This is a genomic window from Lentibacillus sp. L22 (genome assembly GCF_040812445.1).
Lineage (GTDB): Bacteria > Bacillota > Bacilli > Bacillales > Amphibacillaceae > Lentibacillus_C > Lentibacillus_C daqui.
The window spans coordinates 1-46,136 of record NZ_JBFNXI010000026.1 but is presented as its reverse complement, the minus strand read 5'-3'; the positions used below and the strand labels follow the sequence as shown (position 1 = coordinate 46,136).

The 46,136-nt window shown below is 39.8% G+C and carries 40 protein-coding genes and 2 pseudogenes; 14 read left to right on the top strand and 28 right to left on the bottom strand.

Annotated features, from left to right (window positions below; translation table 11 throughout):
* Positions 1–223 precede the first annotated feature (223 nt).
* From ABRT01_RS12010 to ABRT01_RS11985, 6 genes are all read right to left on the bottom strand, one after another.
* A complete protein-coding gene (locus tag ABRT01_RS12010) occupies positions 224–550 on the bottom strand; it encodes a PTS cellobiose transporter subunit IIA (RefSeq protein WP_269409950.1) in 327 nt (108 codons plus the stop codon).
* A 199-nt stretch (positions 551–749) separates the two neighbouring features.
* Positions 750–1,070, bottom strand: coding sequence for a PTS cellobiose transporter subunit IIB (locus ABRT01_RS12005; protein WP_269409951.1), 321 nt, complete (start codon positions 1,068–1,070; stop codon positions 750–752).
* 49 nt (positions 1,071–1,119) lie between these two features.
* Positions 1,120–2,550: a 6-phospho-beta-glucosidase gene (locus ABRT01_RS12000; protein ID WP_269409952.1), complete on the bottom strand. Its 1,431-nt coding sequence runs from the start codon at positions 2,548–2,550 to the stop codon at positions 1,120–1,122.
* A 255-nt stretch (positions 2,551–2,805) separates the two neighbouring features.
* The gene (locus ABRT01_RS11995) at positions 2,806–4,722 is read right to left on the bottom strand and encodes a BglG family transcription antiterminator (protein WP_367747407.1); all 1,917 of its coding nucleotides are present in this window, start codon (positions 4,720–4,722) and stop codon (positions 2,806–2,808) included.
* Positions 4,723–5,076: 354 nt separating this feature from the next.
* The gene (locus ABRT01_RS11990; RefSeq protein WP_269409954.1) at positions 5,077–5,598 is read right to left on the bottom strand and encodes a hypothetical protein; all 522 of its coding nucleotides are present in this window, start codon (positions 5,596–5,598) and stop codon (positions 5,077–5,079) included.
* A gap of 167 nt (positions 5,599–5,765) precedes the next feature.
* Positions 5,766–6,086, bottom strand: coding sequence for a hypothetical protein (locus ABRT01_RS11985; RefSeq protein WP_269409955.1), 321 nt, complete (start codon positions 6,084–6,086; stop codon positions 5,766–5,768).
* 36 nt (positions 6,087–6,122) lie between these two features.
* On the opposite strand from ABRT01_RS11985, the pseudogene ABRT01_RS11980 reads away from it, so the two are divergent.
* A pseudogene (locus ABRT01_RS11980) lies at positions 6,123–6,263 on the top strand (IS256 family transposase); the annotation flags it as partial.
* 488 nt (positions 6,264–6,751) lie between these two features.
* Here the strand turns inward: ABRT01_RS11980 and ABRT01_RS11975 are convergent.
* The 3 genes from ABRT01_RS11975 to ABRT01_RS11965 are packed head-to-tail and all read right to left on the bottom strand — an operon-like array spanning position 6,752 to position 9,199.
* The gene (locus ABRT01_RS11975; RefSeq protein WP_269409956.1) at positions 6,752–7,267 is read right to left on the bottom strand and encodes a hypothetical protein; all 516 of its coding nucleotides are present in this window, start codon (positions 7,265–7,267) and stop codon (positions 6,752–6,754) included.
* Between the two features lie 18 nt (positions 7,268–7,285).
* Positions 7,286–8,896 (bottom strand): LXG domain-containing protein, encoded by a 1,611-nt coding sequence (locus tag ABRT01_RS11970; RefSeq protein WP_269409957.1) that lies wholly within the window; start codon positions 8,894–8,896, stop codon positions 7,286–7,288.
* Between the two features lie 21 nt (positions 8,897–8,917).
* A complete protein-coding gene (locus tag ABRT01_RS11965; RefSeq protein WP_269409958.1) occupies positions 8,918–9,199 on the bottom strand; it encodes a YwqI/YxiC family protein in 282 nt (93 codons plus the stop codon).
* Between the two features lie 362 nt (positions 9,200–9,561).
* Between ABRT01_RS11965 and licT the strand changes: the two genes are divergently transcribed.
* From licT to ABRT01_RS11945, 4 genes are all read left to right on the top strand, one after another.
* Positions 9,562–10,419 carry a BglG family transcription antiterminator LicT gene (gene licT, locus ABRT01_RS11960; RefSeq protein WP_269409959.1) on the top strand — a complete coding sequence of 286 codons (858 nt, stop codon included), beginning with the start codon at positions 9,562–9,564 and terminating at the stop codon, positions 10,417–10,419.
* 172 nt (positions 10,420–10,591) lie between these two features.
* Complete coding sequence (locus tag ABRT01_RS11955) at positions 10,592–11,392, top strand: histidine phosphatase family protein (protein WP_269409960.1); 801 nt, start codon at positions 10,592–10,594, stop codon at positions 11,390–11,392.
* 42 nt (positions 11,393–11,434) lie between these two features.
* Positions 11,435–13,372 (top strand): beta-glucoside-specific PTS transporter subunit IIABC, encoded by a 1,938-nt coding sequence (locus ABRT01_RS11950; RefSeq protein WP_269409961.1) that lies wholly within the window; start codon positions 11,435–11,437, stop codon positions 13,370–13,372.
* A 66-nt stretch (positions 13,373–13,438) separates the two neighbouring features.
* Entirely contained in the window at positions 13,439–14,866 is a 1,428-nt protein-coding gene (locus ABRT01_RS11945) for a 6-phospho-beta-glucosidase (RefSeq protein ID WP_269409962.1), read from the top strand.
* Between the two features lie 32 nt (positions 14,867–14,898).
* Here ABRT01_RS11945 and ABRT01_RS11940 read toward each other — a convergent pair whose 3' ends face one another.
* The gene (locus tag ABRT01_RS11940) at positions 14,899–15,771 is read right to left on the bottom strand and encodes a Cof-type HAD-IIB family hydrolase (protein ID WP_269409963.1); all 873 of its coding nucleotides are present in this window, start codon (positions 15,769–15,771) and stop codon (positions 14,899–14,901) included.
* A gap of 265 nt (positions 15,772–16,036) precedes the next feature.
* Between ABRT01_RS11940 and ABRT01_RS11935 the strand changes: the two genes are divergently transcribed.
* On the top strand, positions 16,037–17,479 hold the full coding sequence (locus ABRT01_RS11935; protein WP_269409964.1) for a glycoside hydrolase family 1 protein: 1,443 nt from the start codon (positions 16,037–16,039) through the stop codon (positions 17,477–17,479).
* A gap of 96 nt (positions 17,480–17,575) precedes the next feature.
* On the opposite strand, the gene ABRT01_RS11930 is transcribed toward ABRT01_RS11935, so the two are convergent.
* The 9 genes from ABRT01_RS11930 to ABRT01_RS11890 form a co-directional block, all read right to left on the bottom strand.
* Positions 17,576–18,994, bottom strand: coding sequence for a PTS transporter subunit EIIC (locus tag ABRT01_RS11930; RefSeq protein ID WP_367747396.1), 1,419 nt, complete (start codon positions 18,992–18,994; stop codon positions 17,576–17,578).
* Between the two features lie 6 nt (positions 18,995–19,000).
* Complete coding sequence (locus tag ABRT01_RS11925; RefSeq protein WP_269409966.1) at positions 19,001–21,145, bottom strand: BglG family transcription antiterminator; 2,145 nt, start codon at positions 21,143–21,145, stop codon at positions 19,001–19,003.
* 67 nt (positions 21,146–21,212) lie between these two features.
* The gene (gene xylB, locus ABRT01_RS11920; protein ID WP_367747393.1) at positions 21,213–22,703 is read right to left on the bottom strand and encodes a xylulokinase; all 1,491 of its coding nucleotides are present in this window, start codon (positions 22,701–22,703) and stop codon (positions 21,213–21,215) included.
* A gap of 233 nt (positions 22,704–22,936) precedes the next feature.
* Positions 22,937–23,944, bottom strand: coding sequence for a zinc-dependent alcohol dehydrogenase family protein (locus ABRT01_RS11915; protein ID WP_269409968.1), 1,008 nt, complete (start codon positions 23,942–23,944; stop codon positions 22,937–22,939).
* A gap of 126 nt (positions 23,945–24,070) precedes the next feature.
* The gene (locus ABRT01_RS11910) at positions 24,071–24,886 is read right to left on the bottom strand and encodes a carbohydrate ABC transporter permease (protein WP_269409969.1); all 816 of its coding nucleotides are present in this window, start codon (positions 24,884–24,886) and stop codon (positions 24,071–24,073) included.
* Positions 24,883–25,785, bottom strand: coding sequence for a carbohydrate ABC transporter permease (locus ABRT01_RS11905; protein ID WP_269409970.1), 903 nt, complete (start codon positions 25,783–25,785; stop codon positions 24,883–24,885). Before ABRT01_RS11905 ends, ABRT01_RS11910 begins: the two co-directional genes overlap by 4 nt.
* A gap of 150 nt (positions 25,786–25,935) precedes the next feature.
* A complete protein-coding gene (locus ABRT01_RS11900; RefSeq protein ID WP_269409971.1) occupies positions 25,936–27,333 on the bottom strand; it encodes an ABC transporter substrate-binding protein in 1,398 nt (465 codons plus the stop codon).
* Between the two features lie 310 nt (positions 27,334–27,643).
* On the bottom strand, positions 27,644–28,387 hold the full coding sequence (locus ABRT01_RS11895) for an SDR family NAD(P)-dependent oxidoreductase (RefSeq protein ID WP_269409972.1): 744 nt from the start codon (positions 28,385–28,387) through the stop codon (positions 27,644–27,646).
* Between the two features lie 42 nt (positions 28,388–28,429).
* On the bottom strand, positions 28,430–29,185 hold the full coding sequence (locus ABRT01_RS11890; protein ID WP_269409973.1) for an SDR family NAD(P)-dependent oxidoreductase: 756 nt from the start codon (positions 29,183–29,185) through the stop codon (positions 28,430–28,432).
* A 293-nt stretch (positions 29,186–29,478) separates the two neighbouring features.
* On the opposite strand from ABRT01_RS11890, the gene ABRT01_RS11885 reads away from it, so the two are divergent.
* On the top strand, positions 29,479–30,876 hold the full coding sequence (locus ABRT01_RS11885; protein WP_367747385.1) for a right-handed parallel beta-helix repeat-containing protein: 1,398 nt from the start codon (positions 29,479–29,481) through the stop codon (positions 30,874–30,876).
* A 150-nt stretch (positions 30,877–31,026) separates the two neighbouring features.
* On the opposite strand, the gene ABRT01_RS11880 is transcribed toward ABRT01_RS11885, so the two are convergent.
* Positions 31,027–31,671, bottom strand: a complete 645-nt coding sequence (locus ABRT01_RS11880; protein ID WP_269409975.1) for an SDR family oxidoreductase — start codon at positions 31,669–31,671, stop codon at positions 31,027–31,029.
* 464 nt (positions 31,672–32,135) lie between these two features.
* Between ABRT01_RS11880 and ABRT01_RS11875 the strand changes: the two genes are divergently transcribed.
* From ABRT01_RS11875 to ABRT01_RS11860, 4 genes are all read left to right on the top strand, one after another.
* A complete protein-coding gene (locus ABRT01_RS11875) occupies positions 32,136–33,113 on the top strand; it encodes a LacI family DNA-binding transcriptional regulator (protein ID WP_269409976.1) in 978 nt (325 codons plus the stop codon).
* Positions 33,114–33,309: 196 nt separating this feature from the next.
* A complete protein-coding gene (locus tag ABRT01_RS11870; RefSeq protein ID WP_269409977.1) occupies positions 33,310–34,755 on the top strand; it encodes a glycoside hydrolase family 32 protein in 1,446 nt (481 codons plus the stop codon).
* Positions 34,756–34,830: 75 nt separating this feature from the next.
* Positions 34,831–36,072, top strand: coding sequence for an MFS transporter (locus tag ABRT01_RS11865; RefSeq protein WP_269409979.1), 1,242 nt, complete (start codon positions 34,831–34,833; stop codon positions 36,070–36,072).
* Complete coding sequence (locus tag ABRT01_RS11860) at positions 36,047–36,256, top strand: hypothetical protein (protein ID WP_269409980.1); 210 nt, start codon at positions 36,047–36,049, stop codon at positions 36,254–36,256. Before ABRT01_RS11865 ends, ABRT01_RS11860 begins: the two co-directional genes overlap by 26 nt.
* Here the strand turns inward: ABRT01_RS11860 and ABRT01_RS11855 are convergent.
* Positions 36,247–36,428: pseudogene (locus ABRT01_RS11855) on the bottom strand (SDR family oxidoreductase); the annotation flags it as partial. The gene ABRT01_RS11860 and the pseudogene ABRT01_RS11855 overlap by 10 nt on opposite strands.
* A gap of 246 nt (positions 36,429–36,674) precedes the next feature.
* On the opposite strand from ABRT01_RS11855, the gene ABRT01_RS11850 reads away from it, so the two are divergent.
* From ABRT01_RS11850 to ABRT01_RS11840, 3 genes are read left to right on the top strand one after another with little or no spacing between them, the layout of a single operon-like run.
* Entirely contained in the window at positions 36,675–37,367 is a 693-nt protein-coding gene (locus ABRT01_RS11850) for a DUF1538 domain-containing protein (protein WP_367747378.1), read from the top strand.
* Positions 37,364–38,134 (top strand): DUF1538 domain-containing protein, encoded by a 771-nt coding sequence (locus ABRT01_RS11845; RefSeq protein ID WP_269409982.1) that lies wholly within the window; start codon positions 37,364–37,366, stop codon positions 38,132–38,134. Before ABRT01_RS11850 ends, ABRT01_RS11845 begins: the two co-directional genes overlap by 4 nt.
* Positions 38,088–38,819 carry a P-II family nitrogen regulator gene (locus ABRT01_RS11840; RefSeq protein ID WP_269409984.1) on the top strand — a complete coding sequence of 244 codons (732 nt, stop codon included), beginning with the start codon at positions 38,088–38,090 and terminating at the stop codon, positions 38,817–38,819. Before ABRT01_RS11845 ends, ABRT01_RS11840 begins: the two co-directional genes overlap by 47 nt.
* A 379-nt stretch (positions 38,820–39,198) precedes the next feature.
* Here ABRT01_RS11840 and ABRT01_RS11835 read toward each other — a convergent pair whose 3' ends face one another.
* The 7 genes from ABRT01_RS11835 to ABRT01_RS11805 all read right to left on the bottom strand — a co-directional run bounded on the left by ABRT01_RS11835 (position 39,199) and on the right by ABRT01_RS11805 (position 45,888).
* Positions 39,199–40,644, bottom strand: coding sequence for a M20 family metallopeptidase (locus ABRT01_RS11835; RefSeq protein ID WP_269409986.1), 1,446 nt, complete (start codon positions 40,642–40,644; stop codon positions 39,199–39,201).
* 92 nt (positions 40,645–40,736) lie between these two features.
* A complete protein-coding gene (locus tag ABRT01_RS11830; protein WP_269409988.1) occupies positions 40,737–41,189 on the bottom strand; it encodes a hypothetical protein in 453 nt (150 codons plus the stop codon).
* 3 nt (positions 41,190–41,192) lie between these two features.
* The gene (locus ABRT01_RS11825; protein ID WP_269409990.1) at positions 41,193–42,023 is read right to left on the bottom strand and encodes a DUF3100 domain-containing protein; all 831 of its coding nucleotides are present in this window, start codon (positions 42,021–42,023) and stop codon (positions 41,193–41,195) included.
* A 254-nt stretch (positions 42,024–42,277) separates the two neighbouring features.
* Complete coding sequence (locus ABRT01_RS11820; protein ID WP_269409992.1) at positions 42,278–43,585, bottom strand: helix-turn-helix domain-containing protein; 1,308 nt, start codon at positions 43,583–43,585, stop codon at positions 42,278–42,280.
* 232 nt (positions 43,586–43,817) lie between these two features.
* Positions 43,818–44,015 (bottom strand): hypothetical protein, encoded by a 198-nt coding sequence (locus ABRT01_RS11815; RefSeq protein WP_367747371.1) that lies wholly within the window; start codon positions 44,013–44,015, stop codon positions 43,818–43,820.
* A 7-nt stretch (positions 44,016–44,022) separates the two neighbouring features.
* Positions 44,023–45,210 carry an amidohydrolase family protein gene (locus tag ABRT01_RS11810; protein WP_269409996.1) on the bottom strand — a complete coding sequence of 396 codons (1,188 nt, stop codon included), beginning with the start codon at positions 45,208–45,210 and terminating at the stop codon, positions 44,023–44,025.
* Positions 45,211–45,297: 87 nt separating this feature from the next.
* Positions 45,298–45,888 carry an ankyrin repeat domain-containing protein gene (locus ABRT01_RS11805; RefSeq protein ID WP_269409998.1) on the bottom strand — a complete coding sequence of 197 codons (591 nt, stop codon included), beginning with the start codon at positions 45,886–45,888 and terminating at the stop codon, positions 45,298–45,300.
* Positions 45,889–46,136: the final 248 nt, after the last annotated feature.

Here is a 46,136-nt window from a genome sequence, read left to right as displayed (position 1 = left end):
GATCTCTAGTTTAAGCAAACCATTTCTGGAAAGGTTCCATCTTATTTTACGAAAATAACCCAGGGCTAAGCTTCATTTATCTTTTTGGTTAGAAGTATGAATAATTCAGGTGCAGAAACATATCTAACAAGTAAATACCTGTTAAAATACATGGATTTAATACTTGTTTCTTTTCTATTTTTTTCTACTAGTTCCCTTCCATTGTTTTCCATATATAAATCCCTCATTTTTCCATTTTCGCAAGTCTTTCATATAGAGATGACATTTCCAGTGCAACCTCTCTCAATGTCATCGTTGTCATTAAGTGATCTTGTGCATGAACCATAATAATTTCCATATTGATTTTTTCTCCAGAAGAATAATGTTGTAATAATGATGTTTGGGATTGATGTGCGATCAATAATTCATCATTTGCTTCTTCCAGCTTGGTTGCAGCGTTTTCAAATTCATTATTTCTCATCATTTTAAAGGCTTCATGAATCATTGTTCTTGATGAGCCGCTATGCAATATAATTTCAAAGGCAACGCTTTGAATTTGTTCTTGATCCACCAATATCTTCCTCTCTTATATCAAAGTTGCAATCATAATTCTTTTATACGTCAAGTGGGCTAGAAATAGGTTCAACTGCCCGCTGAAAAAAATTGCTCCACTTTAGAACTTTATACGATAAGTGGAATGAAACACAATGTAACGAGCAATTGATCCTGTTTGATGAAATGATTTATTTTTTCCTTCTAATTGATCATCATTAATTTGGAAGTTCCTCCAAGATTAAGTTGCCTAATTTCTCAATGCCCATAGGAATCGGAACGTATGCCTGCGGTGGAATGTTTACAACCGGCTTACCCGCACGATCACCAGCTGCTTTGAGATTTTTAAAGTACATTTTTGTTTGAGGACTCACTAAGAATAAATCAAAGTCACTGTTTTCAATCTTCTTACTGCCTTCCGTAGCAGAAACGGCATCTACTTCAATATCATGGTCTTTACTTTTTAGATACTCCGTTGCCTTCTTTGCCAATAAAGAAGATGACATACCACCTGCACAAATAATTAAAACTTGTTTCATCCTGCATTCCTCCATTACATTATATTTTTTTAAATAGCTATGCTTCTTGCTACAACTTCTCACCATTTGAACCGATAACATCTTTATACCAGTAGAAAGAATCTTTGCGATAACGCTCTAAAGTACCATTACCATCATTATCTTTATCAACATAGATAAATCCGTACCGTTTTTTCATTTCGCCAGTACCCGCTGATACTAGATCAATACATCCCCATGGGGTATATCCCATTAAATCAACACCGTCTTCATCCACGGCTTTAATCATTTGTTCGATGTGTGCCCTAAGATATCCAATGCGATAATCATCGTGAATCTTGCCGTCTTCTGCAAATTCATCAACTGCACCCAATCCATTTTCTACAATAAAGAGTGGTAAATGATACATATCGGTAAACCAGTTTAAGGCATAACGCAGACCTTCTGGATCAATTGCCCACCCCCAATCCGAAGTTTTAACATATTCGTTTTCAACTTTATCGCGCGACTCATTATAGTCATATTCTTCATTAGATTGTTTATGGCTGATTGTAAATGACATGTAGTAACTGAAGCCGATATAATCTACCGTACCTTTCTTCAAGACTTCCAAATCTTCTTTGGTAATATCCAAATTAAATTTTTTACGCTCAAAATACCTTGTCATGTGTCCAGGATATTCTCCATGAACATGAACATCTGCAAAGTAATAACGTTTTTGCATTGCCTTTTGCGCCATTAAAATATCTTTTGGATGAGAAGTTGATGGATAAATCGGGCACATCGCAATCATACATCCGATTTGGAAATCAGGATTGATCGCATGACCAATATTTACTGCCTTTGCACTTGCCACGAGCTCGTAATGCGCAGCTTGATACATAATGCTTTCGCGATCTTCACCATCTTTATATTTCACGCCAGAGTTTGTAAAAGGCGCGAAATCTTCATGAAAATTTGCCTGGTTATTAATTTCGTTAAATGTCATCCAATACTTCACTTTGTCTTTATAGCGCTCGAAACATACGCGTGCAAAGTTAGTGAAGAAATCAACTAATTTACGATTCCTAAAACCGCCATATTCTGTAACCAGATGGTATGGCATTTCAAAGTGAGACAATGTAACAACCGGTTCAATACCATGCTTTAAACACTCATCAAATAAGTCATCATAAAATTTTAACCCTTCTTCATTCGGCTCAGCTTCATCACCATTTGGGAAAATACGTGACCAAGCGATGGAGGTTCTAAAACATTTAAAACCCATTTCGGCAAACAATGCAATATCCTCTTTGTATCGATGATAGAAGTCAATAGCTTCATGGTTTGGATAATTTTTACCTTCAATCACGCCATCTGTAATTTCACGAGGTACACCATGTGCGCCTTTGGTCATAACGTCAGCAACACTAACCCCTTTGCCGCCTTCTTTCCAAGCACCTTCTAGTTGATGCGCGGCGACAGCGCCACCCCATAGGAAACTATCAGGTAGTTTTGACATCGGAAATCCACTCCTTCTTATATCTTGTTCACTTACGCAACATTGATGTTTTTAAGTGATCTAACGGGATCTGTCATTTTTCGACACTACGAGAAAAATCGTTTCCCTGTTGTCTTCATTGTATTATGTAAGCGGATTCAAATACAGGGACATATTTTCCGTTAACAAAGGAAGTTCCTTACACCAAGTTGGAATCCTTCAACGTGAAAAACACCCAGGAGGCAGTCATTTCCCGGGTATTCTAGCAGTCTGATCTTACTTTATTATCATTTTTAATTGTTCATAAGTCTTACATTGCAAAATTTCTCTTACCGTATACCTATCATCTAATAGGTCCATTAACCAGCAATACATTGGTTTTAAATCATGTTTTATATCTTTGCTAATATTTAGTAGAACGATTAACTGTACAGGCTTGTCTCCCCATTGAATCGGCTTTTGAAGTGTTACAACTGACCAAAATGTATCTTCCGTTTGCGGGTCAATCGGGTGCGGAATAGCAACCATATTACCAAAACTAGTTGGAGAAAAGCTCTCCCGTTTAAGCACCGACTCTATATAGTTTCCATCAACTTTCCCATCGGATTCAAGTTCTTTACAGATAAAGTGCAAAACCTCTTCTTTCGTACAGAAGTCCTTTTGAAAATAAGTATATTTTTTCCGTAAATACTTATCTGATACAAACTCACCCTGATTCAATAACGTATTAATTTTATTTAAATCTGTTTCCCCAAGAATGGTACTTACGTGTATGACAGGAACAGGTAATTTTTCCTCAATTGGAATCGTGCTGATTATGAAATCGATGTCATGGAATGGCTGTTGCAGCAAATTATAGTATTCTGTGGATCCCATAATATTTAGATGATCTCCAAATTCATTCTGAAGCTTGTACATTAAAAGCTGCGCACTACCCAAGCCAGATGCACAGACGATTAAGCACCTTGGGGCATTTTTTGTATTCTTTTTTTGCCTTTCTTGTGCCGCTTCAATATGGAGGGCCAGGAAGCCGATCTCACTTTCATCAATCATGATATCCATCTTCTCTTGTACAACTTGTGCTCCAATTAATGCAGCATTGAAGGATAATGGGTATTTTGATTTTATCTCGTCTAACATTAGATTCCTAATGTTCATCTTGAATTTATACCGATTTATTGCTGGTTTTAAATGCAAACTCATCGCTAACAACAGTTCCTTATCATTAGTTAAATGAAACCCATATTCATCATCAATACGTTTTATCATTTCTGTAACTGTTTCTTGAATATCACGATCGATAACAGAATTAACTTCCATATGAAGAACAGATGAATTTGTAAGCTTCGTTCCTTGTAAATGAATCGCCAAGTATGCAACCTCGTGATTGGAAAATGAAATATAAAGTTTGTCATGAATAGCTTTTGCGATTTCCTTTGCAACTAAAAACTCTTTCTTCGTTTCTATCTCTTGCAAGTGATGATGAACCATCTGAACGGAGTTACTCTCCCGTATCCGCTTACAAGCAATGGCAATATGAGTAATTAAATTTTGCAAACTGATATCCGAAATAATAATATGGTGTTTTCTTAGATTAAATAAAACACTATCTTTAATAACTTCCAATTCTTCCTCAGTTAAAATTCCTAACCAGTCATCCATATTGTCTTTTAAGGTTGATTGTTGATTAAACAAATACTCCGAAATACAATACCTGATTTGTGTTTCATCCCCAATAACCTTAATACCGTGATAAGGTCTTTGGTCTAAAATTAAGTTATATTCCTTTAGGATATCGCGAATATGCCTTAACTCATGCTGTAATGTAGAACGGCTGATATACAGCTCATCAGCCAAATCTTCAATTTTACGATAATCCGAACTCATGAGCAGCTTTTCCATTAAATAGTTTACACGTTCTTGATGATTGGAAGGAATATCTTCCTGTTGATCATTGTCTTGGGACTGAATAAATTGATGAAACAGTTGCTCATTCTGAATAACAAGTTGATATCCTAATCCTCTTGCGGATGCTATATGTGCACCATATGATTCTAATAGCTCATTTAACATCTTTACATCATTACGTATCGTTTTAGAACTGACCTGCAACAAAGACGCAATTTCAGAACTAGTCGAGGGTCCTTGAGCCAATCTTAATTCTTCAAGTATCCTTTGTAAACGTGTATTCAAGTAATCACTTCCTAAGCGATAACAATGGTGTAACATATATACGTTATCCAAAGTAATTGTGTGGACAGCGCGGTACACTTATAATTGTATCATAATTTCCCGGGTAAAAAGTGGGGGTATTTATGGCAAAATATTAAAAAATGAAACTTTAGAACCGTGCCCTTTTTTTATTTTCTATCAAATTTGGTAATTTTTCCTAAGAAATCATGAATGAGTTTGGAAGCAGATCAAAAGCACCTATGTTGACTATTTACCGGCTGTTCGGCGCGGTCAAAACCTGTAGCCTTTGCGTGTGCTGTACCCGTAACAAAAGACGGTTATCTTAGGAATAACCGCCGTCAATTTATCCAAGTTTCAATTATTGAATTGTTCTCGAATAGATTTTATTTTACTTAATTCATAACTAAAATCTATGTCATCCTCAAAATATGAGGTGAGTCTACTAAAAAAATTTTCTGCACTATTTAATAAAGCATTTATAAACTCATGCATTGGTAGCGTTTCGCCCGTTATTTTTCCCTCATCTAGTGTAAATAATACTAAGTCCTTTGAAATGACTTTTATTTCAACCTTCACTGGTTGGTCCGGAAAATAAGTCACACCATAACCAGTATGTATAACATCTTCTACCAATTTAATAATATAGCTCCACAATTGGTCAACCAAATCCCAAAGACTACAATCCATTAACAGTTTGTTATAATATTCGATAATTATAGCACCGTTCAGATAATTGAAATCCAAATTTTTATCGTATTTTTTTATTTCCGTCTCACTATCAATGTTAATGAAATATTTAGCCGGGTTTCCCATAGCTTCTTTTAAATTTTTAATTTGGACATTTGGTTTATTTATAAACGTTTTTATATTAATCATAAATTCACCTACTTGGAATATAACTGTCCTACTCTTTCCCTATTTGAACCGACTACACTACTACATTTACAGTTCCGGATATTTGATATGAACTTGATGTGCCACGAATTTATCAAGGCTTTAATAATTTGTATACTCCATCTCACATAATTTTCTAGTCCATAATTCTATAATCCTTTCAAGTTCATTTGTTCAATGAGACACTCTTCATCTTCTTCCTCACTATAATTATCAATTATTTTTGTAATACCTTGTTTTATTTCCAATGTACAATTATTATCTGTACATTCCTCAAAGTCTGATTCACTGTTTAGGACTTTCCTTATTAATTTCAGCCAAGGTTCACTATTACTTTGAATATCACCTATTAGTAGAATTGCAACAGATGAAATGACATCTGGTACATCTACCCCTAATCCTTTACCGTGATGACGTAAAATAGTTTGTATAAAATATTTGAGACGAAAAAAGAGGTAGGGTATCCTCAAAATTGGACAACAAATAAAGAGAGGAGAAACCCTACCATGTCTCAAAGTATAACGGATCATGACTTTATAAATCAACTGGATAACCTTGTACGTGACTTTGTCAAAGAGCAGTTGGAGACCATCATGGAGGAAGAAAGAAAGCAGTTTTTCGAGGTCGAACACCCTGAATTGAAAAGTAGTTTATTCTTGTTATTCCCATTAACATTAGAGAACCCTAAAAGGCAACGTAGGCCAATCAAGGTTCTTTAATTAAGCATATCCTGCGTATCCTTTGGAAAATCCTCCCGAATGAAACGAGATATCACCTGTCACTACAACTTGCTCCGCGCCCTTATTATAGTGGTGTTAGGTACAATGCGAAATTATCCTATATTTCTTGCACCATTTAAGAATCGATTGGCGTTTATACTACTTTTTAGACGTCACTAAATAGTCTTACTCCCAATTATCAATTGCCTCTTGGAATGTATCGATTTATTGGATTATCAGACACCAGCTTCGATTTATTTTCATTAGATAGCCATTATCCCATCTTGAGCGATTATCTTTCCGAGCCAGGAAAAACCTAGTCAGTAAGATGGGATAAGGATAAAATAATAGACCCACCTTATTTTTATAAAATTGGTGTCTTGACAATAGGGTCCACTTTACAAGGCGGCACTGTTTTAGATTGATAATGCCTTTTCTAGTAACTCTTTGTCATTCGTTCCTACCCCATTTATTAAAATGCCGCAAAATTGATTATTTCCGTCCATACTAAATAGAATGGTATTATTTTTGATAAGTGATATTATTTCACTTTCCGAAAATGATATATATATATTATCTTTCCCTATGTAAACATTTAATTTCCCTTTTTCATCTATATAGGTTTCATTGGCATATTCATCCACCCAAAACACAGGGGTTCCCTCAGCCACTTCAACATGATTCGTAACTAAATGTTCATTATTCTCTGTTTTGAGCACGTTCTCGCTCAATGTTAAGGTAATGGAACGCAAAACCCCTGTATCGCTCCCAATACCAATTTCTATTAAAGATTTTTTAAAATCACCAGTTCTCCAATATAGCGTGGGCTCCTTTGAAATGTTCCAAGTACCAAATTCAATATTGATTGGTGTATATATATCAAATTCAATACTCTCATATGTTTTCTCTTTGTATTTTTTTACAGTTAGCATGAATAAAGATACCTCCCTTTAATTATTAGGTCTATACACGGCATGCTTTATAACTGGTTGCAATTTGTCGCCACGTGGCTTACTAAATATTAATTCCCAATCACCTACATTTATGAGTTCATCATATACTATACCGTTCTTATTGACTGTTTTTACAGAGTTTTGGAAACTAGACAATAATGTTTGACTATTTATTGGCATACCGTGTGTAGCTTCATCCTTTGTTATATATTCAACCATATGTTTAGTACCATTGGGATGCACCCAAAATTTATCACCATCTACAGTTAATTCAAATGACTTAGGTATTTTCGTACCCTTATACAATGGTTGGGTAATTTTTATATCGCCCCATACTGTCGCTTTTCCCAAGTTATTCAAATGTTTCTCCGTCCCCGGTAGATTTTCCGCCTTCCAAATCAACTGATCCTTCAAAAACTTCCCATCCACCACATTATAAGGTACCCTGGCTCCCCCGGCCAACTGATACTGTGGTGTATAAGGTAAAAATCTTGATAAGTCCGCGTCTTTCACAGATTTACTAGCCGCCGTTGCAGCTGTTTTCACACTAGCTTTAGTTGTTGTCACACTAGTCTTCGTCACCGTTCCAGCGCCCTTTGTACCAACCACTGAAACCGCTGCATTACCCAATGCATACGTAACCCAGTGCGAACGGCTTTGAGCATCCCCATTGATCATATCACGTTTATATGATTCTGCGATTGTTTGACCCAGGAGTTTGCCCGTAACCTTTGGGTGCTGAATCATATTCCTTAGCGCTGTTCCCGTCTTAACCGGATGCATAAATGTATTTCCTAAACCAACTAACGTATCTTTTCCAACATCAAAACTGCCAAGCACAGCACCTTTCCCTGTACTGACCGCTCCTTTGCCAAACGCCACGGCTCCGTCTTTTATTTTGGTCCATAAACTGGGGTCTTCTTCCTCTTTAACAGGCTCTCCATATACTTCCTTTAAAATAGTAGGAAGTGTCGTTAACTTCAAGGCTGACAGCGCATCAAATGATGTAATGGAATAATCAGAAGCAAAATTATGTGACATCTCATTTATGTATTGATTCAATAACTTCAGATCTTTTCCCACTTCACTTAATGATTTGGTTTGTTCATGATCCAGTTCATACAACTGTTCCAGGCTATTCTTTACTTTCCTTTTACCTTTTTGCATCATGGAATCAAATTCCTCCATGTCGAGCTTTGGCAAAGAGATAAGATCAGAAATACGATCCATGATTCCATTCGCTTCGTCAACTAATGCTGAAGTTACTTGCTCGGCCTTGTCCAATCCATTTAGAACATCATTATCCATAAAATCTTCACGTACAATCCCATTTTCATTAGATTCATAAGAATAAACAGCCTGTTGCAATTTTTCCAATGCCTGGCTGTAATGGGTTAACGATTGGTACAAAAAAATCAAAAAGGGTTCATGGATACCTTCATAAAAAGAACGGATAGAATCGCCCATTTTACCTTTTAAATGGTCTTCCAAGTCAATCATACCGCGAACGCCTTTTTGCATCTCCGTTATTTTACTTTGAATGTTTTCAATTTCCTGTAGCGTTGCGGTGACCCCTTCTTGCAAACTTGCCACATCTAATGTTTTCATTCCAACCCTCCTCGTACCGAACTATTTCAGAAAGCCGATGTAGTCCCCAAGTTGTTGGTCGGTTTCCATTAACGACGCAACAGAATTTTCGGTTGTATGGATGTGTTTCAGCATTAATAACTGATATGATTGTAGCAGTGTTGCGTACGTGTGATTTAATTCGTTCAGCTGGTCCAATAGATCCAGATGATTTCCCCCTTCTATCTCATCTGGAAAGGAAGATTGAAAGTTTTGGGCAGACCCTTTCAATGTAGTAATAGCTTGCTTGATTGGGTTGTGTTCAATTTTAATTTCTGTAGTCATCTAATTCCCGCCTTTCACTTAAACGAGGCTTAATCCTCATTTCAACTATCAATAACTTCCAAACTTTTGTCAATCCAACTAAACGCCCATATTAATCAAGTAATTCAATGACGCACCAAAGTCCTCCATCTTATTTCCAAAAACATCGACAAAATATCCATTTTTCCTCTTGCAATTGAAACCGCAATCATTTATAATGAAGTTAATCAAAGGATTGTTACTGTCTGGCAGGCAAAACCTGGGTTAATCAAAGTTGGTTGTGGGACTATTTGTCTACAATTTTGATTAATCCAGGTTTTTTTAATTAGTAAGTAAATAGGTGCCAGAAGGATTTACAAATACTCTTTCAGGTGTGAATGCAAATGAAAATTACGAAGGTATTAAACAATAATGTAGTAATGTCCAGAGATGAATCGGATCAGGAAGTCGTTGTCATGGGCAGAGGTTTGGCGTTTCAAAAAAAGGTTAGAGACGTTATTGACACTGCCAAAATAGAGAAAACCTTTGTCCTGGAAAGTTCTGGTGTGGCTAAAAAGCTTGCTGAATTGATGAAAGATACACCTGAGATATATTTGGAGCTTTCCTACAAAATTCTTGAATTGGCCAAATCCCATCTAACATATAAATTAGATGACTATTTATATGTTGCATTAACCGACCACTTGAGTTTTGCGATTACAAGGCATAAAAACGGTATTGACTTAAAGAACCCGTTGCTATGGGAAATTCGCAGGTACTATAAACAAGAATTTCAAATCGCATTAAAAGCACTGGACATGGTAGAAGAAGATACAGGGGTCAGACTGGAAGAAGATGAAGCAGCTTCTATCGCACTACACCTGGTCAATAGTCAACTTTCTGGAGAAAATATGGATATGGCCATTAAAGTAACGGAATTGGTTAACAATATCCTGAATATCGTCAAATACTTTTTCAAGATAGAATTAGATGAGAACTCCATTAACTATGAGCGATTTCTAACGCATCTCCGGTTCTTTGCCATTCGCTTCATTCGCAAAGAAGAATCAAACGAGGCATATGACAATTTCCTGTATGAACAGGTCAAAAAGAAGTATGTGGCCGCATTTGAATGTACAGAAAGGATTGCAACCTACATTGCCAAGAACTATGATTGGAACATTTCCAACGATGAAAAGGTCTATTTAACATTGCATATCCATCGAATTACCAATCGGCATCAAATAGATCATTCATCTTAAAACGCTAAATGTTTGCGCGTATTATTAATAAGAAATGTTAGGTTAACTTTAGGATTGTTACTGATGAAGCAGGCAAAACCTAAGTTACTGACGGTTTAGAGGGATTATTCTCTTTATGCTGAACGTAACTTAGGTTTTTTTATGAAATTTATTAATTTTTGGAGGGATTCAAATGAAAAAGTTATCTATTGTTTTTATATCCGTTCTTTTCCTGTTTGGATTGGCTGCATGTAATCAAGAGAAGGAAACCAATGCTAGCCAATCAGAAGAATCAAGTTCCGCCAAAGAACAAAATGCAGACAATACAGTTACGCTTTACTTGACCCGTCACGGTGAAACATTACTTAATAAAACGGACCGTGTACAAGGTTGGGCTGATGCGCCTCTAACAGATGAAGGTAAAAAAGTGGCAGAGTATTTGGGAAAAGGGCTAAAAGATGTACCATTTACAGCAGCATATAGTGGTGACAGTGGACGTCATATTAGCACAGCAAAAACAGTCTTGGATAATAGCGATCAATCAGATACAAAATTAGCGCAAGACGATCGATTACGTGAATGGTATTTTGGAAAATACGAAGGCGACTTAAACGAAACCATGTGGGATGATATTTCAAAAGCAAATGATGTACCGTTCGAAAAATTGATGTCGACAGTTAGTCTTGAGAAAATAGCCGATACCATTGCTGAACTGGATGAAACAGGAGAAGCAGAAAATTGGAAGCAAATAACCACAAGAACTCGCGAAGCACTGGATGACATCAGTAAAAAAGCGGCTGAAAACGGTGGTGGCAATGTACTGGTCGTATCGAGTGGTTTGTCGATAAATGCTTTACTTGAAAGTATTGATCCCGAATTCACAGGAGAACAGTTAGAAAATGCTAGTATAACCAAATTAACCTATAAAGATGGTGAATACAAAATAGAATCTTACAATGATATGGGTTATGTAGAAAAAGGTAAAGAAAATTGATTGCATTATAATAGACAATTAGAATAGAAAGCAGGGAGAATAATGAAGTACGAACAATTGGCCAAAGATATTATTAAAAATGTCGGTGGTAAAGAAAACGTTACTAGTGTCGTCCATTGTATTACCCGTCTTCGCTTTAAATTAAAAGATGAAAGTAAAGCGAATACAGACGTGTTAAAAAATATGGATGGTGTTGTGACAGTCATGAAAAGTGGTGGCCAATATCAAGTAGTTATCGGCAACCATGTGCCTGATGTGTATAAAGCAGTTGTAGAGGTTGGAGGTTTTAACGCCGAAGCGCCTGTTGATGCTGATGATAATGTTGAAAAAGGTAATCTATTTAACCGTTTTATTGATATGATTTCCGGTATCTTCACTCCGATACTTGGGGTATTGGCTGCCTCTGGTATGATTAAAGGTTTCAACGCTTTGTTTGTTGCGCTTGGATGGCTTAATGAAGAAGGTGGAACGTACCAAATTTTAAATGCAACAGGAGATGCGCTATTTTATTTCTTACCGATTATTTTAGGTTATAGTGCAATGAAAAAATTCGGTGGAACGCCTTTTATTGGTATGGTTATCGGGATGGCTTTGGTTTATCCAGCACTTGAAGGAATACCGGAAGCAGGAGAACCTTTGTATACATTGTTTGCGGGAACCATGTTTGAATCACCTGTCTATATTGAGTTCTTTGGTATCCCGGTTATTTTAATGACCTATTCCATGTCCGTTATACCAATCATTGTCTCAGCATTTTTTGCAGCCAAGCTTGAAAAATTCTTTGCGAAAGTTATTCCATCCGTTGTAAAAATGTTTTTAGTTCCGATGTTTACATTGCTGATTATTATCCCATTAACTTTTATTGTGATTGGTCCTATCGCAACTTGGGCAAGTCAGATACTAGGACAAGCAACGGTTTGGATCTATGATTTAAGTCCTGTTATCGCGGGGGCTTTCCTTGGTGGCTTTTGGTTGGTATTTGTTATGTTTGGGCTACATTGGGGACTCGTTCCGATTGCAATCAATAATTTTGCCGTTTCCGGGGTTGACCCAATTTTAGCATTGATATTTGTTCATTCATTTGCTTTAGCAGCAGCTGTTCTGGCTGTTTGGATTAAAACGAAAAATAAAAATACAAAAACACTTAGTGCACCAGCATTTATTTCTTCCATATTTGGTGTGACCGAACCCGCTTTATATGGTATCGCTTTGCCATTAAAAAGACCGTTTATTTTCACACTTGTTTCGTCAGCAATTGGTGGAGCAATACTAGGATTATTTGGTACAAAAGGCTATGTAATGGGTGGGCTTGGTATATTCCAATTCCCGAGTTTGATTCATCCGGAAGAAGGTTTAAATACAGCATTCATGGGTTCCATTGTGGCTGTTGTGGTTGGCGCAGTTCTAGCTTTTGTGTTGACTTATTTCTTTGGTGGTTTTAACAAAAAAGCAGACACAGCAGTAGCGGAAGAACCCTCTCAACCAGCAGAAGAACCTACTGTAGAAACTGTTGAAGAAAATGTAAAAAATGAAGATCTTTTCAGTCCATTAAATGGTGAAGTAATAGCATTGGAAGAAGTGAAAGATTCCGCATTTGCATCGGGTGCACTTGGAAAAGGGATTGCGATTGAACCTGCAGAAGGAAAATTACTTTCACCTGCATCTGGAACAGTCACAGCATTATTCCCTACGAACCATGCCATTGGAATTACAACCGATCTCGGAGCAGAAATTCTAATTCATATCGGCATGGACACGGTGCAACTGGATGGAAAGCACTTCACAGGTCATGTGGAACAAGGAGCAAAATTAGATAAAGGGCAACTCCTTATTGAATTTGACGTTGCACAAATTAAAGAAGCTGGCTTTCCGGTAACAACGCCGATCATTGTAACTAATTGGGATAAATATAAAGATATTGCTATAACTGAAAGTGAACAAATCTTAACTGGCGACCAGCTACTTTCATTGGAAGGATAATCGAAAATAACAGGAGGAAAGTGTTCCAGCCTTTCCTCTTTATCACAAGACGAAGGAGTTTTTATCATGTCAACATTTCCTAAAGGATTTTTATGGGGCGGTGCTTTAGCCGCCAATCAAGTAGAAGGTGCATATTTAGAGGATGGAAAAGGGTTAACGTCTGTTGATTTGATGCCAACAGGTGAAAAACGCTGGAATGTTATGAATGGAAACATCGATTCTTTAAAACCTGTCGAAGGTGAATTTTACCCATCACATAAGGCTATTGACTTTTATCATCATTATAAAGAAGATATCGCATTGTTTGCCGAGATGGGTTTTAAGGCATTACGAGTCTCCATTTCCTGGGCGCGTATTTTTCCAAATGGAGATGATGAAACGCCTAATGAAGCCGGCCTCCAGTTTTATGACGATTTGTTCGATGAATTACGTAAATATAACATCGAACCGGTCGTAACCATAGCGCACTTTGATGTTCCTGTACACTTAATTGAAGCATATGGCAGCTGGAGAAACCGCAAGCTTGTAGACTTCTTTGAAACCTATGCAAAAACGATTTTTAATCGCTATCAAGACAAAGTGAAATATTGGATGACTTTCAATGAAATCAACATGCTCTTGCATCTGCCATTTGTTGGTGCTGGCCTTGTCTTTAAAGAAGGCGAAAATGAAACACAAATCAAGTATCAGGCAGCACATCATCAGCTGGTTGCAAGTGCCCGTGCTGTCAAGGCATGCCATGAAATCATTCCTGATGCAAAAATCGGCTGTATGCTGGCAGCAGGTACCACTTATCCGTATACCGCCAATCCAGACGATGTTTATAAAGCAATGCAACAAGATCAGGAATCGTTCTTCTTCATTGATGTTCAATCCCGCGGAGAATACCCGGGTTATGCCAAGCGTTTCTTCAAGGACAACCATTTAACCATTGAAATGGAAGAAGGCGATGAAGAACTGTTGAAAAATCACACCGTCGATTATATTGGATTTAGCTATTATTCCAGCAAAACAACAAGTACGGATCCGGAAGTGTTGAAAGATCAAACAAGCGGCAATGTGTTTGGCTCGGTTACAAATCCGTATCTTGAAACATCCGATTGGGGCTGGACGATTGATCCAAAAGGCTTTCGTATTACGGCAAACCAGCTTTACGATCGCTATCAGAAACCATTATTTGTTGTGGAAAACGGTCTTGGCGCAATTGACGAGCCGAATGCTGATGGTACGATTGATGACGATTACCGGATTGATTATTTGCGAAAACATATTGCCGAAATGGGCGAGGCAATTGAGGATGGCGTGGATATCATCGGCTATACAAGCTGGGGCCCAATTGACATTGTTAGTGCCTCTACTGGTGAAATGAAAAAACGGTATGGCTATATTTATGTAGATCGGGATAATGAAGGAAACGGATCACTGAAACGTTCGAAAAAGAAAAGCTTTGATTGGTATAAACAGGTCATTGCGACAAATGGAGAAGTTCTCTAATCTAAAAGGGAAAGCCTCGATGGCTTTCCCTTTTAGATTTGGAGGTTATATTTCTTCAGCATCGCCTCAATAGCATAAGCTACCCCGTTTTCATTGTTTGTTTTTGTTGTATACTTACACCCTTCTTTTATTTCCCCTACTGCATTTCCCATCGCAACTCCATGTCCTGCTTGTTCAAGCATACTTCGATCATTTAAATTATCGCCCAATGCCATGACGTCTTTCATTTGGATGCCCAGACTATTTGCGAAGTCTTTGAGTGCAGTACCTTTTTGTGCATCCTTATGATTAAATTCAAGATTCATAGGACCAGAAGAAGTAATGGCCAATCCAGACTTATTTTCCAAACTTTTAATAGTGTTGCGCAATACCTTATCTTGAAGGGAGAAACCTAGAATTTTGTACACCTTCATGTTCTCATTTGAAAGAATCTCCTCGTAATTTTGGATAAATTGAACTTGCTCATCTTGAAACCGTTGTTCAACGTATTGCTGGATTTCTTCTTCAGTGATATCAGGATTAGCAGTTTTCATAATATTAATGATAACTTCCATGAATCGATGTCTGCCGTTTGAAAAAACACCGAAATTCGTAAAAAATTCAATATACATGACGGATGTTTGACAAACGGATATGATTTCCCGACAAGTAGACAAATCCATTGTTATCGTACGGATCAAATTTTTATTCAAATCATACGTGTTGGCCCCATTAAGGCAAATGATTGGACATGAAATTCCCGAAGCCTGAAGTGGTTTGCTGGCAGCGTTAAAGGATCTTCCGGTTGCTGCAACGAACTTGATCCCTCTTTCCCCAGCCTTTTTAATTGCCTTTAAATTTTCCCGACTGATTTCACCTATATCGTTTAAAAGTGTCCCATCTAAATCTGAAGCTATAAGTCTCATTTAAGTTACCTCATTTGCTGTATTATTTATCTCTACTATACCTTAAATAACTAATAAATGCTTCCGGCTGAACTTGGCCGGGGTGAGGGGTAAACGTTGAGATTATGTTATTATTAATATATAATAGACTTAAATCGAATAATTAGTTTTACAGGATTGTTACTGATAAAGCAGGCAAAACCTAAACAAGTATTGTACCTTCAATGAAAGGGTGCACACTTGTTTAGGTTTTTTTAGTTAAATTTTAAAACAGGAGGAAATAAACATGCCACAAACCGAAAAAAGATTCCCGGAAGGATTTTTATGGGGAGGAGCAACTGCAGCCAACCAGATAGAAGGCGGATTTCACGAAGGAAACAAAGGATTAAATATTGCTGATGTTTTACCAGGTGGAAAAGAACGTCTTTCCATATTGCAATCCTCCGGCTTTGATTTTGACATTCATGAGGATAAATATAGCTATCCAAACCATGAAGCAATTGACTTTCACCACCGATACAAAGAAGATATTGCACTGTTTGCGGAAATGGGCTTTAAGGCATACCGCATGTCAATTGCCTGGACACGAATTTTCCCAAACGGAGACGAGCTGGAACCAAACGAAGAAGGACTGGCTTTCTATGATCGTGTTTTTGATGAACTGCACAAATATGGAATTGAACCAGTTGTAACGATTTCCCATTATGAAATGCCGGTAAATCTTGTCAAGGAATATGGCGGCTGGCGAAATCGAGACGTTGTTACGTTCTTTGAAAGATACGTGAATGTGATTTTTAATCGTTATAAAAATAAGGTCAAATATTGGATGACATTTAATGAGATCAATAGTGGATTAATGATGCCTATTATGGGACTTGGCTTTTCCATCCAAAACGAGGAAGATCGTTATCAACCAACGTTTCAGGCGTTTCATCACCAATTTGTTGCCAGTAGCATCGCTGTCAAAGCCTGTCATGAGATTATCCCAGATTCAAAAATCGGTTGTATGATCATATATGCACCTGTTTACGCATATGATTCGAATCCTGAAAACGTGATGTATGCACTGCAAGAAGAGAATCTTTTCAATTACTTCTGTGCCGATGTTCAAGTGCGCGGGGAATATCCAGCCTTTATCAACCGATATTTCAAGGAACATGGCATTAAACTGGATATTCATGAAGGAGATTTGGAGTTAATTAAAGAGCATACAGTAGACTATATTGCCTTTAGTTACTACATGTCACGAACGGAGAAAAAAGAAAAGGACGAACAGGAAAAGACGAAAGGAAATATCATGAGTGGGGTTAAAAATCCATTCCTGAAAGCCAGTGATTGGGGCTGGGAGATTGACCCAATCGGTTTAAGAATTTCCTTGAATAAGTTATATGGCAGATATGAAGTACCCTTGTTTGTTGTTGAAAACGGGCTGGGCGCATATGACAAAGTAGAAGCAGACGGGTCAATCAATGATGATTATCGAATTGATTATCTGCGTGAACATATCAAGGCAATGCGTGAAGCAATAGAAGATGGCGTTGAACTGATGGGTTACACAAGCTGGGGATGCATTGATTTGGTTAGTGCTTCAACGGGTGAAATGTCCAAACGCTATGGCTTCATCTACGTAGACAAGGATGATAAAGGAAACGGAACATTGGAAAGAAGCCGTAAAAAATCCTTCTACTGGTATAAAGACGTTATTGCAACTAATGGTCAAAAGCTATAATCAGAACAACCCCCGGTTTGAGTAAGTTATCAAATTGGGGGTTTTTATATGAGCAATTGCTAACAACCCGTATCCAAAGGGCCCGCGTTTTCAAACTCAAATAAGCTCCCGAACCAACTGATCATAAACCTTCATATCCGTAAATGATTGAAGGGGATAATAGGTTTTATTTGGTACCACGCGTTTAATTGTTGGCAGCAGACGTTCATGACAGACGATCAGATCGGCATCCTCGGGAATATCGTTAATTGATGCATTCTCAACTGTGATTGGCAAATTGGCCTGTTGCAGTTTTTTCCGCAGCATGGCTCCTCCCATCGCACTGGAGCCTATTCCTGCCTCACATACAAAATAAATAGAATGAATGGCGGCTCCCTTCAAGGTCTTCTCGTCCGCTGCATTCATCACCTTTTCCCCGGAATTATCGGCCATATCCTCATTCTCTTGAGGCAGCCTGCCACTTTCTGTTAATCTATAAAATATATTGATCGTCTCTTTCGTATCATTCACTGTTGGCGATTCCGATACTTGACGCAATAAACATATACTTACCAAGAAGGATGCCAGCCCGGATAAAAGGATGCCTAGCAGAACAAACAGCATATCTGCTTTTGGCGCTAATCCGACCAGAAGTAAAGCACTACCAGGGGAAGGAATGGCCACTAGACCAACATGAAATAGCTGAAAACTATACACCCCGACCATCCCACCTAAAATGACAGCAATGATTAGCCTTGGCTTCTTAAGTACATATGGAAAATAAACTTCATGTATTCCACCAAAAAAATGGACCAAGGTAGCCAGTTTCGCACCCTTTCTTTGTTCTCCCTTTGTTTTCAGCCAATAAGCAAGCAGGATCCCCAAGCCCGGACCTGGATTTGATTCGATTAAGAAAAATAGTGATTTGCCTAATTCGTTGACCTGATGGATTCCCAAGGGAGCCAAGATTCCGAAATTTACAACGTTATTAAAAAACAATACCTTAGCTGGCTCCACGAATACAGCCACAATCGGCAGCCAGCTGGAACTGACAATGGATTCCAGAAATTGAAGCGTTAGTTCTATCCCGGTAGAGAATATCTTTCCTATGTACAAATAACAAACCAATGTGAATAAAAATGCAATAAAAGCAGTCAATATATTTCCAATTAGGAGTTCATACCCGGCTCCCGGCAATTTTTTGATAATGTATTGGTCAATTTTCTTGATTACCCACCCTGAAACCGGTCCAATAATCATTGCGCCAAGTATGGCCGGCACTGTACTGGAAAGCGTCAATCCAAATATAGCTACGGCCGCTGTAGCTCCCCCTTTTTGCCCGCCAATTAATCTTCCACCGGTAAATCCTATCAGTACAGGCAAAATGGTATGGTATACCGGGTTAACTAATTGTATAATCGTTTCGTTGTACCACCAGCCATAATCGCCGAAAATCACACGTATAAAACCGACAGCAACGATGATGATGATATTTTGATACACCATCGCACTAAAAAGTTGGGCGAATCTCCTCATTTTGCATCATAACCCCTTTGCCACGGAAGTTATTCTCTGTTCAAACGCCCCCGTTAACACCCTTTCAAATAAGCGATGCACCCCATGTACATCCTCATTTATGATTCCGTTTAGAAAATCTTCCTCAATAAACGATGCCGGAATTTCACTGATCATTTTCATATGTTCTTCAGGAGCATCTGCCGGAACAACCAACAGAAGGATCACTTGCACATGTTGTTTGCTCCCATCATCATTATACCATGGTACAGGTTTTTCAGTACGAAATACTGCTGCAAGCGGAGCCATCACCCCTTTTGATTTGGTATGCAGCATCGCCAGACCATCCAATATGAAACCACCCTGCTGCTCTCTTTCTTTTATATCGGCAATAAGTATATCCAAATTGGCAACAGCTCCAGCATTTTCCATGTGAATCAGGAGACTGGATATCCGGTCAGAACCGACTTTCACATGTTCATATACACGGAAATTCCTTAATATATGCATCATGCCTTCCCCATATGTTGCAAGGGATAGTAGAGAAGCAGATTCATATTCTTTTTTATCATCCACATTTGCTGCCGGTGCCGGGGTTTTTTTCTCCGTATGAATGGTACTGACCAATGAATTCCTAATTCTGTTAAGGTCTTCTTTTTTTAGAAAAGGGCTTACGACCACCACATCCATAGCACTTGCAACAGGCAAGTTAACCGTGGAAATAATAATATCCGCATTACGGTCATCCTGTAACCACTCTGCAAGTTCATTCATAGAGATGACCGCTTCCACTTGCAAATTTGGAATTTCGGAACGGATTTTCGTAGCTAGATACATAGATGTTCCAAGCCCGCTCGCGCAAACAACTACCGCCTTGTATTGCTCCTTCGCATAACTTTCAATCCGCAGTATCGAGGCGCCGACATGCATGGTCAAGTAACCGACTTCATCTTCTGGTATAGAATAACCTATTTTTTCTGTCAGCATCGCACAGGCATTTTCGCAGGCAGCAAAGACATCCGGATAATTTTCCTTTATCTTGTCCAGCATCGGGTTGTGTATTTGCAAATGATATTTCAGCCGGTTAAGTACCGGTACAAAATGGGAGACCAAACCGTCGAACAGCAGTTTATCCCCTTCAAAAGATGTACCGAGATCATATTCGATGGAACGAATGAAGCTTTGCGTCAACTCAATCCACATAAATTCTTCACTGCTGCCATCTTTTTCGTTCATTTCCGTAGACACCTTTGCACCCGCCAAATGCAGTGAAATATACTTTATTTCAATCTCGGGGAATGTCAGCGAAAATACTTGCTCCAAACGATTGACAATTTTTTCGGCCAGTAAAAGCGTCTCTGATTCAATAGGCTCCCATTGGCTTAAGTTGGTGTACTCGATTACCTTTCCACTTTGGATCCTTTCCATTGATAATACGATATGAATGATCAGATTCACATAATTTCTATCCGTTAAAACAACATTTGATTGCTCATCCAATACCTCACTTAATACATGATCCACATCGATGATTTTGTCGGTTTGAACAAACTTCAGCAATCTATTGCGAATGACCGAGCCCAACTTTCCGTACAAAATTTTATCTCCTGCTGGCTCCTGGAAAAACTCCAGCCAGTCTTCAAAAGTAATGTCCTTATGCAGCAGGCGTGACAGCAAAGTCCTACGCTGCTGCTCTGTGCCATCAATGTAAACGCCAATTCCCGGTGCACGTTCGACCTTCATACCGATCTCCTCAAAAGCTGCACTGACCTTATCCAGATCATAAGCAATGGTCGCTGCAGAAACACCGAATTTGGCACTGAAATACCCCGTTTTCAATGGTCCGTTCGACAATAAAAGATCATAGGCAATGCCTTCCTGGCGCTCTTCCGGAGAGTATGTGGCCATTACTTGTGCGTCCTGCAGGTGGGCTTTCAGTCTCTGGATATTTGCTTCAGACCCCTGCAACTGAAGGCCGGAACCAATTTTTTTGGCTATTTTAACATGATAACGGTTTAAAATAGGTGCAAGTGATTTGACCTCCCTTTGAATGGTCCGCACACTCAACTTGAAGTATTCAGAAAGAGATTTATAGGTAATTAGTTTATTTTCATTCATGAAAGCCCGTAATATTTCTTTTTGCCGCGAATTCAAAAATATAGACTGTTCCACACCTTTCATCCTCTCTGTCTCAAATGAAACCGCCTACTGAAGCTATTCTATTCATTATATCATCTCTTTAGGAATGAAATAGGGGTTTGACATGATCATATATCTTTTTATACATATGATAACCAGTATCGTACTGTTTAGCATTTTCATGAATCATGGCGGTCTCATTGCCGGTGTCAAAAAATGCCGGGAATGCCTTCGCGTTCTCCCAGACACCTGTGCCAAGACCCGCCAATAAAGACGCGCCAAATGCCGGACCTTCCCTGCCATCAAAAAAGGTTAGCCCCCGTCCCAAAACATCCGTCAAAATCTGCCGCCATGCCGGACTTTTGCTTGCACCGCCAGTTACATATAAATCATTAATGGATACATTGCAGCGCTTAATCAATTCATAACAATCACGCAGGCTGTACGATACACCTTCCAAAACAGCTCTCGTGAAATGGTCGCGAGTATGCTGATAATGGATACCGAAGAAAACCCCTCTGGCATCGGGATCATTATGCGGTGTGCGCTCACCATTCAGATAAGGAAGATAATACAATCCCCTTGCCCCTGCTGGAATGTCGTCTATTCCTGCAAGAAATGCGTCATACGATTCTTCTGAAAACGTGTGCTTAAACCAGTTTAACGACATCCCCGCCGATAATGTTACACCCATCGCGTGCCAGGTATCCGGCAAACAATGACAAAACTGATGTAATGTAGCCAGCTGCTCGTCATCGTGGACGATTGGGAGTTGTTTTAGTGGAGCAAAAACAGTGCCTGATGTTCCCACACTGACAATACCCGATCCCTCTTCATATATGCCATTGCCAAGGGCTGCCGCTGCATTATCACCGGCACCGGCAACAATTTCTGTACCAACCGCTAATTCCGTAACCGTGGCTGCATGCTGTGACACATTCCCCACAATCGTCTGACTTTCATGAACTTCCGGCAGCCAGGCTAATGGAATACCCAGCGCCTCCACCATTTCTCTGGACCACATTCGCTTTTTTGTATCAAGCAGTGCCGTACCACTTGCGTCTGAAACATCACAGGAAAAAACCCCACTCAATTTAAAAACGATATAATCCTTTGGCAACATCACATGCCGAATGCGCGCAAACCGTTCCGGCTCATGCTTTCTGACCCATAGTAGTTTTGGTGCTGTAAACCCTGGAAGTACGGCGTTGCGAGTGATCCCCAACACGCTGCTCTTGCCTACAATTTGTTCTATTTCCGTACATTCTTTATGCGTTCTGACATCGTTCCATAATATGGCATTCCCCAGTTCCTCCTTATTTTCATCCAGTAAAACCAGACTGTGCATCTGTCCCGATACACCAATTCCCCGTATCTGATCCGGTTTGATTCCTTTGTCCCAAATCTGCTTTAGTGATTTCTGTACGGCATGCCACCATTGTAGTGGATCCTGTTCCGCCCAGCCGGCTTTTGGAACGTAGAAATCATAGGAATAGCTTCCTACTGCGACCGTATGACCATTTGTATCCACTACAAGTATTTTCGTTCCCTGTGTGCCGATATCGATTCCCATTAACAATTCTTTATCCATCTGATAACCCCTTTATCAACAAAGAGGAAAAGCCATGTATGGTGACTTTTCCCTTTTTTGCGTGTTTATTTTTGTCTTATAATTCGTGTTCAAAAAGGAGGATAAAAAGGACCAAGAAGTTCTAGGCGGCGTAGCTTTGAGCACCGGAGTGTACGTAAAGGTACATGAGGAGCGGAAAAGCAAGCCAACGAAGAAATTCGAAGCGTCATTTTTACCGGACTTTTTGAACATCCTTACAACTTGATTTGCACTTTTAAATCATCAGGATTCCTTGGCCCTTTCAGAAAGTCAATCGTCTCCTCAAGCGATATTTCTTTCGAGATGATATGTTCAAGGTCAATCCGGCCGTTCTTCACCCACTCAAATGCTGGCAGGAATGTGTGGTTAATGGCCATCGTGCCAAGTATTGTCCAGTCATTGTTATACAATTTGAATGTATCTACCGGTACAGCAGCTTCTTTCGGTGTCACTCCGAACTGCAGGTATGTTGCCGTTTTTCCCATGTATTGAAATGCCTGTTCAATCACTTTTGGAATACCGGTAGCGTCAATCACCACGTCAAATCCATGCGGGTAATCTTTCTTGTTCAATTCTTTTTCGATATTTTCACTTAACACCCCTTTGGTAGCGCCCCATTCAAGTGCCATATCGAGCTTATCCTGCGAGATATCCACGACAACAAGTTCAGATGCTCCGGCCATTTTCACGGATTGAATCAGCTGCTGCCCCATCGCGCCGGCACCAAATAGTATCACCCTTTTGCCAACCTGCAGATTGAGTCGATTCATTCCATGGACGACACAGGCCATTGGTTCGATAAAAGCCGCTTCGGCAAATGACATGGAATCGGGGATTTTTACAACGTTTTTACTTGGGACTTTGACATACTCCGCCATGCTGCCATCCACTGTATTACCGATCGCTCCCCAATTTTCACATTGGTTGCCGCGATTGGTCAGACAAAATTCGCAATGCCCGCAAAAAAGCGATGGATCAGCCGTGACTCTTTCCCCCTCTTCATACCCCTGTACGTTTTCGCCAATTTCATACACGGTGCCAGAAAATTCATGTCCCGGTATGATCGGATATGGTGAGAGGAATTCTCCTTGGAAAATATGAATATCCGTCCCGCATATGCCGATATTTTCTACCTTGATGGTTACTTCATCGGCTCCCGGCTTCGGGTAAGGAACCTCTTTCACAGATGCTGTATATGGTTTCTCAATAACTAAAGCTTTCATATATTATTCATTCCTTTCCATTTGAATTTGTTGATTACTATACAATAATAGCCTTTTCTCAGACACTGCATGATGTGTTGAATGAAGTATTCGTCCTGTATATTTCATATTTATTCATGCGATGATTTATCCTTTTACCGCTCCCATCGTCAAACCTCTAACCAGTTGTTTCTGTGTAAACCAGCCCAAAATGATAACTGGGAAAATGGAGATAGACGCAGCTGCTGACATTTTTGCCCAGAATAATCCTTCCTGTGTCATATAGGACGCCATATATACTGGCAGTGTCGCAGCATTGGTGTAACTCAAACTGACGGCGAAAAAGAATTCATTCCAGGCAAACACCATCGATAATAGTGCGGTCGATACCAGCCCTGGTCTGACAAGCGGCAAAACCACTTTAAAGAAAGATTGCAACCCGGATGCACCATCGACCTGTGTAGCTTCGATAATCTCATAGGATACATCGTTGAAAAATGACCGCATCATCCAAACAATCAAAGGTATATTCATACCGGCGTAAAGCAATATTAAGGCAGGCAAGGAATCTAATAGATTTACATTTTTGAACAATAGATACAGTGGGATAATGATCCCCGCAACAGGCAGGAACCTGGTAGAAATCATCCAGAATAAAATATCATTTTTCCGCTTTACCTTTAATAATGCCAGGGCATATGCTGCGGGAACTCCAAGCAAAAGCGCGATTACTGTGGACACCACCGTAACAACAACAGAGTTAGCAAAGAACCCGCCTATTCCCGCCTGCCAGACAATTTCAAAATTCTCTAGTGACGGCTTGAAAAAGAGGGAAGGCGGAATGTTGATGGCTTCACTTTCCGATTTGAATCCCGTAATGAAAATCCATAGAATTGGGAAAAAGAACAAAATGGCAATCACATAGGTAAGCAGTGTCAGTCCGCCTGATGCAATTCTTTTCATGACTGTTCCTCCCTGAACATACGACTTAATAATTTAAACATGAACATCATCATAATGATCGTTAATATAACCGTCAGCACACCTACTGCCGATGCCTCCCCGATATCCCAGTTCTGGAACCCGATACGATAAACCAAAAATGATAGATTGGTAGAAGCATAACCCGGACCACCAGCGGTTGTGACGTAGATCTCGCCAAACACCTGCAGGATGAACATCAGCCCCAGCAATAACACGACCTCAATATATCGGAATAAATGCGGGATGGTAACATGGATGAACTGGCCGATTTTATTCGCCCCATCCAGTTGTGCTGCTTCGATCAGTTCATCCGGCAGTGACTGCAAACCTGCCAATAGAATCAACATGAAAAACGGCGTCCACATCCACGATACGATTAGTATGATTGAAAAAAGCGGATGTGCAGACAACCAATCAATCGGTGCCTTTCCAAATACATGGGCAAAATAAGACGACATACCGAAATTGGGATTGTACATCAATGTTTTCCATACAATCGCCGATACAGTCGGCATCACAAAAAAAGGTGTAATGAATATTGTACGAACGATGCCTTTTCCCCAAAAATGGCGATTCATCAGTAGCGCAAATGCAAATCCCAATAGGAAGCATATGATTAAAACAGCCACCGTAAGCGCAACCGTATTCCCAAATACCTGATAAAAGGAAGATGAGGTCAGGATCTTTTTGAAATTCGCCAGCCCATTAAATACAATACCTTTGTCCGGACGCATTAAATTCCAATCTTGAAAACTAAAATAAATCGTGATCAAAAAAGGAATCTGCGTCATGATAATCAGGTAAATGGCACTTGGCAATATTAACCTTTTCACAGGAGGCTGGTTGGAAGCTCTTCTCTTTTTTTCAGTTGTTTGCATACTCATCCCCCCTTGTTTTTATTTTGAAATTTAGTTTCTTGCCTTTGACCAATTGTTGTACTACAAACCTGGAGGAATAGAGGAAGATGTCCATCCTCCTCTATTCTCTCTGTAAACCTAGTAAGATAATTTGACGAATCCTACAGTCAGCTATTTTTTATATCCTCCCTCTTCAGCTGCATCTTCTGCCAACTTTTGGGCTTCCTTCATGGCTTGATCTACTGATTTATCTCCGGAAATCGCCGCTGCAATCTGTTGGCTGACCTCTGTTCCAAGTGACTGGAACTCCGGAATGGCAACATACTGTGCACCGACATATGGAACAGGATCCACGGCAGGGTTATCATAATCTACACTTTGAATACTTTCCAGAACCATATCCGCAAAAGGTGCTGCCTCTCTGTATTCCGGGTTTTCATAGGTTGAGATTCTCGTCCCGGATGGTGCAACAACCCAGCCTTTTTCCTTGCCCACAAGTTCTACATATTCCTTACTTGTAGACCATTTAATGAATTCGAACGCTGCATCTTTATTTTTACTCGCTGATTCAATTGCTAGTGACCAGGCATACAGTCCGCCAGTATTTTCTTCCTTCACCTGTGTCGGTGCAAAAGCATAACCAATCTTTCCAGCTACGGAAGAGTCATCCGGATTGTTCAATGTTCCAGCAGCAACTGTTGCGTCATACCACATTGCAGCTTTACCGGTAGACATGATGGTCAATGCTTCCGTAAATCCGGTACTCGTTGCCCCGGGCTGACCGGCATCTTTTAACAAATCAACATAGAAATTCACCGCATTTTTGGTTTCCTTGCTATCAAGATTTGCATTCCAATCCTTGTCATAATACGACCCGCCAAAGGAATTGATTACCGTCGTCAACGGTGCCATCATTTCTCCCCATCCCGGCAGCCCACGCAAGACGATTCCAGGTGTACCAGTCTTTTCTTTGATCTCGCGTGCCATATCGCCAACTTCTTCCCAGGTCGGATGCTTAGGCATTTTCAGACCAGCTTCTTTGAAAATCTCTTTGTTGTAATAAAACATCGTGCTTTCCCCATAAAAGGGCAGTGCATACAGACTATCATCATAAGTAAGCGCCTCTCTCATTGTCGGAAAGATATCTTCCAGGTCATATGCTTTTTTGTCATCTTCACTCATTTCATCCAGTCTTGGGCTGATTGGTTCAATCCACTCATTCTTGGCCCAGATTGGTGTATCATAGGTACTGATGGTCACGATATCAAACGCGCCTGCTCCAAGACCGACATCCTCTGTTACTTTTTTACGAAGATCGTTCTCCGGCAAAACAACAAATTCAACTTTGATTCCTTTGTCTTTTTCGAAATGCTTTTTCGTCAGATCCTGCATAATTTTCATATCCGGGTTATTGACGGTAGCAATTTTTAAAACCTTACTATCCTTGTTACCCCCCTCTTTTTCACCCTCCCCGGCAACGCTATCACCGGGAGAGGTGGAACTACATCCGGCAATGATGATTATAAGCGCTATTAAAACAACGAATAACAGGCCAAACCTTTTCTTCATGCAAACTCCCCTTGTTTTTTTGTACTTTCTTTATATTAAGTATAGCAAAAGATTTGGGCTGTAAATAAGGAAAGATGTCACAGGATTGTCACAACTATTACGTGACAAAATTGAGAAGGCTTTGGGGTCTGGGCAACTTTGAAAGTGAATAGGTAATTGGGCTGTAACTTGGATGTAAACTTTTCTAAATGGGGCCCTTTTCTATAGATTATCGTAAGAAAGAAAAGTATAGTTATTAAACCTGAGAATGAACAAGCCCATTTCTAAAATAATTGCTTTTTAGAAATGGGCCGTTATGATCTCTTTTTAATTATTGGGCAGTATAGCCACCATCAACAAGTAAGGTTGTGCCATTAACAAAACTTGCATCATCACTTGCCAAAAACAGGACAGCTTTTGCTATTTCTTCCGGCTTTCCAAGTCTGCCCTGTGGGTGAAGGGAAGCGAGGTATTCTTTTTGCTCCGAATCTGCTTCTTTTAATAAGGGGGTATCTATATAACCCGGGCATACTGCGTTCACACGAATTCCTTCTTTTGCATAAGCGGTACATAAGTTTTGGGTTAATAACTTCACGCCACCTTTTGCAGAGGAATAGGCTGTTGGATTTGGCAGTGCTACGAAGCTGTGAATCGAACCAGCGTTAACAATGACACCACCATTTCCTTGTTTTAAAAACTGATCGATTGCATATTTATCAGAAAGAAATACGCCAGACAAATTAATATCAATGGTTCTCTTCCATTTTTCATAAGATAATTCATGTGCCGGAGCCTCATCAGCAATTCCGGCATTTGCATACATAATATCAAGTTTACCGTATTTATTCACGGTTTCTTTGATCAGTTGTTTGATGTCCTCTTCTTTTGTTACGTCTGTTTTAACAAATAACGTATCGTGTCCACTGTTATTCAATTCCTCCGATACATCTTTACCGCGTTCAGATAAATCGGCAATAACGACACTTGCTCCTTCCTCCGTAAACAAGCGCACAGTCGCCTCGCCAATTCCACTCGCTCCACCTGTTACAATCGCTACTTTATCTTTTAATTTCATCTTAAACCCTCCATTATAAACTTGCTTCGATCATATCCTGCATTACCTTGCTGTTGCTCCACCATCAATCACAAATTCTGCCCCTGTCGAGAATGCTGATTCATCGGAAGCAAGGAATAGCACTGTATTGGCAACATCATTTACAGTCCCCAAATGCCCTAATGGAAATAAATTTTCACCTAGTTGTTCTTTTGTATTTCCGGTAACTTCAGAAGCATAGTCCGCCATTCCAGTGTCAATGTATCCGGGATGGATCGAATTCACTCTAACACTTGAGGAAGCATATTCCATTGCTGCATCTTTTGTCATAATACGTACTGCTCCCTTACTTGCACCGTAAAGAACATGTCCTGGAGAACCAGACAGTCCTGCTATGGAAGATGCATTAATCACGGAACCTTTATTTTGCTTTGCCATCAGCGGCATGATATGTTTCATCCCAAGGAATACACCGGTCACATTAATCGACATGAGACGATTCCATTCTTCCAGTTCAATCTCTGCTACTGGTTTTATAATATAGATTCCAGCATTGTTGAAAAGAACATCCACTTTGCCAAATGTATTAATCGTATCCTCTGCAACTGTTTTCCAGTCATCTTCTTTGCTGACATCGTGATGGATGAACAATGCCTCGCCACCATTTGTGTGAATATCCTTTACGGCCTGTTCCCCAGTTTCCTGGTTTATGTCCGTGATAACCACTTTAGCTCCTTCTTTGGCAAATAACAGTGCTGTTTCTTTACCAATACCTGTCCCTCCACCTGTTATAATGGCTACTTTGTTTTCAAGTCTCATTAGAACACCTCTCACATATTTTTCAAACCGCATCTTTGTCAGGTTTTACTAACAAATTCAAAAGCATTACCTCCACACCATATTTTATACCCTATTTTTCCTAAAACAATGCATCTAAGTGTTCTCTCCTAACTTCGTGACGCTCTCTCCCGGCTTCGTGTGCGGCTAGCACGCACACGAAGCCGGGGGACCAGCAGCTTGCTACCTTATAACGTATTTGTGAATGAAAAAACATTGCATTTTCGTTAACCCAAGTGCAATATAAAAGATATGAATCAATGAGGAATGATGAAATGAAAAAAATCATGCTAATTCTCCTGGCTGCAGCTGCAATCCTGATTGTTTTGCTTTTAAATAATACCCATAAAAAAAAGGAAAGCACCATCTACGTATCTGTAAATGGAGATGATCAAAATGATGGCACAAAATTAAAGCCATTTCGCACACTTAATAAAGCTGCTTCTGAAGCGAAGGCAGGGACAACCGTCTTGATACGAAAAGGAACCTATCATGAAAAGCTTGTCATCAAATATAGCGGAACAAAATCAAAGCCAATTACTTTTAAAGCATACAAAAAAGATAAGGTAGTTCTAAGTGGAAAAAATCTAAAGGATGTTGCGGGTGATACATCCTTAATTACGATTGATAATAAAAACTATCTAACTATCAGCGGGTTGACAATACAGGATTTAACAACCAATTTACCGGATGAAACGGTCATGGGGATTTATGTAACAGGTTCCAGCAGTCATATTACATTGAAAAACAATCACGTGCGCCGAATAAAAACTCTTGCAGCTGATGGTAATAGTCATGGGATCGCGGTTTACGGAACAGGCGCAATGCGGGAGATCGATATTTCGAATAATGTGGTAGAAGATTTAAAGCTTGGTTCTAGTGAATCTCTTGTTCTTAACGGAAATATTGACGGTTTTAAGGTAGAGCGCAATCTGATTCGCCGAAATGATAACATTGGTATTGATCTGATTGGTTACGAAGGTACCTCTCATAATAAAAAAGCCGACTTTGTACGTCATGGAGTGGTAAAAAATAATAAAATTTATGACATATCCTCTTTTGGCAATCCAGCTTATGGGGATGAATATTCTGCTGGAGGAATTTATGTAGACGGTGGTAAACATATAACCATTAAAAAGAATACTGTTTACCAAAGTGATATTGGAATAGAAGCAACCTCGGAGCATTCCAAAAAATATGCTGATGATATCAAAATGACAAACAATATTTTACATGATAACTTTTACACCGGCATATCAATTGGTGGATATGATAAAAAACGGGGAGGTACCAAGAATTCTTTGATCTCTCAAAATATTATTTATAAAAATGATACAAAGGGTCTTGATGGAGGTCAGCTTTTATTACAGTATGATACAAAAAACAACGTGATAGAAAAAAACATTTTGACCGCTGGACCAGCCCACATATTTGTCGCTAACTACTTTTCAGAAAATAAAGGAAACAAGCTAATGAGGAATGTATTCCAAAAAGAAAAAGGAAAAAATGGAATATGGGTTTGGAAAGACAAAGAATATACTTCTTTTCCTGAATTCAAAAAGGCTTCGAACAGTGATCAAGCATCCAGTTATATAGATCCTGGATATAAACATGAAGAAAAGTATAATTTTGAACTGAAAAAAGATTCACTTGCCAAAAAAATCATCGAATAAACCCGATATTTTGCTAAACAAGGCTTGATCAATCTTAAGGCTATGACCATTGGGTACGGAAATTAAAAAACATGGATACAGTTTTTTGTACCCATGTTTTTCAGTTTAAGAGAACCATCGCTCATTCAATCCAAATTCAATGGAACAGTATCATAACGTTTTTAAAGCATCTTCAATTGGCGTTTCCCCACCAATCATGTCAAAGGCTTTACCAATCGTTTGGTCATTCTCTAGTGATGCAACAATCGTTGACGCAACATCTTCACGAGGAATTTGCCCGCGTTCAAGATCAACCGCCACTTTTACTTTCCCGGTGCCAGGATCGTTGGTCAGTCCACCCGGGCGGATAATTGTATAATCAAGACCACTATTCTCTAGCCACACATCCGCATAATGCTTGGCTGCACTATAGTACGGTGCACCACCCATCCATTTGTCACGATGATGAACGCCAATCGCACTGACAATGACAAACCGTTTCGCCCCAGCCTGTTTGGCCGCTTCCATGGATTTAATCGCACCGTCCAAATCGATCATCATTGTTTTGTCAGCACCCGTATGTCCGCCTGAACCAGCAGTAAATACAACTGCATCTACACCCTTTGCTGCATTAGTGATGTCGTCGATGCTTCCTTCCAAATCAACAAGTGCTGTTTTAGCTCCTTGTTCTTCAAATTTCGCCATTTGCTCTTCCTTTCGAACCATAGCAATGGCGTTATGCTTGCCTGAATCCTGTATCTTTTTCACAACATGTTGACCAATTTGACCATTTGCGCCTATAACAAGTACGTTCATGAATTACCTTCCTTTCTGTCTTCTGATATGCTATTAACGAATATACCCTGCTGGTTAAAAAGGTAAACGTTTAACACGATCCTTCCTCCGTTCGTATAGTCGGAATATTTGAATTCCATGATATCATTTGTTTAATTAGCCTTATCTCAAAGCTTTTTAGCTAAAGCATGTTCAGCTTCCAACCATTCACCATTTTAACCTTCTATTTTGTGATCCGGTCTTTCCACAGTATCTTGCAATGTTTGAATTTTTTCCACTAACACTTGACGTTACTTGATAAGGATTTCTTTTCGTTCTTGCAAACTCGAGTCCCCTTGCTCAAACAGTTTCAAATAATCCTGTAGCACATTTATTGGTAACCCGGCATTTCGCACACCCCTTCACTTGTTACATCTATACAATGCAATTAATAGCGGTTTCCTTTAAAATATAGGTATATTTCAATTGCAAGGGGATAAAAAATCATGAAACCGAAAATACAAGATGTAGCAAAAGCGGCAGGCGTTTCTCCTACGACTGTTTCCAGGGTACTCAATGATCGGGGTTATATCAGCCAAACAACCAGGGAAAAGGTGTATCAGGCGATGAAAGATATAAATTATGTGGCAAATGATGTCGCTCGTTCGCTTTATAATAAACGAACCAATTTAATAGGAGTGATTGTACCCTCGACAAGTAACCCGTTTTATGGGGAGCTTGTTTCAGATATTGAGAGTATTTGCAATACCAAGGGGTACAAGGTGCTTCTCTGTAATAGTCTGCATCATGCGGATAAGGAAACGAAATACTGGGAAATGCTTTTAAGAAATCAGGTTGATGGTGTGGTCGTTGTAACATACAATCGGGGGCTAATTGATGACCAGCAGCAATTGCCGGCCGTTGCGATTGATCACTATCTTTCCAAAAATATCAATGTTGTCAGCTCCGATAACTATACAGGCGGGCAACTGGCAACGAGAGAACTATTAAACAAGGGCTGTAATAAGATCATACATATCAACGGAGCATCCTCTCTGGAAACACCTGCTAACGATCGAAGGTATGCATATGAAAATGTGATGAATGAATTAAATATGAACCCGATTACTTATGAAGTACCTGATGTAGCTTTTCTCGAAAAAAATATCGAAACGATTAAAAAACTTTTTCACGATCACCCGGATGTCGATGGAATCTTTGCAAGTGACGATTTGATTGCCATTAATGTCATCCAACATGCAAAAAATTTAGGCTACAAAATACCTGAAGATTTAAAAGTGGTTGGATATGATGGCACGAAATTAATCAGATCCATCTATCCAGATTTAACAACGATTGTCCAGCCAATTGCTTCTATTGCCGAAACCGTTGTTGACGTCCTGGACCAGCAAATTGCCGGCAAAGAAACAGCTAAAAATGAAACCATCCTCCCTATCAAACTATGGCATGGCAACACCACATAACCATGCCATTTTTTTACGCCTATTGTTTTCTCGGTTGATAGGAAAAGAAAGGCCGAGCAGAATCAACCGTGAGGACAGCCATCATACATTTTCGTATAAAATTTATGTCAACCGGTTGACATGTTTAAATAATTATACGAAAATAACGTTAAGGAATTTCGTTAACGTTTTCAAATCATTCATTGAGAGGAAGATCATGATGTATTATCAAGAACCGCTTCGACCGCAAATCCATTACTCGCCGGCAAAAAACTGGATTAATGATCCAAACGGGCTGGTTTACTTTGACGGAGAATATCATTTGTTTTATCAAAGGAATCCTTTTGGGAATGATCATCATCATATGCATTGGGGGCATGCAGTAAGTGAGGATCTTTTTCATTGGAAAGAGTTAGATATTGCATTGGAGCCGGATGAGCTTGGAACGATATTTTCAGGATCTGCTGTCGTTGATACAAACAACACATCAGGATTATTTAATGGCCCCAATGGTGGGCTGGTAGCCATCTTCACGCATGATGGGACAAGCCAGCAACAAAGCATTGCCTATAGTGAGGATAAAGGAAGAACATGGACAAAATATGAACATAACCCAGTACTTCCAAATACGGATATAAAAGATTTCCGTGATCCAAAAGTGTTTTGGCATCAGAATACACAAAAATGGGTGATGCTATTAGCATGTGGTGATCATATTCAAATCTATACATCTCCCAATTTAATAGAGTGGTCCTATCAATCTTCTTTTGGACAAGACTATGGATCGTATGAAGGGGTTTGGGAATGCCCGGATTTATTCCCATTATCTGTTGAAGACTCGTCCGAACAAGTGTGGGTTTTGATTGTAAGTATGAATGCCGGCGGACCAAATGGTGGATCAGCCGTGCAATATTTTACGGGTGATTTCGATGGTGTGCAATTTTATCCGAATGAGTCCCCTGATGATCCACTTAAATGGGTGGATGATGGCAAGGATTTTTATGCTTCTATTACTTGGTACAATACTGAAGAGACATATTGGATTGGCTGGATGAATAATTGGCAATACGCAGGTGTCGTACCGGTTTCACCTTGGCGCAGCTCCATGAGTATCGTTCGGCAACTGTCACTTAAAAAGGTAAATGATAAGTATGTATTGAAGCAGCAGCCTGTTGTTCCTAGTGTGAATGTGAATCATAAGCAAAACAATGACGTTACCATTAAGGAGGGAACCAATCAACAGCTCCCGATTTCATTGCCTGCAAGTGTTAACATCACAATAAACGAAAAAAGTAATAGCAAATGTTGGGGATTAATCTTGATCAGCGATAAAAATGAGGAATTTACCATCCACTTCCATTTAGATAAAGATATATACACCTTTGAGAGAAGAGATGGAAGCATTGACTTTTCAAGTGATTTTCCCGGTAATATTACTGGTTCACTAAAAGGGCTGGCAACCAATCAAGTTTTTTGTCTTTTAGATTATTCATCTATTGAAATATTTGTTAATGGTGGAGTTTCGGTATCAACCAATGTGATGTATCCAAAAGGAAAGATAAATCAGATTCGGGTTTTTTCAGATCATAAAGAGCTTGTTTTAGATGACATAGAAATAAACGAATATCCCTCCATCTGGTCTTCCAGGGAGAGTCATGTATAGGTAACTTCAGAATATCAGGGAGGAAAAGTTAGCGATTTACCTCCCTAATCGACTAAAAAAGGAGTTAAGCTAAAGATGAATTTTTTAAAAAATAGTAAGTATTGGTTTTCGTCTGGTTACCTGTTTTTATTCTTTGTTACATGGTCGATTTGGTGGTCGTTTTATGCTATTTGGCTAAATAACAGCTTGGGATTAACGGGTGCTCAAGTTGGAACGATTTATTCCTTCAATTCCTTTTTCGCACTGTTTTTTATGATTTTGTACGGGTATATCCAGGATAAATTGGGGACGAAGAAGAATCTTGTCTGGTTTCAAAGTGTTGTGCTCGTGTTTATTGCTCCTTTTGTCATCTATGTCTATGAGCCACTGCTGTTAAATCAATTTTATCTGGGAGCCATATTAGGTGCAATCTATCTTGGTGCCGGATTTGTTGCCGGTGCGGGATTTCTGGAGTCCTATACGGAAAAATTGAGTCGAAAATATGATTTTGAATTTGGCAAATCACGTATGTGGGGATCGCTGGGATATGCAGTAGCAGCGATTGGTGCAGGTTCTTTGTTAAGTATTAATCCACATATTAATTTCTGGATTGCTTCCTGTACCGGCATATTATTTTTTATACTGAACATCTTTTTTAAAGTAGAAGTTTCGGAAACCGAGAAAAAAAGCGTCTCCAACATTTCGATGAAGGATATTCGCTTCCTATTCACCAATAAAACATTTTGGTTTTTGATTATTTACTTATTTGGCACTGTTTGTATCTATACCGTTTACGATCAGCAGCAATTTCCTGTGTATTTTGTCAGCCTTTTTGCTGATCAAACCTATGGTAACACGATCTATGGTGTGTTGAACTCGATTCAGGTTTTTGTAGAAGCACTTTTTCTATTTTTAGCTCCATTTATTGTAAATAAAATTGGGATCAAACAATCATTGGTTTTGGCGGGAACCATCATGGCTTTCCGTATTATTGGATCAGCTGTCCTGACAAGCGGAGTTGGTATATCGTTTGTAAAAATGTTGCATGCGGTAGAACTTCCAATCCTGTTAATAGCAGTATTTAAATATATTGCCGCCAATTTCGATGTTCGTCTGTCTGCAACGGTCTACTTAATCGGTTTTAAGGTTTCTAGTGAAATAGGGGTTATTCTCTTTTCTTCACTTGTCGGTTATGTTTATGATTTAACCAATTATCGAACAACATTCTTTATTTTGGGATCTATTATCATACTCTTTGTCATCTTCTCCATTTTTACGTTAAACAACAATAACCGGGAAAAGAGATTGGATCATGAAGAATTTGCATCGGCAAAATAAGTACCGTTCATTGGAAAATATTGAGTGGCTTGGCGTCTATGTCTGGCGAGGGAATCTTTTCCGAGCGAATCAGCCCAAGCTTGAACAGATTTACCCCGACCTTGACCGGCTGCTTGGCATCCAAATTTTCAAGCCCATTTCTAAAATAATGCCTTTTAGAAATGGGCTTGAAATGGCCGTATAACCCCCATCAACAAGCAAAGTTGTACCATTAACAAAACTTACTTCATCACTTGCAAAAAACAGGACAGCCTTTGAATTTCTTCCGGGTTTCCAAGTCTGCCCTGTGGATGAAGGGAAGCTAGTATTCTGGAAATACCATTATTTACACAAACTGCTCCCCTCTCCCTTCCATATATTCTATTTGATTCAAAATATGTATTGTCGGTTAATATTCATTAATTATTATTATTGCAAATTATTTCATAATAAAGACAACCATGCTATAATATATATAGATACTTCTGACTTTTCTCCTATCTGTCTGCATGGTTATTTTCACATTTTATCACGCATTTGATGAAAAAGTGGCGTCCTTCTTCATCATCAGCAAATGAATACGTTTAGACCGTATTAGAAAAATTCAAATAAGGTGGTTATCTATGGACAATATCAAAAGTACCATATTAGAAGTTATTTATTCCATTTTACCGATTACTGTTGTAATTACAGCATTGCAATTCACACTAGTATGGCTGCCAACCGAAACGTTCTTGCAATTCTTGATCGGAGTCGTGATGGTGGGAATTGGACTCATTCTATTTTTATTAGGGGTTAATGTCGGATTGTTACCTGTTGGGGAAATGATTGGTTCCGCTTTATCAAAGACAAGGAAGCTGTGGATTATTGTCTTCTTCGGCTTTTTGTTGGGAATTGTGGTGACTGTAGCTGAACCGGACGTACGTGTGCTTTCCCATCAAGTTGATCAGGTATCAAGTGGAGAGATCCCCAGAAGTATTTTAATTCTTGCCGTTTCCCTGGGTGTCGGTATCTTTGTTGCACTTGCAATGATTCGCATTGTTTTTAGCATTAACATCGTCTACATATTGGCATGCGGTTATGGCATTATTTTTTTGTTAGCAGCGTTCTCGCCTCCCCAGTTCGTACCTATCTCCTTCGATTCCGGTGGTGTAACAACGGGGCCATTAACGGTTCCATTTATCCTGGCCTTGGGAGTCGGTGTGGCCCCAGTTATGCGGGGCAAATCCTCATCAAGTGACAGCTTTGGTCTGGTGGCGCTTGCTTCTATCGGACCGATCTTATCCGTGTTGCTGTTGGGGGTGATTTACGGATGAACATACAGGTATTCAGAGGATTCAACGAAATTATGGAGGAAGTTGCCACGGCATTGTCACCGCTATTTATCTTATTTTTGCTGTTTCAATTTATCTTTTTACGATTACCATGGAAAAAACTAATAGACATTGGCGTTGGCTTTATCTTAACGTTTTTCGGTCTTTCTTTCTTTTTACAGGGCGTGCATATCGGGTTTCTGCCTATTGGTGAGCTTATGGGGAAAAGTCTGGGCGCTTTATCTTATAGCTGGGTGTTAATTCCAATCGGGTTTATCATCGGATTTTTCGCCATATATGCTGAACCAGCCGTTACCGTTTTAATCCGGCAAGTTGAAAAAGTATCGGGTGGTTACATACCTCAGAAAGTTTTGCTCTACACGCTTTCGGTTGGTGTAGGCATATCGATCGTACTTGCCATATTGCGTTTACTTTTTGGCATTTCCCTATGGTATTTTATTGTTCCAGGCTATATAATAGCATTAATCATGGTAAGGTTTTCATCCAAAACATTTACATCCATTGCTTTTGATTCAGGCGGTGTGGCAACCGGGCCTATGACAGCTACATTTATACTGGCGTTGTTTGTCGGAATCGCAACTCAATTGGAAGGACGTGATCCGCTTCTTGATGGCTTTGGTATGGTAGCATTGGTAGCGCTTGCTCCAATCATATCCGTACTAACACTGGGAATCTTATACAGTAGGAAGGAGAAGGGTCATCATGGCAATGACACAGCCGGGGCAAAAGTTAATCATTACGATCGTTAGAAAGGAAAAAGCCAAAAAAGTTATCCAGGCATCCAAAAATGCTGGGGCAAATGGTGGCACTGTACTAATTGGTGAAGGGATCAGGCTCAATGAAAAAAAGCGAATCCTCGGCATCCCGGTAGAACGAGAAAGAGAACTCATCTTAACGCTTGTTTCCAATCAACGCTTTCCTAACGTGATGAATGCTATTATTGATTCGGTAAAATTAAACAAGCCAAGACAAGGGATTGGTTTTGTGATAGACACCAAGCAGGTTGCGGGAATCTCCCATATGGTGGGTTGGGATGCAGATGACGAAACCATGGATAAGGAAGGTGTTACGATCGCAATGGAAGAGCAAAAGATTCTATATGACCTTGTAGTGACCATTGTCAACAAGGGAGACGCTGAGAAAGTCGTTGATGCTACCAGAAAGGCAGGCGCAGAAGGTGGAACAATTTTGTGCGGTCGTGGAACCGGTGTTCATGAACAAGCCAAGCTGTTTAACATCCTCATCGAACCGGAAAAAGAAGTCGTGTTAACACTAATCAACAGGGAAAAAACAGATCAAGTAGTAGAAACCATTGAAAAAGATGCAGGAATCAACAAACCAGGTAAAGGGATTTCCTTTGTTCTGGCAGTCGAAAAAACAGTGGGGATTAACCATATTTTAAACGAAATGATCGGTAAAAGACTGAGGGAATAATGTCTGTACCGACTCTTCGGATAAATTGTATTACTCAAAATATATGAACGACCACCTGTTAAAGCGGTGGTCGTTTTACTATCTATTGGTTCCATCATCAAGGTTACGTGACCTTTATTTGCTGATCGTGGGGTATGTGAGAGGCCACTATGAACACCCCACCTTGTAATAATTCTGCTTACTGGATCAACTTTATTCCTGGTTCGATCAACTTTGCTACGTTCTCGATCGACTTTGCTTCTGGTTCGATCAACTTTGCTACGTTCTCGATCGACTTTGCTTCCGGTTCGATCAACTAGCCAAAGTCCTTGCACATTTTTGAATGCATCAGTATGTTTAATGAAGCCTCATACTAAAAATCTAACTAAACCGCTAAGTCCTACTCTACTCCAACAACTTCAGGGGAGTTATGCCTTGGTGGCTGGAGATCTTGCGGAATTAAACTCTCATACTGATCCCCATCAAGTCGATTTTTAAATTCTTCCTGTGCTTGGGATAGTAACTCCTTATCCTCTAACACGCGAATAGCTGTACAAGCCATTGTTTTTCCTGCAAGCAACATTCCTTGGTGTGCATAGTTCTGCTTTCCTTGCGCTACCACTTGCCATGTATGGAAAGGAGTGGCAAATGCCCATGTAGATGTGTAGCACTGAGCTGTTGGTACATTCCAGCTAACATTTCCAACATCGGTAGATCCGGTCATAAATGATAATTGATCCGAGTAAGGAAGAATCACATCAGCAATCGGCCTTTCATCCAATTTGGAAGCAAACTCCTTATCGAGTGATGATTTGGCGGTTTCTCTATCTTCATCGGAAAAAGTGTGATAGATTGCCTTGGCAAATGCAATGTCCTGGTCATCCAATTCCGGAAATCCCAATTCTTTCATCTGTTGATGCATGACCCGTTCCAATGCACTGTTTGGAATCAAATTATGACAAGATCCTTCGATTTGATGTTCCAGTTCTGTTTCCGTCATTAGGGCCGCACCACGGGCAATATTTTCTACACGTTTGTAAAGATTTTGTACCTGTTCCGGTTTAGGGGATCTAATTAAATATGTAACCTCTGCTTCCTTTTGTACAACATTTGGTGCCAAACCTCCGGAATTCGTAACAGCATAATGAACGCGAGCATCATCAATCATATGTTCACGCATATAATTAACACCAATATTCATTAATTCAACGGCGTCCAAGGCACTTCTTCCCAGATGTGGAGCCGCTGCAGCATGGGCACTACGACCTTTAAACGTAAAGGTTGCGTGAATGACGGCGTTTGAGCTCGTATGCGCCACGGTATTCATTGTATAAGGATGCCAGGAAAAAGCAACATCAAGCGAGTCAAATACACCCTCTCTGGCCATAAACGCTTTTCCATAGCCGCTTTCTTCTGCAGGGCATCCGAAATATTTAACAGTTCCTGAAAGATCATTGGTTTCCATGTAATCCTTAACGGCTACTGCGGCGGCTAACGAGCCCACACCAAGCAAATTATGTCCACATCCATGCCCATTCCCTTGTGGTGTGACCGGATCATACGAACTGCTTCCAGATTTTTGGCTAAGGCTTGCAAGCGCATCATATTCTCCAAGTATACCGATAACTGGCTTTCCTTTACCGAAACTAGCTATAAAGCCGGTTTCAAGCCCTGCAACATCCCGTTCTAATGTAAACCCTTCATCTTCCAGCGCATTACTCAATAAATCCGCTGAACGAAATTCATCAAACCGCGTCTCGGCAAACTCCCATACCTTATTGGCCAATTCCTTGAATTTTTCATCCTTGTTGTCTACCAATGCTGATATTTTTTCTGTTACATTCATGATAATATATCCCCTATCTTTAAGTATATTGACTGTACTATTTTACAGGCGCAGTTATACACCGCTCACCGGCCACTTTCGCCTTTGAAAATCTAAACAAGTCCTTGTACTCGCAAGATAATCTCAGCTATAATCGCGGAGCCAAGGAATGTACCCAATAAAACACAGGTTCCAACAATAATACTCCGCCAACCTAATTTGGCAAAATCAGCCCATGAGCGTCCAACAGCAATTCCCGCATAAGCAAGGATTGGTGTCGTTAGAGCGAGTGTGTTCACTTCTTCGGTCCATTTAATCACATATTCTGATCCAGGTATGACCGGTAAAGAAAGAATCATACCAATCACACCCATATAAACAATGGCAGGCAGGTTAAGTGGCAGAACTTTTTGGATGACCAATCCGGCTAAACAAACGAGAATGATAATAATCATCCCGGGAACTGATGTTAATGGCATAACTTGATATCCAACCCAATTGCCAATAATTGCAATGATACCAACCACTGCCAAGACAAAAGTCCATTCCTGAATACTCTTTAACATACGTCATCCCCCTACCTTCGCTTTAGCTTTACCATCCTGCTTTGCCTTGCCAGCTTTAAATTTTGACAGAAAACCATAGAGCTTTTCCGTCATTGGAAGTGCAATAAAAATACTTACATATAATCCCGTGGTTATCGAAATCAGGTTGCTGACTGCCGCAAAGGCCATAAGACTTTCCTTCATATCGGGAAACAAAGAGACCAAAGAGCCGCTTGCAGCCGCCATCATACTTCCACTTCCAACCCCTGATGCCATAGCAAACGCCAACGGATGAATCGGTGTAAAGGTAGCCAGCAGCCCGGCAGCCAAGCCCAGGAACACAGCTCCAAATAAGGTTCCATAGATATACATAACCATGACACCCCGTCCTTCCGGAGAATTGAAACCGTATTTATCCGTGATCAAAGCCAAATTCCCTTCTCTTCCCAGCGAATGGGTCATTCCGATGCTCTCCCTTTTCATACCGATAGCAATCGCCACTGGAAGTCCCAGAAATATCGTGCCAAGGTTCCCAATTTCCTGTAGCAATAATGCTGGCCCTGCCTGGACAATTTCCGGAATTGCCGGGCCAATCGCAAAACTAAATTTGGCAACTAATAAACTCACCGACAAAAACACAAGCGTTTCGGCGTTTTTTGACGTTTTCTCTTTTACCACAGGTGTGAAATACAGTGCTACACCGAAGACCATGGCATAAAGCATAGGCAATAACAGTAGAACTCCCGGCCCCAATGGGATTTCATGTGTTCCGATCCATTCTGCCAATAGGGTCAAAATTAAAACAATTAAGTGTAAACGCCAATCTTTCCAGAGTTTGGGCTGCTTTGCTTCCACTTTTCTTTTCCCTCCTTTTAACCATTGCATGGTGCCACTCTACTTACATTCCAACATTCATTCTACAACAGGGAAACCCTATTACTTGTAATATTCGGATAATAATATAGCTATAGTCCCGAACAAATCTATTACAACGATTTCGTTCATTTGAGGTTCATTTTCGGCTATGTCCTTAATTTTAATTTAAACATTAATTTTAGTCAATATGAAACTATTAAAAAATTATAAACAGACAGAGATATCTCATTCTATTATAATAAGATCCGATATAATTTTCTTGGACGACCACGAGGATGAGAACTTTCCTCACCAATTACTTTTGCATAACCTTTTTTCTCCAATTGGGTTAATATTCTCCGTACACTCCTAGGTAAAATATGCAGATAACCAGCAAGGTCGTTGGCTGTCAGTTCCGCTTTACCCACTTTCGTTACAATGGCGTGAATTTTGCTTAGCGTGGAAACATTGAGCGAAGTCTGTTCACTGATTGCTTGCATTTCCCTGGAATTAACCGAGTAACTAATATACTCCGGCAAGCCTAAGGGACCATTGATTGTTTTATCCTCAAAAACAACCATCCAGCTCCCTTTCCCATGTTCTTTCGCATTTAACAGCGCATTTCGGGCATATATCTCCGCCTCATAAGCTGACTGGCCAATACCAATGCCGCTTGTAACTTTCTTCTCTATGATCCAATTGGTTTCTTCCATATCAGGTATCATGGAAAAATAGTCCGTCACGTCGCGAAGGATGCCCCGGGTTGTAAAAATGAAATAATGTCCGAATCCCACGGCCTTAAACGAACCTTGTATCCGCTTTGCATATTGAAGCAGTTTTTCTCTATAACCAATTTCGATATGATATATGTCGTCTGATGAATATGTATCTTTCGCGGAAGAAATTAATTCATCTATCTCAAACGTTTGCACCGCAATTTGCCGATCTTTAAAACGTAACATTTCATATGTCCGCAAAGCCATGTTTAACACCGATTCAATTGCAGAATTAGCATGTCCTACCCGAAATACCTGGACATCGGTTTCTTGTAGTTTCGTATGTACTTGCCATGCACACGTTACAGCCGCTTTTGTTTTCCCCTTTTTTGCTAGACAATAATGATGTGCAACTGCTTCATCAATGTTAATCTTGTCATCCGGATTTATTTTTGAATACAAATATTCAGGCTGTAATACACAATTCAGTTCTGAAAAAATTTGTTTTAATTCTGATACCGTAAAACCATCAAAACTAAGTTCGTCTATATTGATACCATAGTGATACAAAATATGATATAACGTTTTGTATAAGCTGGCTCCTTTATATGGAACAAAGAACATCGGCTGATTAACCTTTCCCCATTTCTTTGCAATTGAATACGGATAAACTCCAGAAAAAAACCACATATCTACTTCATGCTGATGTGTTTTTAGCAAATCAATCACATCTTCAGGAAAAAAGTGGACAAATGGTATACAGTCAAACTCAGTATGTTCTTCAACGACTGATTTAATTTTTTCCACATTATCTTCAGATCCGATTAGCCCCAATCTAATCTTCATGTTAAATCACTTTCCTTATGCTTTTTTGCTTCCTCAAAATCTACTATAGCACCATTCATGGAATCTGGGTACAGGTTGATTATCAATTGTAAAAATAATTAAATCCGTACTATATTTTTTGTTTAGTCACAACTTTAAACAAAATACTTTGCTGATTGATTCTTGTTTGTTACATTCTAGGACAGAACTTTTCCTGGCCTTTCATTTTAAAAATTAAACGTGTATTGGTTTCTTACTGGAAAGAACCTGAAACAAATTCTCCTTTGAACAACGTAGCTACCCGCTTCGATCTTCTGGCAACAGCTTCTGCAGAACAAGATGCGTCAACAAATACGATATTTGCTTCATCTCCAACATTCGGCCAATTCAGTTCGCCTTTAGAATGAAGTGGTGTGTTACCACCAGTAATATAGTGAAGTGTTTGTGCCAATGACTGTTCATCTACCCATCCAGAGATTTCTGCCAAACGACCTGGCTGAGCAACTTGCATCAACGAAAAAGAGATTAGCCTTGTCTCCTCTATTTGGCCAGACACGTTCTCCTTCTTTATTTAAAGGGGTCACGCCTCCCGTAATAAATCCCAGAGTTTGTCCAAGTGAACGTTCATCACTCAGGCCAAAACGTTCCGCCAATGTTCCGGCCTTTTCCAAACTGTCACCTTTTCCAAAGGGAGACCAGTGATCTGTGATACTATCATCGCCAAGAGATACCTTGACTCCTTTTTCCCGCAAGAGAGTAATCGGAATTGTTCTACCTATGGGAACCGAGGATGTAATCGATATCCCTTGATATGCGAGTAACTCCGCAATTTCACCAGTTTCCTTGGGTGAGACATCTGCCAAAGCGAAGGCATGACTGATGGTAACTCTACCTTGCCATCCGGCTTCTTCTGTCAGAGCGGCTAATCGCTTAAACGTAAAAATACCAAGATGTCCCGGGTCGTGTAAATGTAGATCAATGTCTGCATCGGCTTCAACAGCAAGGTCCATTACCGTCTGCAAGGACTTCTCTATATTTTCGTCAATGGATGCGGGATCAACACCACCTACTAACGAAGCACCATTACGCAGTGCTTCTCTAACAAGTGAAACAGATTGGCTGCGTAATAACCCATGCTGCGGAAAAGCGACAATTTCCACGGAAGCTTTCCCATTGTAGGTTTCCGCAGCTTGTACGGTTGCTTCCAAATTTTTCAACCCGATAACAGGGTCGACATTGCAATGCGTACGAATATGAGTCGAGCCTGAATGCAAAAGCAAACCCAGCAATTTTTCCGCCCTTTCCTCCGCCACAGGAAGCTGACGTGGAAGCAATTTTTCTTCTTCTTCCAATCGTGTTAAAATACCTTTCGCCGGAATCGTCGGCGCTTTCCATGAACCACCGTAATACGTTTTATCAAGATGAATGTGCATATCCCTAAAAGAAGGGAGCATGAGGTAATCTTTCGCATCGTGGTTAGGTAAATCCGTTATTAGCGGCTTTTCGGCTGGAATAATTTCGTTGATCTTCCCGTCTTCCACCTGTACATGAAATCGTTCTGTTTTTGTACCAGTTATCGAATCATGTTCATATTGGTAGCCCGTTTCCAAGCGAACATTCGTTAACCAATAAGCTTTACCTGTCATATTTATTTGTCCTCCCCTCGCATACCTATATTTTTACAAGACATAATGTGAAACTTTTATCAGCGATTTACTTGTCAGGATCCCCAATCAAGCACCAGCTTCTTTCAATATCCGTTCTATTTCTTGAAATCCACGTTTTTGTGCATGTTGTAAAGGGGTAACTCCATCTCCATCACTAATATTAACATCGGCTCCATGGTCAACTAATAGCTGTACGATTTCTTGATGCTTCTTACCGCCATCACCCAGAATGATAGCTTCCAGAAGCGCTGTCCAATGTAAATTGTTGATGTGATTGACATCCGTATCTGAATGGGTTAACAGTTCCTCCACAACATCAACATGTCCGCGTTCGGAAGCCGGAATGAGAGCCGTTCCGCCATACCGATTCGTTAGCGTTGTATCAGCCCCGGCATTAACAGCAAGTTTTACAATTTCAAGAAACCCTTCCGCTCCTGCATACAAAAGCACATTATCCTGATTGTTATCACGAATATTGATGTCTGCACCTTGTTGAATAAGTGCCTCAACTGTATCCGGCTTATTGCTGTGGGTCGCTGCTATTACAGCTGTTCTCCCATTTTTATCAGTTGCATTAATGTCCGCGCCATCTTTAAGGAGTTTCAGAACATTTTTCGTGTCACCTTGTTCAGCGGAGTCAATTAGTTTTTGATTCATCGTGTTTTCCTCCTTTTCTTTCGATATGTTTTCCGGGGATTCTGGTGTTGACTGACAAGCGGTGAGCAAAAAGACAAACAGAACAGTAAAAGTTATTCGCCTCACCATCATAGCTACTTTTTCCTCCTTCACAAATAGGGTACCATGGGGCTAACTATATGGAAAATATAAATAAAATTATTTTTGGCTCTTCACCAAAATCAATGGTTGACACACTAGGTGCAACTATGCTAATTCACGGTTGCACT

Bases quoted from the DNA above. Each gene is read 5' to 3' on its own strand.
- ABRT01_RS12005 (WP_269409951.1), bottom strand. From the start codon at position 1,070: ATGAAACAAGTTTTAATTATTTGTGCAGGTGGTATGTCATCTTCTTTA.
- ABRT01_RS12000 (WP_269409952.1), bottom strand. From the start codon at position 2,550: ATGTCAAAACTACCTGATAGTTTCCTATGGGGTGGCGCTGTCGCCGCG.
- ABRT01_RS11990 (WP_269409954.1), bottom strand. From the start codon at position 5,598: ATGATTAATATAAAAACGTTTATAAATAAACCAAATGTCCAAATTAAA.
- ABRT01_RS11975 (WP_269409956.1), bottom strand. From the start codon at position 7,267: ATGCTAACTGTAAAAAAATACAAAGAGAAAACATATGAGAGTATTGAA.
- ABRT01_RS11970 (WP_269409957.1), bottom strand. From the start codon at position 8,896: ATGAAAACATTAGATGTGGCAAGTTTGCAAGAAGGGGTCACCGCAACG.
- ABRT01_RS11965 (WP_269409958.1), bottom strand. From the start codon at position 9,199: ATGACTACAGAAATTAAAATTGAACACAACCCAATCAAGCAAGCTATT.
- licT (WP_269409959.1), top strand. From the start codon at position 9,562: ATGAAAATTACGAAGGTATTAAACAATAATGTAGTAATGTCCAGAGAT.
- ABRT01_RS11955 (WP_269409960.1), top strand. From the start codon at position 10,592: ATGAAAAAGTTATCTATTGTTTTTATATCCGTTCTTTTCCTGTTTGGA.
- ABRT01_RS11950 (WP_269409961.1), top strand. From the start codon at position 11,435: ATGAAGTACGAACAATTGGCCAAAGATATTATTAAAAATGTCGGTGGT.
- ABRT01_RS11945 (WP_269409962.1), top strand. From the start codon at position 13,439: ATGTCAACATTTCCTAAAGGATTTTTATGGGGCGGTGCTTTAGCCGCC.
- ABRT01_RS11940 (WP_269409963.1), bottom strand. From the start codon at position 15,771: ATGAGACTTATAGCTTCAGATTTAGATGGGACACTTTTAAACGATATA.
- ABRT01_RS11935 (WP_269409964.1), top strand. From the start codon at position 16,037: ATGCCACAAACCGAAAAAAGATTCCCGGAAGGATTTTTATGGGGAGGA.
- ABRT01_RS11930 (WP_367747396.1), bottom strand. From the start codon at position 18,994: ATGAGGAGATTCGCCCAACTTTTTAGTGCGATGGTGTATCAAAATATC.
- xylB (WP_367747393.1), bottom strand. From the start codon at position 22,703: ATGGATAAAGAATTGTTAATGGGAATCGATATCGGCACACAGGGAACG.
- ABRT01_RS11915 (WP_269409968.1), bottom strand. From the start codon at position 23,944: ATGAAAGCTTTAGTTATTGAGAAACCATATACAGCATCTGTGAAAGAG.
- ABRT01_RS11910 (WP_269409969.1), bottom strand. From the start codon at position 24,886: ATGAAAAGAATTGCATCAGGCGGACTGACACTGCTTACCTATGTGATT.
- ABRT01_RS11905 (WP_269409970.1), bottom strand. From the start codon at position 25,785: ATGCAAACAACTGAAAAAAAGAGAAGAGCTTCCAACCAGCCTCCTGTG.
- ABRT01_RS11900 (WP_269409971.1), bottom strand. From the start codon at position 27,333: ATGAAGAAAAGGTTTGGCCTGTTATTCGTTGTTTTAATAGCGCTTATA.
- ABRT01_RS11895 (WP_269409972.1), bottom strand. From the start codon at position 28,387: ATGAAATTAAAAGATAAAGTAGCGATTGTAACAGGTGGAGCGAGTGGA.
- ABRT01_RS11890 (WP_269409973.1), bottom strand. From the start codon at position 29,185: ATGAGACTTGAAAACAAAGTAGCCATTATAACAGGTGGAGGGACAGGT.
- ABRT01_RS11885 (WP_367747385.1), top strand. From the start codon at position 29,479: ATGAAAAAAATCATGCTAATTCTCCTGGCTGCAGCTGCAATCCTGATT.
- ABRT01_RS11880 (WP_269409975.1), bottom strand. From the start codon at position 31,671: ATGAACGTACTTGTTATAGGCGCAAATGGTCAAATTGGTCAACATGTT.
- ABRT01_RS11875 (WP_269409976.1), top strand. From the start codon at position 32,136: ATGAAACCGAAAATACAAGATGTAGCAAAAGCGGCAGGCGTTTCTCCT.
- ABRT01_RS11870 (WP_269409977.1), top strand. From the start codon at position 33,310: ATGATGTATTATCAAGAACCGCTTCGACCGCAAATCCATTACTCGCCG.
- ABRT01_RS11865 (WP_269409979.1), top strand. From the start codon at position 34,831: ATGAATTTTTTAAAAAATAGTAAGTATTGGTTTTCGTCTGGTTACCTG.
- ABRT01_RS11860 (WP_269409980.1), top strand. From the start codon at position 36,047: ATGAAGAATTTGCATCGGCAAAATAAGTACCGTTCATTGGAAAATATT.
- ABRT01_RS11850 (WP_367747378.1), top strand. From the start codon at position 36,675: ATGGACAATATCAAAAGTACCATATTAGAAGTTATTTATTCCATTTTA.
- ABRT01_RS11845 (WP_269409982.1), top strand. From the start codon at position 37,364: ATGAACATACAGGTATTCAGAGGATTCAACGAAATTATGGAGGAAGTT.
- ABRT01_RS11840 (WP_269409984.1), top strand. From the start codon at position 38,088: ATGGCAATGACACAGCCGGGGCAAAAGTTAATCATTACGATCGTTAGA.
- ABRT01_RS11835 (WP_269409986.1), bottom strand. From the start codon at position 40,644: ATGAATGTAACAGAAAAAATATCAGCATTGGTAGACAACAAGGATGAA.
- ABRT01_RS11830 (WP_269409988.1), bottom strand. From the start codon at position 41,189: ATGTTAAAGAGTATTCAGGAATGGACTTTTGTCTTGGCAGTGGTTGGT.
- ABRT01_RS11820 (WP_269409992.1), bottom strand. From the start codon at position 43,585: ATGAAGATTAGATTGGGGCTAATCGGATCTGAAGATAATGTGGAAAAA.
- ABRT01_RS11810 (WP_269409996.1), bottom strand. From the start codon at position 45,210: ATGACAGGTAAAGCTTATTGGTTAACGAATGTTCGCTTGGAAACGGGC.
- ABRT01_RS11805 (WP_269409998.1), bottom strand. From the start codon at position 45,888: ATGAATCAAAAACTAATTGACTCCGCTGAACAAGGTGACACGAAAAAT.